Annotated in this window: 46 protein-coding genes, 4 tRNA genes and 1 pseudogene (1 of these 51 running past the window's edge); 20 read left to right on the top strand and 31 right to left on the bottom strand. The window is 72.6% G+C overall.

Going from position 1 to position 57,671, the window contains the following annotated elements:
* The 5 genes from rplA to NX801_RS27980 form a co-directional block, all read right to left on the bottom strand.
* Window positions 1-356, bottom strand: the start of a protein-coding gene (rplA, locus tag NX801_RS28000; protein ID WP_258790732.1) for a 50S ribosomal protein L1. 367 nt of this gene lie to the left of the window's left edge; 356 of the gene's 723 nt are visible here — the first part of the coding sequence; the start codon lies at window positions 354-356; its stop codon lies beyond the left edge, outside the window.
* An 82-nt stretch (window positions 357-438) separates the two neighbouring features.
* Window positions 439-873: a 50S ribosomal protein L11 gene (gene rplK, locus NX801_RS27995; protein WP_105867024.1), complete on the bottom strand. Its 435-nt coding sequence runs from the start codon at window positions 871-873 to the stop codon at window positions 439-441.
* Between the two features lie 204 nt (window positions 874-1,077).
* A complete protein-coding gene (gene nusG, locus NX801_RS27990; RefSeq protein ID WP_428986252.1) occupies window positions 1,078-2,034 on the bottom strand; it encodes a transcription termination/antitermination protein NusG in 957 nt (318 codons plus the stop codon).
* Window positions 2,035-2,114: 80 nt separating this feature from the next.
* Window positions 2,115-2,393, bottom strand: coding sequence for a preprotein translocase subunit SecE (gene secE / locus NX801_RS27985; protein WP_258790730.1), 279 nt, complete (start codon window positions 2,391-2,393; stop codon window positions 2,115-2,117).
* 102 nt (window positions 2,394-2,495) lie between these two features.
* Window positions 2,496-2,568: transfer RNA gene (locus tag NX801_RS27980), tRNA-Trp, on the bottom strand.
* A gap of 343 nt (window positions 2,569-2,911) precedes the next feature.
* Here NX801_RS27980 and NX801_RS27975 point away from each other — a divergent pair.
* Window positions 2,912-4,138 (top strand): pyridoxal phosphate-dependent aminotransferase, encoded by a 1,227-nt coding sequence (locus NX801_RS27975; protein WP_258790729.1) that lies wholly within the window; start codon window positions 2,912-2,914, stop codon window positions 4,136-4,138.
* Window positions 4,139-4,359: 221 nt separating this feature from the next.
* Window positions 4,360-5,379: an adenosine deaminase gene (locus tag NX801_RS27970; RefSeq protein WP_258790728.1), complete on the top strand. Its 1,020-nt coding sequence runs from the start codon at window positions 4,360-4,362 to the stop codon at window positions 5,377-5,379.
* Window positions 5,380-5,905: 526 nt separating this feature from the next.
* Here the strand turns inward: NX801_RS27970 and NX801_RS27965 are convergent.
* The 8 genes from NX801_RS27965 to NX801_RS27930 form a co-directional block, all read right to left on the bottom strand.
* Complete coding sequence (locus NX801_RS27965; protein ID WP_258790727.1) at window positions 5,906-6,937, bottom strand: hypothetical protein; 1,032 nt, start codon at window positions 6,935-6,937, stop codon at window positions 5,906-5,908.
* Entirely contained in the window at window positions 6,934-7,542 is a 609-nt protein-coding gene (locus tag NX801_RS27960) for a SigE family RNA polymerase sigma factor (RefSeq protein WP_258790726.1), read from the bottom strand. The genes NX801_RS27965 and NX801_RS27960 overlap by 4 nt, the downstream gene beginning before the upstream one ends.
* A gap of 206 nt (window positions 7,543-7,748) precedes the next feature.
* Entirely contained in the window at window positions 7,749-8,804 is a 1,056-nt protein-coding gene (locus NX801_RS27955) for a UDP-N-acetylmuramate dehydrogenase (protein ID WP_258790725.1), read from the bottom strand.
* 518 nt (window positions 8,805-9,322) lie between these two features.
* Window positions 9,323-9,751, bottom strand: coding sequence for a MaoC family dehydratase (locus NX801_RS27950; protein WP_258790724.1), 429 nt, complete (start codon window positions 9,749-9,751; stop codon window positions 9,323-9,325).
* Between the two features lie 4 nt (window positions 9,752-9,755).
* The gene (locus tag NX801_RS27945) at window positions 9,756-10,208 is read right to left on the bottom strand and encodes a MaoC family dehydratase N-terminal domain-containing protein (protein ID WP_258790723.1); all 453 of its coding nucleotides are present in this window, start codon (window positions 10,206-10,208) and stop codon (window positions 9,756-9,758) included.
* Between the two features lie 371 nt (window positions 10,209-10,579).
* Window positions 10,580-10,744: a 50S ribosomal protein L33 gene (gene rpmG / locus NX801_RS27940; protein WP_003948671.1), complete on the bottom strand. Its 165-nt coding sequence runs from the start codon at window positions 10,742-10,744 to the stop codon at window positions 10,580-10,582.
* Between the two features lie 88 nt (window positions 10,745-10,832).
* A tRNA-Met gene (locus NX801_RS27935) sits at window positions 10,833-10,905 on the bottom strand.
* A gap of 46 nt (window positions 10,906-10,951) precedes the next feature.
* Window positions 10,952-11,024: transfer RNA gene (locus NX801_RS27930), tRNA-Thr, on the bottom strand.
* A 426-nt stretch (window positions 11,025-11,450) separates the two neighbouring features.
* Here NX801_RS27930 and NX801_RS27925 point away from each other — a divergent pair.
* The 6 genes from NX801_RS27925 (at window position 11,451) to NX801_RS27900 (ending at window position 18,237) form a co-directional block, all read left to right on the top strand.
* The gene (locus NX801_RS27925) at window positions 11,451-12,797 is read left to right on the top strand and encodes an amidohydrolase family protein (RefSeq protein WP_258790722.1); all 1,347 of its coding nucleotides are present in this window, start codon (window positions 11,451-11,453) and stop codon (window positions 12,795-12,797) included.
* Window positions 12,798-12,831: 34 nt separating this feature from the next.
* On the top strand, window positions 12,832-13,488 hold the full coding sequence (locus NX801_RS27920) for an SDR family oxidoreductase (RefSeq protein ID WP_258790721.1): 657 nt from the start codon (window positions 12,832-12,834) through the stop codon (window positions 13,486-13,488).
* A gap of 163 nt (window positions 13,489-13,651) precedes the next feature.
* Window positions 13,652-14,659 carry a hypothetical protein gene (locus NX801_RS27915; RefSeq protein WP_258790720.1) on the top strand — a complete coding sequence of 336 codons (1,008 nt, stop codon included), beginning with the start codon at window positions 13,652-13,654 and terminating at the stop codon, window positions 14,657-14,659.
* Window positions 14,656-15,123, top strand: coding sequence for a hypothetical protein (locus NX801_RS27910; RefSeq protein ID WP_258790719.1), 468 nt, complete (start codon window positions 14,656-14,658; stop codon window positions 15,121-15,123). The genes NX801_RS27915 and NX801_RS27910 overlap by 4 nt, the downstream gene beginning before the upstream one ends.
* A 486-nt stretch (window positions 15,124-15,609) precedes the next feature.
* Window positions 15,610-16,440 carry a hypothetical protein gene (locus NX801_RS27905; protein ID WP_258790718.1) on the top strand — a complete coding sequence of 277 codons (831 nt, stop codon included), beginning with the start codon at window positions 15,610-15,612 and terminating at the stop codon, window positions 16,438-16,440.
* A gap of 1,020 nt (window positions 16,441-17,460) precedes the next feature.
* Entirely contained in the window at window positions 17,461-18,237 is a 777-nt protein-coding gene (locus NX801_RS27900; RefSeq protein ID WP_258790717.1) for an NUDIX domain-containing protein, read from the top strand.
* On the opposite strand, the pseudogene NX801_RS27895 reads toward NX801_RS27900, so the two are convergent.
* Together NX801_RS27895 and NX801_RS27890 are read right to left on the bottom strand one after the other, a co-directional pair.
* Window positions 18,221-19,012 (bottom strand): annotated as a pseudogene (locus NX801_RS27895) (NsdA family TPR-like regulatory protein); the annotation flags it as partial. The gene NX801_RS27900 and the pseudogene NX801_RS27895 overlap by 17 nt on opposite strands.
* Window positions 19,013-19,153: 141 nt before the next feature.
* A tRNA-Tyr gene (locus NX801_RS27890) sits at window positions 19,154-19,235 on the bottom strand.
* Window positions 19,236-19,433: 198 nt separating this feature from the next.
* Here NX801_RS27890 and NX801_RS27885 point away from each other — a divergent pair.
* The 3 genes from NX801_RS27885 (at window position 19,434) to NX801_RS27875 (ending at window position 21,423) form a co-directional block, all read left to right on the top strand.
* A complete protein-coding gene (locus tag NX801_RS27885; RefSeq protein WP_258790716.1) occupies window positions 19,434-19,922 on the top strand; it encodes a YajQ family cyclic di-GMP-binding protein in 489 nt (162 codons plus the stop codon).
* Between the two features lie 161 nt (window positions 19,923-20,083).
* Window positions 20,084-20,581: a methylated-DNA--[protein]-cysteine S-methyltransferase gene (locus tag NX801_RS27880; RefSeq protein ID WP_258790715.1), complete on the top strand. Its 498-nt coding sequence runs from the start codon at window positions 20,084-20,086 to the stop codon at window positions 20,579-20,581.
* Window positions 20,582-20,727: 146 nt separating this feature from the next.
* The gene (locus NX801_RS27875; protein ID WP_428986254.1) at window positions 20,728-21,423 is read left to right on the top strand and encodes an alpha-ketoglutarate-dependent dioxygenase AlkB family protein; all 696 of its coding nucleotides are present in this window, start codon (window positions 20,728-20,730) and stop codon (window positions 21,421-21,423) included.
* Window positions 21,424-21,485: 62 nt separating this feature from the next.
* Here the strand turns inward: NX801_RS27875 and NX801_RS27870 are convergent, their stop codons facing one another.
* From NX801_RS27870 to NX801_RS27805, 14 genes are all read right to left on the bottom strand, one after another.
* Window positions 21,486-21,752 carry a GlsB/YeaQ/YmgE family stress response membrane protein gene (locus tag NX801_RS27870; RefSeq protein ID WP_258790713.1) on the bottom strand — a complete coding sequence of 89 codons (267 nt, stop codon included), beginning with the start codon at window positions 21,750-21,752 and terminating at the stop codon, window positions 21,486-21,488.
* A 165-nt stretch (window positions 21,753-21,917) separates the two neighbouring features.
* The gene (locus tag NX801_RS27865) at window positions 21,918-22,322 is read right to left on the bottom strand and encodes a YccF domain-containing protein (RefSeq protein WP_258790712.1); all 405 of its coding nucleotides are present in this window, start codon (window positions 22,320-22,322) and stop codon (window positions 21,918-21,920) included.
* The gene (gene htpX, locus NX801_RS27860) at window positions 22,319-23,182 is read right to left on the bottom strand and encodes a zinc metalloprotease HtpX (RefSeq protein WP_258790711.1); all 864 of its coding nucleotides are present in this window, start codon (window positions 23,180-23,182) and stop codon (window positions 22,319-22,321) included. The genes NX801_RS27865 and htpX overlap by 4 nt, the downstream gene beginning before the upstream one ends.
* A gap of 535 nt (window positions 23,183-23,717) precedes the next feature.
* Window positions 23,718-24,188, bottom strand: coding sequence for a large conductance mechanosensitive channel protein MscL (locus tag NX801_RS27855; protein ID WP_258790710.1), 471 nt, complete (start codon window positions 24,186-24,188; stop codon window positions 23,718-23,720).
* A 47-nt stretch (window positions 24,189-24,235) separates the two neighbouring features.
* Entirely contained in the window at window positions 24,236-26,023 is a 1,788-nt protein-coding gene (locus NX801_RS27850) for an NADH-quinone oxidoreductase subunit N (protein ID WP_428986253.1), read from the bottom strand.
* 41 nt (window positions 26,024-26,064) lie between these two features.
* Window positions 26,065-27,624, bottom strand: a complete 1,560-nt coding sequence (locus NX801_RS27845) for a complex I subunit 4 family protein (RefSeq protein ID WP_258790745.1) — start codon at window positions 27,622-27,624, stop codon at window positions 26,065-26,067.
* 27 nt (window positions 27,625-27,651) lie between these two features.
* Window positions 27,652-29,643 carry an NADH-quinone oxidoreductase subunit 5 family protein gene (locus NX801_RS27840; RefSeq protein ID WP_258790709.1) on the bottom strand — a complete coding sequence of 664 codons (1,992 nt, stop codon included), beginning with the start codon at window positions 29,641-29,643 and terminating at the stop codon, window positions 27,652-27,654.
* Window positions 29,640-30,104: an NADH-quinone oxidoreductase subunit NuoK gene (gene nuoK, locus NX801_RS27835; RefSeq protein ID WP_258790708.1), complete on the bottom strand. Its 465-nt coding sequence runs from the start codon at window positions 30,102-30,104 to the stop codon at window positions 29,640-29,642. The genes NX801_RS27840 and nuoK overlap by 4 nt, the downstream gene beginning before the upstream one ends.
* On the bottom strand, window positions 30,104-30,769 hold the full coding sequence (locus NX801_RS27830) for an NADH-quinone oxidoreductase subunit J family protein (protein WP_258790707.1): 666 nt from the start codon (window positions 30,767-30,769) through the stop codon (window positions 30,104-30,106). The genes nuoK and NX801_RS27830 overlap by 1 nt, the downstream gene beginning before the upstream one ends.
* Window positions 30,766-31,524 (bottom strand): NuoI/complex I 23 kDa subunit family protein, encoded by a 759-nt coding sequence (locus tag NX801_RS27825; RefSeq protein ID WP_258790706.1) that lies wholly within the window; start codon window positions 31,522-31,524, stop codon window positions 30,766-30,768. The genes NX801_RS27830 and NX801_RS27825 overlap by 4 nt, the downstream gene beginning before the upstream one ends.
* A gap of 2 nt (window positions 31,525-31,526) precedes the next feature.
* Entirely contained in the window at window positions 31,527-32,495 is a 969-nt protein-coding gene (locus NX801_RS27820) for a complex I subunit 1/NuoH family protein (RefSeq protein ID WP_258790705.1), read from the bottom strand.
* On the bottom strand, window positions 32,492-34,231 hold the full coding sequence (locus NX801_RS27815) for an NADH-quinone oxidoreductase subunit C (protein ID WP_428986251.1): 1,740 nt from the start codon (window positions 34,229-34,231) through the stop codon (window positions 32,492-32,494). Before NX801_RS27815 ends, NX801_RS27820 begins: the two co-directional genes overlap by 4 nt.
* On the bottom strand, window positions 34,228-34,836 hold the full coding sequence (locus tag NX801_RS27810) for an NADH-quinone oxidoreductase subunit B (protein ID WP_258790704.1): 609 nt from the start codon (window positions 34,834-34,836) through the stop codon (window positions 34,228-34,230). Before NX801_RS27810 ends, NX801_RS27815 begins: the two co-directional genes overlap by 4 nt.
* On the bottom strand, window positions 34,827-35,231 hold the full coding sequence (locus tag NX801_RS27805) for an NADH-quinone oxidoreductase subunit A (protein ID WP_258790703.1): 405 nt from the start codon (window positions 35,229-35,231) through the stop codon (window positions 34,827-34,829). The genes NX801_RS27810 and NX801_RS27805 overlap by 10 nt, the downstream gene beginning before the upstream one ends.
* Before the next feature lie 623 nt (window positions 35,232-35,854).
* Between NX801_RS27805 and NX801_RS27800 the strand changes: the two genes are divergently transcribed.
* The 5 genes from NX801_RS27800 to NX801_RS27780 all read left to right on the top strand — a co-directional run bounded on the left by NX801_RS27800 (window position 35,855) and on the right by NX801_RS27780 (window position 43,031).
* Entirely contained in the window at window positions 35,855-37,015 is a 1,161-nt protein-coding gene (locus NX801_RS27800) for a sensor histidine kinase (protein WP_258790743.1), read from the top strand.
* 299 nt (window positions 37,016-37,314) lie between these two features.
* The gene (locus tag NX801_RS27795) at window positions 37,315-38,640 is read left to right on the top strand and encodes a sensor histidine kinase (RefSeq protein ID WP_258790702.1); all 1,326 of its coding nucleotides are present in this window, start codon (window positions 37,315-37,317) and stop codon (window positions 38,638-38,640) included.
* A gap of 153 nt (window positions 38,641-38,793) precedes the next feature.
* Window positions 38,794-39,450, top strand: coding sequence for a LuxR C-terminal-related transcriptional regulator (locus NX801_RS27790; RefSeq protein ID WP_309505920.1), 657 nt, complete (start codon window positions 38,794-38,796; stop codon window positions 39,448-39,450).
* Window positions 39,451-39,928: 478 nt separating this feature from the next.
* Window positions 39,929-41,878, top strand: coding sequence for a 2-oxoacid:acceptor oxidoreductase subunit alpha (locus tag NX801_RS27785; RefSeq protein WP_258790701.1), 1,950 nt, complete (start codon window positions 39,929-39,931; stop codon window positions 41,876-41,878).
* Between the two features lie 151 nt (window positions 41,879-42,029).
* The gene (locus NX801_RS27780) at window positions 42,030-43,031 is read left to right on the top strand and encodes a 2-oxoacid:ferredoxin oxidoreductase subunit beta (RefSeq protein ID WP_258790741.1); all 1,002 of its coding nucleotides are present in this window, start codon (window positions 42,030-42,032) and stop codon (window positions 43,029-43,031) included.
* An 89-nt stretch (window positions 43,032-43,120) separates the two neighbouring features.
* Here NX801_RS27780 and NX801_RS27775 read toward each other — a convergent pair whose 3' ends face one another.
* The gene (locus NX801_RS27775) at window positions 43,121-43,543 is read right to left on the bottom strand and encodes a winged helix-turn-helix transcriptional regulator (RefSeq protein WP_258790700.1); all 423 of its coding nucleotides are present in this window, start codon (window positions 43,541-43,543) and stop codon (window positions 43,121-43,123) included.
* Window positions 43,544-43,679: 136 nt separating this feature from the next.
* Here NX801_RS27775 and NX801_RS27770 point away from each other — a divergent pair, with 136 nt between their 5' ends.
* The 3 genes from NX801_RS27770 (at window position 43,680) to NX801_RS27760 (ending at window position 47,453) form a co-directional block, all read left to right on the top strand.
* A complete protein-coding gene (locus NX801_RS27770) occupies window positions 43,680-44,543 on the top strand; it encodes an SDR family oxidoreductase (protein ID WP_258790699.1) in 864 nt (287 codons plus the stop codon).
* A 155-nt stretch (window positions 44,544-44,698) separates the two neighbouring features.
* A complete protein-coding gene (gene rarD, locus NX801_RS27765) occupies window positions 44,699-45,658 on the top strand; it encodes an EamA family transporter RarD (protein WP_258790698.1) in 960 nt (319 codons plus the stop codon).
* A 1,213-nt stretch (window positions 45,659-46,871) separates the two neighbouring features.
* Window positions 46,872-47,453 carry an LmbU family transcriptional regulator gene (locus NX801_RS27760; RefSeq protein WP_258790697.1) on the top strand — a complete coding sequence of 194 codons (582 nt, stop codon included), beginning with the start codon at window positions 46,872-46,874 and terminating at the stop codon, window positions 47,451-47,453.
* 271 nt (window positions 47,454-47,724) lie between these two features.
* On the opposite strand, the gene NX801_RS27755 is transcribed toward NX801_RS27760, so the two are convergent.
* Window positions 47,725-48,783 (bottom strand): ornithine cyclodeaminase family protein, encoded by a 1,059-nt coding sequence (locus NX801_RS27755; RefSeq protein WP_258790696.1) that lies wholly within the window; start codon window positions 48,781-48,783, stop codon window positions 47,725-47,727.
* Between the two features lie 617 nt (window positions 48,784-49,400).
* Between NX801_RS27755 and NX801_RS30880 the strand changes: the two genes are divergently transcribed.
* On the top strand, window positions 49,401-57,671 hold an 8,271-nt coding region (locus NX801_RS30880), incomplete at its 3' end, for a non-ribosomal peptide synthetase (RefSeq protein ID WP_309505919.1).

Below are 57,671 nucleotides of genomic sequence, written 5' to 3'. Positions count from 1 at the left end.
AGGTCCGGGGTGGCGACGACGGCGTCGAAGTCCAGGCGGCCCTTGGCGACCTCGTCGATCAGCTCGTCGGAGCCGACGATGTCGGCGCCGGCGGCCTCCGCGGCCGCAGCACGGTCACCGGTCGCGAAGACCAGGACCCGGGCGGTCTTACCGGTGCCGTGCGGAAGGTTCACGGTGCCGCGGACCATCTGGTCGGCCTTGCGCGGGTCGACACCCAGACGCAGGGCGACCTCGACGGTGCCGTCGAACTTGGTGGCGGCGGTGTCCTTGGCGAGACGGACGGCCTCGAGGGGGGCGTAGTTCCGCTCCCGGTCGATCTTGGCGTCCGCGCCGCGGAGTGCCTTGCTGCGCTTCACTGCTGCTCCTGTTGGTTCACGTGTGGAGTTGTGGTCCGGGCCGGCGCGGGCCCTGCCACAGGGGACTGCTGCGGAAGGCCGATCAGCCCTCGACCGTGATGCCCATGGAACGGGCGGTGCCGGCGATGATCTTCTCGGCGGCGTCCAGGTCGTTGGCGTTCAGGTCGGGCAGCTTGGTCGTGGCGATCTCACGGACCTGGTCGCGCGTCAGCTTGGCGACCTTGGTCTTGTGCGGCTCGCCGGAGCCCTTGTCCACACCCGCGGCCTTGAGGATCAGCTTGGCGGCCGGCGGAGTCTTGGTGATGAAGGTGAAGGAACGGTCCTCGTAGACCGTGATCTCCACCGGCACGACCATGCCACGCTGCGACTCGGTCGCGGCGTTGTAGGCCTTGCAGAACTCCATGATGTTGACGCCGTGCTGACCGAGCGCGGGGCCGACCGGCGGAGCCGGGTTGGCCGCGCCGGCCTGGATCTGGAGCTTGATGAGCCCCGTGACCTTCTTCTTCTTGGGAGGCATTGCTCTCTCCGGGTCCTAGTGAGAGTGTTCCTGCCCCTTCCGGAGCCGTCCGGCATACGCGGACATCCATCCGGATGGAGGCATACCGCACAACGATAACGGGTATAGCTGTGCGGCCAAAAACCGAGCAGGTCAGAGCGGCCGCGAGGGCCGTTCCGACCTGCTCGGAAGCGTGCGAGGCGTACGGAACGCGTACCGCCGTCGTCAGTTCTTCTGGATCTGGTCGAAGCTCAGCTCGACCGGGGTCTCCCGGCCGAAGATCTCGACCAGGCCCTTGACCTTCTTCGAGTCGGCGTTGATCTCGTTGATCGTGGCCTGGAGGGTGGCGAAGGGGCCGTCGGTGACGGTGACCGAGTCGCCCACCTCGAAGTCCAGCACCTGGACCTCGACCTTGCGGGCCGGAGCCGGCTTGCCCTCGGCCTCGGCGGCCGCGCGGGCCGCCTTCTCCTCGGCCTCCGGAGCGAGCATCTTGACGATCTCGTCCAGGGTCAGCGGGTACGGGTCGTAGGCGTTGCCCACGAAGCCGGTGACGCCCGGGGTGTTGCGGACGACGCCCCAGGACTCATTCGTCAGATCCATCCGGACGAGCACGTAGCCGGGCAGCTTGTTCTGCCGGACGTTCTTGCGCTCGCCGTTCTTGATCTGGACGATCTCCTCCTCGGGCACCTCGGCCTGGTAGATGAACTCCTCGACGTTGAGCGAGACGGCGCGCTGCTCCAGGTTGGCCTTCACGCGCTTCTCGTAGCCCGCGTAGGTGTGGATCACGTACCACTCGCCGGGCAGCCCGCGCAGCTCCTCGCGGAGCGCGGCGATCGGGTCGACCGGGGCCTCGGCGGCCTCAGCGGTCTCCACGACCTCGTCGGCGGACTCGGCCTCGACCTCGTCGGCCTCGGTCTCGTCGGCCTCGGTCTCGTCGGCGCCGGCGTCCGACTCGGACGCCTCGTCCGGCTCGGCGGCGTCCTCGTCGGAGGCGCCGGCCTCACCGGGCTCGACCACGTCCTGCTCGTCGACCTCGGCGACGGCGGCGGCGTTGGCGCGGAGCGCGGCTTCCTCGGCCGGGTCACCGGCAGCGGCGTCCGCAGCTTCCGCCTGGTCCTCGTCGGCCGCCTTGACGATGTCGTGCTCGTCCTGGGCGGACTCGTTCAGGTTCGGGTCAGACACGGTGGCTGCTTCTTCCTGGATACAGACGGGGTGGAACATGCGAAAAGGGGCGCCGCCGGGACGGGCGCCCTCCGCTGGAATCAGCCGAAGAGGTACTTGACTGCTTCCTGGAAGCCGTAATCAATCACGGTCACCAGACCGATCATGATGACGACGAAGACAATGACGACGGTCGTGTACGTCGTGAGCTGGCTGCGCGTGGGCCAGACGACCTTGCGCAGCTCGGCGACGATCTGCCGGTAGAAGAGCGCGAGACGGCCCAGTGGGCCCTTCTTTCCGCGCTTGCCGCCCTTGCGGTTCTTCTTGGGGGCCTCGTCCTCGGCATCAGGCATGTCGATGGAGCCTACGGCGTCCGTCACGAGTCTCACCTGATTCCGGGTCGGCCGTGCCGCGCCCGGGTGGAGCCGCACGGCGGTGCAATGAAATACATACCTGCGCACACATCCTGGCGGTGTGTGTAGCAGGGCCGGAGGGACTTGAACCCCCAACCGCTGGTTTTGGAGACCAGTGCTCTACCAATTGAGCTACGACCCTTTGTGCTGCTCCCCCAACCTACCGCATCCCGGAGGGTGCTCGGTGAGGGCCAACGAGCGATGAGTGTACGTGGTCGGCGCCGCCGCGTCGAACAGATACCTGCGGACATGCCTGGCCGGACCCCCGGAACCACCGCTCCGGCCGCGCTCACCGGGCCGCGGCGACCGCCGTCCCGACCCCGCTCCCCGACCCCCGGGACGGCCCCGCCGGGCCGCTCTTCCCGGGCCACCGGAAGCCCCGCTTCCCGGCGGTCCGGGACATGCTCCGAGCCCCCGGGAAGCCCGTCGTTCCGGAACCCGAAACCTGTGCACCGGGGGCCCCGCGGGTCTGGGACGATGGCCGCATGAGCGCTGCAACCTCTCCCTCCGAGCGCCGGGTCTCCGCCCGAGTCGGCGCGATCTCCGAGTCCGCGACCCTCGCCGTGGACGCCAAGGCCAAGGCCCTCAAGGCCGCCGGGCGTCCGGTGATCGGCTTCGGCGCGGGCGAGCCCGACTTCCCGACGCCCGACTACATCGTGGAGGCCGCGATCGAGGCCTGCCGCGACCCCAAGTACCACCGCTACACTCCGGCCGGCGGGCTGCCCGAGCTGAAGAAGGCGATCGCCGCCAAGACGCTCCGCGACTCCGGCTACGAGGTCGACCCGAGCCAGATCCTGGTGACCAACGGCGGCAAGCAGGCCATCTACGAGGCGTTCGCCGCCATTCTCGACCCGGGCGACGAGGTCATCGTCCCGGCGCCGTACTGGACCACCTACCCCGAGTCGATCCGGCTCGCGGGCGGAGTGCCGGTGGAGGTGGTGGCCGACGAGACCACCGGCTACCGGGTGTCGGTGGAGCAGCTGGAGGCGGCGCGCACCGAGCGCACCAAGGTCGTGCTGTTCGTCTCCCCGTCCAACCCGACCGGCGCGGTCTACAGCCGGGAGGACGCCGAGGCGATCGGCCGCTGGGCCCTGGAGCACGGCCTCTGGGTGCTGACCGACGAGATCTACGAGCACCTGGTCTACGGCGACGCCACCTTCACCTCGCTGCCGGCCCTGGTGCCGGAGCTGCGGGACAAGTGCGTCGTGGTGAACGGTGTGGCGAAGACGTACGCGATGACCGGCTGGCGGGTCGGGTGGATCGTCGGTCCGCAGGACGTGGTGAAGGCGGCGACCAACCTGCAGTCGCACGCCACCTCCAACGTCTCCAACGTGGCCCAGGTCGCCGCGCTGGCCGCCGTCTCCGGGAGCCTGGACGCGGTCGCCGAGATGCGTACCGCCTTCGACCGCCGCCGCCAGACCATCGTGCGGATGCTCAATGAGATCGAGGGCGTGCTCTGCCCGGAGCCCGAGGGCGCGTTCTACGCGTACCCGTCGGTGAAGGAGCTGCTCGGCAAGGAGATCCGGGGCAAGCGCCCGGCGACCACGGTGGAGCTCGCCGCGCTGATCCTGGAGGAGGCCGAGGTGGCCGTCGTCCCCGGTGAGGCGTTCGGCACCCCGGGGTATCTGCGGCTGTCGTACGCGCTGGGCGACGAGGACCTGGTCGAGGGCGTCTCCCGGATGCAGAAGCTGCTGGCCGAGGCGCGGGACTGACCCAGGAAAGACCGAGGAGAAGACCACCGACTCACGTGAGTCGGTGACCCAGCGGCCGCGGAAGGGCCGGTGGGACCGGACACGGAGACGTGCCGGCCCCACCGGCCCTTCCGCGTTTCGGTGCCGGCTACTCGCGTGAGCAGGCCCGTTTCTCCGTTCGGGCGGCTCCCGATCGGGGAAACGGCCTGTTCCCGGCGGGCGGGTTGCGGCAGGATCCGGGGATGGAACGTGTACGCGACCTGAGCCTGCTGCCGAAAGCCCATCTGCATCTGCACTTCACCGGGTCGATGCGGCCCGGGACGCTGCTGGAGCTCGCCGACAAGTACGGGGTGCACCTCCCCGAGGCGCTGACCTCGGGCGAGCCGCCGAAGCTGCGGGCGACCGACGAGCGGGGCTGGTTCCGGTTCCAGCGGCTGTACGACGCCGCCCGGTCGTGTCTGCGGGCCCCGGAGGACATCCGGCGGCTGGTGCGGGAGGCGGCCGAGGAGGATGTCAGGGACGGGTCCGGGTGGCTGGAGATCCAGGTCGACCCCACCTCGTACGCGCCCCGGCTGGGCGGGCTGATTCCGGCCATGGAGATCATCCTGGACGCGGTGGAGAGCGCCTCCCGGGAGACCGGGCTCGGCATGCGGGTGCTGGTGGCCGCGAACCGGATGAAGCATCCGCTGGACGCCCGGACGCTGGCCCGGCTGGCCGTCCGGTACGCGGACCGGGGGGTGATCGGCTTCGGCCTCTCCAACGACGAACGGCGCGGGATGGCCCGGGACTTCGACCGCGCCTTCGCCATCGCCCGGGAGGGCGGGCTGCTGGCCGCGCCGCACGGCGGGGAGCTGACCGGGCCCGCCTCGGTGCGCGACTGCCTGGACGACCTGCGGGCGGCCAGGATCGGGCACGGCGTCCGGGCCGCCGAGGACCCCCGGCTGCTGCGGCGGCTGGCGGACCAGGGCGTGACCTGCGAGGTCTGCCCGGCCTCCAATGTGGCGCTGGGCGTCTACGAGACCCCCGCGCAGGTGCCGCTGCGCACCCTCTTCGATGCGGGGGTGCCGATGGCGCTGGGGGCGGACGACCCCCTGCTCTTCGGCTCCCGGCTGGCGGCGCAGTACGGGATCGCCCGCGAGCACCACGGGTTCACCGACGCCGAACTGGCCGAGCTGGCCCGCCAGTCGGTCAACGGTTCGGCCGCCCCGGAGGACGTACGCAAGAAGCTGCTGGCGGGCGTGGACGACTGGCTGGCGGGATAGGCGCGGCCCCGGCCGGAACGACCCCCGTACATGCCGACCGGGCCGCGCTTCCCCTTCCCCGTGTCAGGTCCCCTTGTCGGGTCCCCTGCCGGGCCCCCTGTCAGATCCCCTGTCAGGAGCGGAGCGGAAGTTCCTCGCCCGGTGCGAGCGGGCGGAACTCGACCGGGGTACGTCCCGGCGCCTCGAACCGCAGGGTGTCCCCCGACAGCCGCAAGGATCCGGCCACGGTGTACTCCCGCCCGCTCTCCTCATAGCCGTCCGCCGCGCCGTACTCGCGGACGGCCCGCCAGTCCCGCCCGTCGAACCGGGCCGTCCCCGGCCCGCAGTGCGTTCCCAGGCGGTACGGATACCGGACACCCTCCCGGAGGTGGGCCGGGCCCGGTCACGAGCCGCCCGGGAGCGCCGCCGCTGTCGCACCCGGCGAGCAGCGGCAGGGCGGCTCCGGGCAGGACACTTCCCCGCCACCGCCGCCCACGGTCGGTCCGGCGTACCGCGGGCTTCGCGGGGTGTCGTACGGATAAACGGGTCATGAGCAGCCCCCCTGCTTCGTTTCCTCTGGGTGGTAGTGGTGCGCGGCCCCGGGCTCCTCCGGCGTCCCGGGACTCCCGGTGCCGGAACGCACCGGCTCGAAACGCACGGTGTCGTCGGAGACCAGGGTCAGATAGCCGGCCGAGGGCAGGCCGTCCGGGCGCGCGGCCCGGTCGGGACCGCCCGGCCGCGCCGCCGGTCCTGGACGGTCCGGTTCACCGGCCGCCCGCCAGAGCCGGCCGCCGAAGAAGAGGTACGCCGGGGAGCAGGCGGCCGGCCGGTCGTACGCGTACCGGACACCGCGTACCGGCTCGGCGGGGGCGGCGACGGCGGCGGGCGCGTCCGAGTGGCGGCGCTCGGGCTCCCGGGCGAGGCACGCCGGGCGCGCGCCCCGGTAGGCCTGATAGGTGAATGACGGCTCCGCGTCGCTCGCCCCCTCGAACACGGCCGTGTCCGGCGCGGAACCGCCCCCGGCCCCGCGCGACCAGCGCAGAAAGCCGTGCAGCCGGTCCCCGGACCGGTCGGCCGGCGGCGAGGGCGCGTCCGACTCCCAGACCCGGCCGCCAAAAACCACGTACCGGAGGCCGCAGGCGGCGGGGGCCAGGTCGTACCGGTAGCGGACGCGCTCGACCGGCTTCCGGGGCCCGCCGTCCAGCGGCTCGCCCGCCTTCGACGGCGGCTGCGGCGGGTAGCGGCCGACGGAACTCCGCACGTCCCTCGGGCCGGGCGAGGAGGGCGCCGAGAAGGAGGCACCGCGCTCGGCCGGGCGGTGAGCCGTCGTCGGGGCGGCGGGCGCGGCCGCCCCCGCCCAGTGGCCGACGGCCGGCGCCCCCAGGAGCAGCGCAGCCACCGCCGCGCCCCCGAGCAACCGGCGCCGGCGCCGTACCCGCCGGCCGCGTGCCAGCACGGCCGCCACTCCCGGTGGCCCGGTGCCGCCACCGCCGGCCGCCGGCTCCGCCAGCTCGCGCAGCCGGATCCGCAGCTCGGCCGCGCCGGCGGGGTCGTTCCCGCCGGATCCGTTCTCGCTCATCGCACTTCCCTTCCGGGCGCTTCCGGGCCGCTCGCACCGCTTCCGGCGTAGCCCGCGAGCGCGCCCATGGCCCGCAGCCGTTCCAGTGCCCGGTTGGTGCGGCTCTTGACCGTTCCGGGCGAGCAGCCGAGCAGCTCGGCCGTCCGGTCCACCGACAGGTCCTCGTAGAAGCGGAGCACCACCACGGCCCGCTGGGCGCGGGACAGCGCGGCGAGCGCCCGGTCCAGTTCCAGGCGCACGTCCAGGCCACCGATGAGGTCGCCGGCCGCCGGGTCCGGGCGCCCTTCCGGCTGCCCGGGCCCGGTGACCTCCCCGTGCCAGCGGCGCCGGCGCCAGGTGGCGTAGAGGTTCACCACGACCTTGCGCGCGTACGCCTGCCGCGACTCCCAGCCGGCCGAGCGGTGCCAGCGCAGATACACCTTGACCAGGGCCGACTGGACCAGGTCCTCGGCGGAGTGCCAGTCGCCGGTGAGCAGCCGCGCGGTGCGGAGCAGTGAGGCGTACGCCGACTCCGCGAAGACCGTGAAGTCGGTCGAGTCGGTCAAGCCGATCGAGTCGGTCAAGTCGCTGAAGCCGGCGTCGCGCCCGGTCCGGACCGTCGCCACCGCTGGTCCCCCTTCGCCCCCGTGGTCCGCCGACCACCGGGGACCCGTCACCCACTCGACAACCCGGGGCGGGCAAGAGGTTCCCTCGTCGCGACGGGCTCCGGCCGCGATGGTCCGGGGAAAGCCCGAGGGCGCCCCGCGTGGTTCACGGGGCGCCCTCGGGCACACAAAAGACAGGTAGGGGACGACTTCAGTCCGTCAGGGGCTCAGAGGACGACGCCCACCGTCACCGGTTCGTTGACCAGGGTGACGCCGAAGGCCGCGCGCACACCGGCGACGACCTCACGGGCGAGGGCGAGCAGGTCCTCGGTGGTGGCGGCGCCCCGGTTGGTGAGGGCGAGGGTGTGCTTGGTGGAGATCCGGGCCGGGCCCTCGCCGTACCCCTTGGTGAAGCCCGCCTTGTCGATCAGCCAGGCGGCCGAGGTCTTGATCCGCCCGTCGCCGGCCGGGAAGGCGGGCGGATTGACGTCCGTGCCGAGCCGCTCGTGCACCCGGGCGAGGAAGGCGTCGTACGCCTCCTGCTCCAGGATCGGGTTGGTGAAGAAGGAACCGGCCGACCAGGTGTCGTGGTCCTCCGGGTCCAGCACCATGCCCTTGCCGGCCCGCAGCCGCAGCACCGTCTGGCGGGCGAGCGCCAGCTCCACCCGGTCGCCGGGCCCGACACCGAGCACCCGGGCTGTCTCGGCGTACCGGACCGGCGCGCTCAGCCCCCCGGCGTCCTCCAGCCCGAACCGGACGCGCAGGACGACATACCGCTCGGGGTCGGCCTTGAAGCGGCTGTGCCGGTAGGAGAAGGCGCAGTCGGCGTTGGCGAGCGTCACCGTCTCGCGGGCCCGGCGGTCGTACGCCACCACCTCGGTGATGGTGGCCGAGACCTCCTGGCCGTACGCCCCGACGTTCTGGATCGGGGTGGCGCCGGCCGAGCCGGGGATGCCGGCCAGGCACTCGACGCCCGCCAGCCCGGCCTCGACGGTCCGGGCCACCGCGTCGCTCCACACCTCGCCGGCCGCCAGCTCCAGCCGGGTGCCGTCGAGCGCGAAGCCCCGGGTGGCGATCCGCAGCGCGGTGCCCTCGAAGCCCTTGTCGCCGATGACCAGGTTGGAGCCGCCGCCGATGAGCAGCAGCGGCGTACCGCTGTCGTCGGCCTCGCGGACGGCGGCGACCACCTCGTCGTCGGTGGTGGCCGTGACGAGCCGGGTGGCGGGGCCGCCGAGCCGGAAGGTGGTCAGCGGGGCGAGCGGGGCGTCGTGGAGTACGTGCACGCGTGCAAGGTTAACCGTGCCGCCCCCGGACACCCCGGCGCCGACCGGGGGCGGGGGCCAGGCCGGGGCGGGGCACCCGGGGGCAGTGGCCGGCCCGCAGGCAGGCGCGACAGCTCGGACACATCGGCGTCGGCACATCGGCGTCGGCCGCCGCCTGCGGCCCGGGCCGCAGGCGGCGGACCGGGCACGGAGGCACTGGCCCCGGAGAGACAGCGGCCAGGAGAGGCGAGCAGCGGCCCCAAAGGGAGCAGCGGCCAGGAGAGGCGAGCGGCGGCCCGGAAGGGGGGCGGCATCGAGGGGAGGCGGGCACCGGCCCGGAAAGGGGCGGCGGCCGCAGGCGGCGGACCGGATGCAGGCACCGGCCTCGGAGGGACAGCGGCCAGGGGCGGCGGGCAGCGCCCCAAAGGGAGCAGCGGCCAGGAGAGGCGGGCGGTGGCCCGAAAGGGGGGCGGCGGGCGGCGGCCCGGCGGGTGACTCGCCCGGCCCGCGGCCTCCCGCCGCCCCGGCGTACGCGGCCGTCAGGCGAGCTGGACCACCGCGCGGGACATGCCCAGCACCTTCTGGCCCGCGCTCATCGCCGTCAGGTCCACCCGGACCCGCCGGTCGTCCAGCTTGGCGCCGACCTTGGCGCTGACCTCGATCAGGGCGCCCGTCTCGTCGTCGGGCACCACGACCGGCTTGGTGAAGCGGACCCCGTACTCCACGACCGCGCCCGGGTCGCCGGCCCAGTCGGTCACCACCCGGATCGCCTCGGCCATGGTGAACATGCCGTGCGCGATGACATCGGGGAGGCCGACCTCACGGGCGAACCTCTCGTTCCAGTGGATCGGGTTGAAGTCCCCGGAGGCACCCGCGTACCGGACCAGCGTGGCGCGGGTCACGGGGAAGCTCCCGGCCGGCAGCTCGGTGCCGACCTCCACCTCATCGTACGTGATCTTCGCGGTCATCGTCTCAGGCTCCCTCTGCCGCCCGTGCCACCAGCTTGGTCCACGCCGTCACGACGTGTTCGCCCGCCTCGTCGTGCACCTCGCCACGGATGTCGAGGATGTCGTTCCCGGCGAGCGACTTGATCGCCTCGATGGTCGAGGTCACCCGGAGGCGGTCCCCCGCCCGTACCGGACGGGAGTAGGCGAATCGCTGGTCGCCGTGGACCACCCGGCTGTAGTCCAGGCCGAGCTGCGGGTCCTCGACCACCTGGCCGGCCGCCGCGAAAGTGATGGCGAACACAAAAGTCGGCGGAGCGATCACTTCGGGGTGACCGAGCGCCGTCGCGGCCGCCGGGTCGGTGTACGCGGGATTGTCGTCCCCCACCGCCTCGGCGAATTCGCGGATCTTCTCGCGGCCGACCTCGTACGGCACGGTGGGCGGATAGGTCCGCCCGACGAAGGACTGGTCGAGCGCCATGGGGCGCGCTCCCTCCTGGATCGACGGGGTCGATGCGTTTGACGGGTACAAGAATCAAAGGAACAGAGGGGACCAAGGAACCACAGGCACCGGCCGGCGGAATCGTCGGGGCGTCATGACCGACGGGATCATTCCACCGGCGGGAGCATTCGGCGGGATCATTCCCACCAGGCGGAGGCGACGGGCCCCCGGTGCCCGCCGGGGCCCGGGACCGGCCCCTCGGGACCTGGCGGGACCGGTCCGTGGCTCCATGGGCCCGTGACCGCCGGGGCCGGCCGCCGGGACCGGTGGAGCCGCAGGGACCGGTGGACCTGCGGACACAACGACACGAGGCCGCCCCCGGTGGGGACGGCCTCGTGTACGAGCCTGGTTCAGCGCGTCTCGCGGTGCGCGGTGTGCGCGTTGCAGCGAGGGCAGTGCTTCTTCATCTCAAGACGGTCCGGGTTGTTACGCCGGTTCTTCTTGGTGATGTAGTTCCGCTCCTTGCACTCCACGCAGGCCAGCGTGATCTTCGGGCGGACGTCGGTGGCAGCCACGTGAGTGCTCCTTGACGGACGGACGGACGGGTGAACGCAGAAAAGAGTAGCCGATCGAAGGACCGACCCCACAATCGGCTACTGCGTGTAGCGGTGACCGGACTTGAACCGGTGACACAGCGATTATGAGCCGCTTGCTCTACCGACTGAGCTACACCGCTTTGATACCGGCTCCCCTCACCCGAGAGTGAGGGTCACCTGCACCAGAGCCCCAATACGGAATCGAACCGTAGACCTTCTCCTTACCATGGAGACGCTCTACCGACTGAGCTATTGGGGCGAGCGATGAAGACATTACACGGTCGCCCGCCGTTCGCCCAAATCCATTCCCGGCCCCCTACCCGCCCGCCCCGGAGGGCACACCCGGCACCCCCTGACGCACCCCCTCCCGTGCCGCGCGCCCGCCGTCCCCGGTGGCCCGAACCGGTACGACTATTGCGCTCCTCCTCGAAGCGGAGTGGCCGGGCGCCTACGCTCGGATGACGCTGTGTGATCGCTCCCGTACAGCAGGGGCCGTACTTCCGGCGCTCCGGATCCGTGCGCCCCCTGCCCGTACACCCGCCCGTACATCCGGGGCCGCCCCCGTCGGGCCCGGGCCGCGTCCCGCCCGGGTCCGCCAGGTCGCGCGCCGGAGGGCCGCCGCAGCCGCCACCGACGCCCCGCCGCCGTCCCCGACCGATGGGCCCCGTGCCCGCCCAGGAGCCCGATGTCCCCCGAGTCCCCCGAGCCGTCAGAGTTCTCCGAGCCCTCCGGGTCTCCCGGGTCTCCCGGCCCTTCCGGGCAGTCCAAGCAGATCGGGCAGTCCGGCAACCGGCGGCCGCAACCCGGGCCGCAGCCCCGGCCGCAGCCGTCCGAGGGGACCGCGGCCGACGCCTCCGCCCTGCTGCTCTGCGGGGCCCGGCTCGCCGACGGCCGGACCGTCGACGTACGGCTCGGCGCCGGGCGCATCGAGGCGGTGGGCACCGTCGGCAGCCTGCCCGCCCTCGGCGCCCGGGTCGACCTCAGCGGCTATCTGCTGCTGCCCGCCCCCGCCGAGCCGCACGCCCACGCCGACACCGCCTTCGGCGCGGACGCCACGGGTCCGGTGCCCGACACCCCCGAGGACGTCCAGCGCCGGGCCACCGAGGCGGCCCTGCTCCAGCTCGGGCACGGCGCCACCGCGCTGCGCGCCCATGTCCGGATCGGGGACGTCCAGGGGCTGCGGTCGCTGGAGGCGGTGCTCCAGGCCCGCCGGTCGCTGCGCGGACTGGTGGAGCTGACGGCGGTGGCGGTGCCCCGGCTGCTCACCGGGGTGGCCGGCGCGGACGGCCTGGCCATGCTGCGGGACGCGGTCAAGATGGGCGCCACGGTGGTGGGCGGGCGCCCCGACCTGGACCCGGACCCGACCGGGTACGTCCAGACCGTGCTGGAGGTGGCGGCCGAGCACGGCGTCCCGGTGGACCTGCACACCGACGGCGACGACCCGGCCCGGCTGGCGCGGCTCGCCGCCATGGCCGGCGGGCTGCGGCCCGGGGTGGCCGTCGGGCCGTGCGGGGCGCTGGGCCGGCTGCCCGGCGACCTGGCCGCCCGCGCCGCCGACCAGTTCGCTTCGGCCGGGGTGACGGTGATCTGCCTGCCCCAGGGGTGCTGCGCGGGCACCGAGTGCCGGGACGTGGCGCCGGTGCGGTTGCTGCGGTCGGCCGGGGTGCGGGTGGCGGCGGGCAGCGGCGCGCTGCGGGACGTGGCCAATCCGGTGGGGCGCGGCGATCCGCTGGAGGCGGCGTATCTGCTGGCCGCGCAGGGCGGACTGCGCCCCGAGGAGGCGTACGGGGCGGTGAGCGGGGCGGCCCGGGAGGCGATGGGGCTCCCGCCGGTGCGGGTGGAGGCCGGGTTCCCGGCGGAGCTGCTGGCGGTGCGCGGGGAGCGGCTGTCGGGCGTGCTGTCGCTGGCGTACAGCCGGATCGTGGTGCACCGGGGCCGGGTGGTGGCCAGGACCAGCGCGGTGCGGGAGTACTGCGACTCGGCGGCGGCGCTCGAACTGCCGCGCCAGGGGCGGCCGGACGCGGCTCCCTGAGCGCGCCCGCCGCGGAGGTCGTACGGTCGGGAGCATGCGTATTGTCATCGCCGGAGGACATGGACAGATCGCCCTGCGCCTGGAGCGGCTGCTCTCGGCGGGCGGGCACGAGGTGGCCGGCCTGATCCGCAAGCCGGAGCAGGCCGACGAACTGCGGAAGGCGGGTGCCGAGCCGGTCGTCCTGGACCTGGAGTCGGCCGCCGTCGAGGAGGTGGCGGCCGTCCTGGAGGGCGCCGACGCGGCCGTCTTCGCGGCGGGCGCCGGGCCGGGCAGCGGAGTCGACCGGAAGGACACCGTCGACCGGGGCGCCGCGGTGCTCCTGGCCGACGCGGCGGAGCGGGCGGGCGTACGGCGCTATGTCGTCGTCTCGTCCATGGGCGCCGACCCGGAGCACGAGGGCGACGAGATCTTCGACGCCTATCTGCGGGCCAAGGGCGAGGCGGACGCCCATGTCCGGGCCAAGCGCGGCCTGAACTGGACGATCCTGCGCCCCGGGATGCTCACCAATGACGCCGGTACCGGACTGGTCCGGCTGGAGGCGTCCACCGGCCGGGGCCCGATCCCGCGCGACGACGTGGCAGCGGTCCTCGCGGAGCTGCTGGACACCCCCGCCACGGCCGGGCTGACCCTGGAGCTGATCGCTGGCTCCGTCCCGGTCACCGTCGCCGTCAAGGACGTCGCGGGGAACTGAGACCGGCCGGGGCCCGGCCCGGGCAGTCCGTACCGCGTGTGAGATTCGCCATTCGCCTGCGGCCCGCCGCCACTCGTGCTTGAGTGGCGGCGGGCCGTGTCCGTCTCCGGGCCCGGCCGCCGTCATGGACCGCGACCGCGGACACTGCCGGAGGGGGCACGCCATGGGCCGGAAGGTGCCCGGGGAGCTGTCGCTGATCGTGGCGATCGAGATGCACGGGTTCTCTGCCGTCCGGTCCGGGCGGCAGCGCACGCTGCGTATCGCGTTCCACCGCCTCTTGGACGTGACGGTGGCGGACACCGGGCTGGACAGGGCGGCGCCGATCAGCCGGATCGACCGGGGCGACGGTGTGCTGCTGATCCTTCCGCCCGCCGTGTACCGGCGCCCCGCCGTGTGTGAGCGCTTTCTCACCGGCCTGGAGTACGCCCTCAAGGACCGGGAGGTGGCGGAGCTGCGCCTGCGGGTGGCCCTGCACCTCGGTCCGGTGCACCGCACCGCCACCGGCCATGCCGGCGCCGGATTGATCACGGCGCAGCGCCTGGTGGACCTTGCACCGCTGCGCGAACTGCTGGCGCGGGAGCCGGAGTACCGCCTGACCGTCGTCACCTCATCGACCTGGCAGGACCTTCTCCGGCACAAGGACGCGGCAGGGACGGGCGACGCCCGCTATGTACCGGTGGTCTACGAGGGCAAGAGCGGGTCCGAGTACGTCTGGATCCGGCAGCAGGGCCCCCGGCCCCCCACCGGTCTCCGCCTGCGGACCTGGCTGCGGCGCACCGTCCGGCGCCGCCCGGCCCGGAAGCCCGCCGCACCGGCCGGCGGGAGACCGGCTCACGCCACACCGGGCGGCACGGCCCCGGGCACCCTGACCCCGGACATCATGACGCCGGACTACGGTGGCGCCCCGGTACCGGTCGATCCGGAACTGATCGACCCGGACCCCGCCAAGGGCCTCGGGCTCGGCTTCCTCATCCCCTTGAGAAGGGTGAAACAGCCCGCCCGCCCGGCACCCGACCTGTTCGACCTCGGCGACCGTGCCGAGACCCCGGCCGCCACCCATCGGCTGACGGCCGGTCTCGACGACCTCTTCCGGCGACTGGGCCCTCCCCCACAGGGGCTCTTCCCCGAGCAGGCACCGGAGTTCAGTGGCGACGGAGGACTGAGCCGATGACCGACAGCCACCGGCCCGCCCCCGCCGGCAGCAGCCTGGACATCGCCATGCAGTGGGCCCAACTCCCGCCCGAGCACCTGAAGATCGCCCTGAAGGCACTGGAACCCGAGCTCGCCCGTCAGCACGAACTGCGGCTGCTCCAGGAGCGGCTGGCCGCCGAGGAACGCCGGGAGCGCCGCAGCCACTCCCTCTATCTGGGCGGCCTGATCTGCGGGTTCACCCTGGCCGCCGCCATGCTGACCGGCGCGGTCGTGGTGGGGATCAACGGCCTCCCCTGGCTGGCGGCCATGCTCGCCGGCCCGAGCGTGCTGTCCCTGGCCGCGCTGTTCGTCCTGCGCCGGACGGACGCCGTCTCCGCGCGCGAGACGGCCCGCGCCCATCGCGCCGCCCTCGCCGCCGCCCAGCCCCCGCAGCCCCTGCCCCAGCCCGGGCAGGGCACCGGCTCCCCGACCGTGCCCATGTGACAGCAGTCCGGGATTCACGAAACGACAACGGCCCCCGGTCGCGTCTCCGCGATCGGGGGCCGTTTCTCTCCAGTGGCGGCGCCAGGATTCGAACCTGGGTAGGCTAAGCCGACGGATTTACAGTCCCCCGGCGGTCGCGTGAAGAAGAGCCCCCCGACCTGCGGTGAAGCAGTTCCGAGAGGAGCTGCGTCGCGGCCCCGTCCGCACCTCGTCCAGGGCATACCGCGCCCCCTCGGCAGCACCTGCCATTGCATCGACTTCAAGTAGCACCAGGCCGCATCGTCGCGTTCGCCTGCGGCACGGCCTGCCAAGAGTCATACTGTCGCCATCGCATGCCAATTCCATCGGAGGTGACCCGAGTTGGGAAGTTCCGGCCGCAAGAAGACCGTCGCCTTCTACGAGATCGTCCGACCGAAGGAGGCCGGAGACCCCAGGTTCGACCACCTTGACTGGCCGCAGGTACTCCGAAATCTCGCGCGAAAGAATATGCGGCAGCGCCAGTACAATAGCGGCGATGATATTTATGTCGGTGATCCGATTTCCGTCCAAGGACGCCAACACCTTGTGCTAGCACGACTCCGCGATGGAGATATTCAGCAGATCGACTGGGAACGCAACAACATCTCCGATTTGCAACTTGACGGCAACCGAAGTGTGGTCGACACCACAATTATTTGCTTTCTCTCATTCGGAAATGTAATTGGCGTGATCCAGGGAAGCGCCTCTGCGCCGCGCCCGACAGCCTTGCAACGCTGGCTGAATAGCATGAATCTGGTTCAAGAAGACTTGGCCGTAATGCCCCTAGTCGGAAAAAAGGCCTGGGACAAGCTCAGCAGCGCGGAGGCCGTTAATCTTTTCGAGATGAGGTTGCGCCCCGGCCAAATGGTATTCCCATCTGACGCTGACGGCTTGGGCGGGTTCTCACGGCAAGCGCACAAGCAAAACCCAGATGCCCTGATTACCTTGACCATGAAGATCCCTAAGCGCCGGGGATTCGGTCGCGACTCGGCCCGATCGCGCGGCGAACGAAGGCTTCGCGAAGATGTTCAGAGCTTCATCTCCGGCTTCGGAAGCTTGGTCGGCCCTGACGGAGCCGTTGATAGAGCCATCGCTCATGTAACGCTTTCAGCGTCAGACGGATCGCTTGTAGAGGATAAAATCAATTTCGTCTCCGATCACATCACTGCACAAAAGCCCGTTTTCCTGCGCCGCAGCGAGGGACAGGCACCCTGGTATGAGGCTGCCGTGCACGCTGTACTAGATGTAGCCGCAGCTCATGACGCGGAGCTCCGCGACGCTGTCAGACCCTTGCCCTAGGCTGCCGACAGTCGAAGGGGGCGCTGATGGGCGGCAGGGTTCGCGCGAGTCGAACAGTGCACAACCTATGGAGTGAGCATCCATTTTCGGACTGGCTGCTTGCCATGATCTGTGTAGCGGCACTGGGATTCTGGCAAAAGGGCCACGTCCTGAGCGGCCATGATACCGACCAGAGGATGAGCATTTATGCGACGGTTGCTTCAGTCGCAGCAATCATTGGCGGATTCGGAACGGCCGCCATTAGCCAGTATGCGACAAGTTCAGGCCGCAGAATGACATACCTTCGGCAGCGCTTTGGCGAAAGCCTCCGGAAAAACTGGGTTAGCATCCTCACGTCAATGACGGCGGTGGCGGCTGGGTGCCTCGGCGCAATGATCAGCGATAAGAGGGAACAAGTTGGCTGGGTAGGCTGGGTCGTCGGATTCCTACTATTCCTAGGCCTTATGCGGGCCGCGCGGCTAATTTGGCTTTTTCGACTACTCATCGACGTCTCTGACCACGATGGCGCTAATTCAGCGAGAAGCGAACCCGTGAGAATCGTGGACCCAGATCACGACTGATGTGACGGCCTTACCACTGAGAGCGGCGGAACGGCTTTGGCCGGGAGATGCTTTGGAGCGCGTGATGATTTTTGCGTAAGCGGATGGCGCGCCCATCACCCTATGAGCCTGCCCGGTAAAGCACAACGTTCGGTTGATCTTAGAGACCCGCGCCTGAATGACTGCCTAAACGGTGGAACCGACCGGGCCAGCCACAGCGGGCTATCCCTCAGCATGGCGCTGGCTCCAGCGGCGGGCCCGGCCTTGCCGCGGCCGGACCAGAAGAGGGGCAACAGCATCAGGCCCGGCGGCGAGCCGGGGAGCGCACGGCGAACGGAGCAAGCCGCCTTCGCTGCCCACTTTCGACCGCATCTGGCGCCAGGAGATCGCGGCAAGAGAGGTTCACATGGCCGAGTTACCCGCTCTACTCCCCCGATACGCTGGCTACCAGCAGCCGACGATCCGGGAGTGTGCGCCAAGGATGGGACCCAAGACGCAGAGGGTCTACGAGACGATTCGCTCCTGGATCGAATCGGGCCGCTACGGGCCGGGCGACAAGTTGCCGTCCGAGCGAACGCTGACCGCCGAGCTGGGGATCGGCCGTACCGCGCTGCGTCAGGTCCTCGCGCGCCTGGCGAACGAGCACTTCATCAAGGCTCACGACCGCAGCTCCTACCGGGTACTCGGCGGCGAAAGCGTCCCGACGCCGGCGGAGTTGGAGCCGTGGAAGATCCACGGCTCCCGCCACGTCTATGAGAACCGATGGGTGAACCTGGAGCTGGTCGATGTTGAGCCCCCCGGCGTCGAGCGCTTCGAGCATCACGTCGTCCGGCTCTTTCGTGTGGCCGTGACCGCCGTGGTTGACGATCAGGACCGCGTGCTCATGCTGTGGCGGTACCGTTTCGTGCCGCAGCAGTGGGGCTGGGAGCTGCCCGGCGGAATCGTGGACGCGGGCGAGGACGCCGCCGCCACGGCGGCCCGGGAGACCGAGGAGGAAACGGGCTGGCGGCCTGGCCCTGTCGAACACGTCGTGAGCTACCAGCCGATGATCGGCATGGTCGATTCGCCCCACGAGATCTTCGTGGCCCGTGGCGCCGACAAGGTGGGCGAGCCGACCGACGCCGAGGAGGCGGGCGAGATTGCCTGGATCCCCCTCGACGACATCCCGCGCCTCATGGCCGAAGGCAAGCTCATGGGCTCGGGCACGCTCGTAGCGCTTCTCCACATCCTGGCGTCCCGAGCTAGAGGCGACCGGTAAGGAGTTCCACCCGCCGGCGGTACCGCACGGAGCCCGTGCGGTTCGCCAGCAACCTGGCCTTCTGGAGATGGGATCGCGCGTCGTCCAGCTCTCCCCTGACCAGGTGCGCCTGGGTGAGATCGCAATGAAGACCGGAGTTCGCGCGGACGAAGGATTCGTCGGCGCTGTCGAGCGACGCGTACAGCTCCTCCATCGCTGAAGCGTCGCCAAGCTTGGCGAGGACGTTCCCGCGCCACCTCATCAAGTGGCCGGTGTTGAGGAAGATGCTCAGCATGTCGGCATCGCGTGTCTCGCCGTCATCGGGGAGAAGCCGGGCCGCCCGCTCAAGTGCTGATCGTGCCGCCGACTCCATGCCGGGCCCAGCAGCAGCGCACAGCTCGGCCTCGGCGGCCGCGAGCCAGGTTCGCAGCCGAAGCGACTGCCGTTCAGGATGGGTGCGCTGCGCGTCTCGCACCAGCTCGACCGCCAGCTGAGGGCGGCCGGCGTCCGCGAGGACGTACGCCTGCTCACCCATGGCGTGTGCCAGGTAGAGCGGGGACTCGGCATCCTGGGCGGCCTTCTTGGCAAGCTCGTACCTTCGCCATGCTCGATCCACGGCGCCGGCGTCCAGCGCTTGCCACGCGGCGAGGGTGGATGCCCCCGCGAGGGCGATCGCGATGGGCCGCCGCACTGCTGGAAGTACAGCGAAGGTCAGCGCTTCCTCCATCGCCGCCAGATGGCCGTTCATCTGGTCGACCAGGCCGGTGGCGCCCATCTGCCGATCCATGGTGCGAAGATCCCGTCCACGCGCCGTCCAGACAGGCTGGTAGAGAGGGGGACCGAGCGAGGCAGGGCGAGACAGTACGGTCCCTCGCCACCGGGTAGCAGAACGGCCCCTGCTCCGCGTTCTCGCAGATCAGGGGCCGTTTCTCTCCAGTGGCGGCGCCAGGATTCGAACCTGGGTAGGCTAAGCCGACGGATTTACAGTCCGCTCCCATTGGCCACTCGGGCACACCGCCATGGGATGTCGCCGTGGATCCAGCGGCCGTTCGGCGCTTCTCCCTGGCAACGACGTAAACGATACCCGATGCCCAGGGGTGCTCTGCCACCCCATTGATCAGCCGTCCGGGCGGGTGCGGGTGGATAGGCTTGCCGCGGCGGTCGGGGCGGTCCGGCCGTACGCATGTGTACGCACCGAACCAAGGAGCCAACAGGACATGGCCGACTCCAGTTTCGACATCGTCTCGAAGGTCGAGCGGCAGGAGGTCGACAACGCCCTCAACCAGGCGGCGAAGGAGATCTCGCAGCGCTACGACTTCAAGAACGTCGGGGCCTCCATCGCCTGGTCCGGCGAGAAGATCCTGATGCAGGCCAACTCCGAGGAGCGGGTCACGGCCATCCTCGATGTGTTCCAGTCCAAGCTGATCAAGCGGGGCATCTCGCTGAAGTCGCTGGACGCGGGCGAGCCGCAGCTCTCCGGCAAGGAGCACAAGATCTTCGCCTCCATCGAGGAGGGCATCTCCCAGGAGAACGCCAAGAAGGTGGCGAAGGTCATCCGCGACGAGGGCCCCAAGGGCGTCAAGGCGCAGGTGCAGGGCGACGAGCTGCGGGTCAGCTCGAAGAGCCGGGACGACCTCCAGGCCGTGATCGCGCTGCTGAAGGAGAAGGACTTCGACTTCGCGCTGCAGTTCGTGAACTACCGCTGACCCGGCGCCCGCCAGGGCACGGAGTACGTCCCGGGGGCGGACGCGGCAGCCGCCGGGTCCGCCCCCGCGGTGTGCCCGGCGCCGGGCTTCATGTCCGAAAGCCGCCAGCACCGCGCTCCCGCCGAGGGCATTCTGGAGGGAGAACGGATGGAGGAACCACCATGACGCTGTACGCCTACGCCGATGGGCCGCTCGGCCGGATGCTGCTGGTCGGCGAGGAGACCGCCGCCGGCGCCGCCGCGCTCGCCTCGCTGTCGCTGCCCGGGCAGAAGGGCGGCGCGACCGTGCGGGACGGCTGGCGCCACGCGCCCGGGGCGTTCGACACGGTGACCGGGCAGCTGACCGAGTACTTCGCGGGACGGCTGACCCGGTTCGAGCTGGAGTACGCCGACACCGGCACCGACTTCCAGCGGCGGGTCTGGGCAGAGCTGGAGGCCATCCCGTACGGCGCCACCGTGACGTACGGGGAGATCGCCGCCCGGGTCGGGACCAGCCGGGCCGGGGTACGGGCGGTGGGCACCGCGATCGGGCGGAACCCGCTGCTGGTGGTGCGGCCCTGCCACCGGGTGATCGGCGCCGACGGGGCGCTGCGCGGCTACGCGGGCGGGCTGCCCTCCAAGGAGCGGCTGCTCGGTCTGGAAGGCGCGCTCGTCCGGTGATGCCGCCGGGTGGGACGAGGGAAGGACGACCGGCGGACGGTCCCGGGCCGGCGGAGGCACCTCGGCGGGTGGACGGTCCCGGGCCGGCGGAGGTACCTGGGCGGGCCGGGGCCGGCCGGGGCCGGGGTGGCGGGCAGCCGGAGGGGCTGTTCCCGGCCGGGGCGGTGGCGGGAACGGCAGCGGCGGGCGGCCGGACCGAGGTGGCACCGGGTGCGGTGCATCTGCCCGGATGGCTGTCGCCGGAGCGGCAGCGGGAGCTGGTGGCCGCCTGCCGAGCGTGGGCGCGCGGGCCGGTCCCGATGCGGCACACCCGGCTGCCCGGCGGCGGCACGATGTCGGCCCGCACGCTCTGTCTGGGCTGGCACTGGCGGCCGTACCGCTACACCCGTACCGCCGACGACGTGAACGGCGCCCGGGTCGCGGAGCTGCCGGAGTGGCTGGCCGGACTGGGCCGGGCGGCGGTGGCGGAGGCGTACGGCGAGGACGGCGGCGGGTACGTCCCGGAGGCCCCGTACGCACCGGACACGGCGCTGGTCAACTACTACGGCCCGGACGCCCGAATGGGGATGCACCAGGACCGGGAGGAGCGCTCGGCCGCCCCGGTGGTGTCGCTGAGCCTCGGGGACAGCTGTGTCTTCCGGTTCGGCAACCCCGAGAGCCGGGGGCGGCCCTGGACCGACCTGGAGCTGGGCTCCGGCGACCTGTTCGTCTTCGGCGGCCCGTCCCGGCTGGCGTACCACGGGGTGGTGCGGATCCGGCCCGGGACGGCCGACCCGGCGCTGGGCCTGGCCGACGGGGGCCGGCTCAACATCACGCTCCGGGTGACGGGGCTGACCGGCTGACCCGGCCGGCCGGTCCGTCACCCCGTGCGCGGGGCCGCGCAAGCCGGTCCGGGAGTGGCGGGTCAGTCCCGGGAGTGGCCGAAGAGGATCCGGTAGAGGATCAGCAACACCAGCGAGCCGCCGATCGCCGCGAGCCAGGTGGCGCCGTCGTAGAACTCGTTGCTGATCGGCCGGTCCAGGAAGCGCGCCGAGAGCCAGCCGCCGGTGAAGGCACCCGCGATGCCGATGAGCGTGGTGCCGATCAGTCCGCCCGGGTCACGGCCGGGAAGCAGGATCTTGGCGATCACTCCGGCCAGCAACCCCAGCACGATCCAGCCGACGATGCCCATGTGGTGAACCTGCCTTCCGTACGTCGCTGTCGTCCGGAAGGACGCGTCCGGCCGCCCGGGTGGTTGCCCGGACGGCCGGGCTGCGGCGTATCCCACACCCCTGGCCGCCCCCGGGGCGTCGCCGGAGCAGCTCGGGGCGCCCGGGGGTACCGCCGGAAGAGGGACCTACCAGCGGGCGTACTGGTCGGTGAAGGGACGGTCGGTGGGCACGATCTCCTTGCCCAGCGGCAGCAGCGAGACCGGGATCAGCTTGATGTTCGCCACGCCCAGCGGAATACCGATGATCGTCACGCACAGGGCGATCCCGGTGACGATGTGGCCCAGCGCCAGCCACCAGCCGGCCAGCAGCAGCCAGAGCACATTGCCGACGCAGGAGGCGGCCCCGGCGTCCCGCCGGTCCACCACCGTCTGGCCGAAGGGCCAGAGGGCGTAGACGCCGATCCGGAAGGCGGCGAGCCCGAACGGGATGCCGATGATCGTGATGCAGAGCAGCGCGCCGGCGACCAGATAGCTCAGGCACATCCACAGGCCGCAGAGCACCAGCCAGATGATGTTGAGAATTGTCCTCATGGGCGACGACCTGCCATTTGTTCGAGTCGGGCGATGCGCTCCGGCATCGGCGGATGGGTGGAGAAGAGTTTGGCGACGCTCTCCCCGGGCCGGAACGGGTTGGCGATCATCAGGTGGCTCGCCGTCTCCAGCCTCGGTTCGGGCGGCAGCGGCAGTTGCTTGGTGCCCGCCTCCAGCTTGCGCAGGGCGCTGGCCAGGGCGAGCGGATCGCCGGTGAGCTGGGCGCCCGAGGCGTCGGCCTCGTACTCCCGCGAGCGGCTGACGGCGAGCTGGATCACCGAGGCGGCCAGCGGGCCGAGCAGCATGATCAGCAGCATTCCGAGCAGCCCCGGGCCCTCGTCGTCGTCCGAGCGGCCGACCGGGATGAGCCAGGCGAAGTTGACCAGGAACATGATCACCGAGGCGAGCGCACCGGCGACCGAGGAGATCAGGATGTCCCGGTTGTAGACATGGCTCAGCTCATGGCCGATGACCCCGCGCAGCTCGCGCTCGTCCAGCAGCTGGAGGATGCCCTCCGTGCAGCAGACGGCCGCGTTGCGCGGGTTGCGTCCGGTGGCGAAGGCGTTGGGCGCCTGGGTCGGTGAGATGTACAGCCGGGGCATGGGCTGCCGCGCCTGGGTGGAGAGCTCCCGCACCATCCGGTACAGCTGAGGCGCCTCGAACTCGCTGACCGGACGGGCCCGCATCGCGCGCAGGGCCAGCTTGTCGCTGTTCCAGTACGCGTACGCGTTGGTGCCGAGCGCCACCAGGACGGCGACGATCAGACCGGCGCGGCCGAAGAAGCCACCGATCAGGATGATGAGTGCGGACAGTCCGCCGAGGAGTACTGCGGTCCTCAGCCCGTTGTGCCGGCGGTGCACGGTACGCCCTCCAAGTGCTGCGGCAGGGGAACCTGATGTCTGGCGCTGCCTTACTTCCTGGTGCTTCCTGGTACTGCTGTCCGGTGCGGGTCCACTCATCAGTGGACCTTCCCGTACGGATCAACGCCAGGCGGAAGTGGCAGGTTCCCAGCGGCTGCCCGAGCAGCGGCAGGTGCACACCACGCACGGAACGTACGGAGCACGCGCAGCGCACGGAGCGCACGAAGCACGTAGGGCACGCAGGGCGTGTAGGGCACGCAGGGCACACGGAGGAGGCAGCCACGGGCGGGCGGCCGGGGCGCTCAGCCGGACCGGCCGGATGAAGTCAAGAACCGACCGGGTGAACCCCGGAGCCGAGCGGGGCACACCCCTGAGCTGAGGGGGACGCATCCTTGAGCTGAACGGGTGAGACTTGCCCCGGCGGGGTGAAGCTGGAGCCGACCGGAGCGCGCCGCGCGGACGACGGTAGGCGGGCGCTCGGCACGGAGCGTGGGCGCCGACCGCCGGAACCGAGTGGGCCGCCGGCGCCGGGTGCTCAGCGCTGGGTGGGCACCACGACCCCGGCCTGCTGGGCCTTCTCGACCGCTTCCTCGACCGGCTTGACCTCGCTGGTGCAGTGCCGGCAGCGGCTGGCGACGGCCGGAATCTCGGAGTAGCAGCGGGGGCAGTCGCGGACCGCCGCCTTGATGTCGAACGGCTGCTCGCGCTTGAACCGGTTCTGGATCTTCATCAGCGGGACGACGACGCAGAAGTACAGCACCGTCGCGGTGATCAGGAACGCGAAGGCCGCGCTGAGGAACAGGCCGTACGGGAACTTCACGCCCTCGACCTCGAAGACGGCCTTGCTGTAGTCACCGATCGAGCCGGTGGCGAGGCCGACCAGCGGGACGATGAAGGCGTTGCTGAAGCCGGTCACGACCGCCGTGAAGGCGGCACCGACGGCCAGGCCGACCGCCATCGAGATGACGTTTCCGCGGAGAATGAATTCCTTGAAGCCGCTCAGCACGGCACTGCTCCTCGTGTGTGGGTGACCGGTACGGCCCCGGGGGCGGTCTAGAACAGCGTGGTGGCGGCGAACCGCAGGACGAGCTGCGGCCAGCCCGAGAGCACCACGCCGGCGACCGCCGTCAGGGCGATGGCCAGGGTAAGGGGTACCGGGGCCGGACGGGCCCGTCCCGGCCTCGCCGCCGTCGTCCCGGCGGGCTCCGCCGCGGCCTCCCCGGCGGCCGGAGAGGCCGCCTCCGGCCCGCCCGGCGCCCCGGGTTCCGCCGCACTCGGGGTGCCGGTCCCCTGCGGGCGAGGGGTGACGAAAAGCACCGCTGCCCACCGGAGGTAGTAGTACAGAGCGATCACCACATTGACGGCCATGATGACCGCGAGCCAGCCGAGCCCCGCGTCCACCGCCGCCGAGAACACCGTGACCTTGGCGAACAGCCCGATCACCCCCGGCGGCAGCCCGGCCAGGCAGAGCAGGAAGAAGGCGAGCGCCAGCGCCGCGCCCGGCCGGGTGGCGTAGAGCCCCCGGTAGTCGGAGATCCGGTTGAGCGGACGCGTGCGGGCCACCAGCGCGGCGACCGCGAAGGCGCCCAGGTTCACCACCGCGTACATCAGGGCGTACGCCACGGTGGCCCCGATCTGGTCGTCGCCGGAGTACGCGGCGGCGGCGATCGGCACCAGCAGATAACCGGCCTGCGCCACCGAGGACCAGGCCAGCAGCCGGACCGCGCTCCGCGCCCGGCCGGCCGGCTGGCGCAGCGCGGCGGCGTTGCCGGCGGTCATGGTGAGCGCGGCGAGCACGGCGAGGGCGGGGCCCCAGACGTCCGCGTACGACGGGAAGGCGACCACTGTCACCAGGATCAGCCCGGTGAGGCCGACCGCCTTGCCGACCACCGAGAGATAGGCCGCGACCGGCAGCGGGGCGCCCACGTAGGTGTCCGGCACCCAGAAGTGGAAGGGCGCGGCGGCCGTCTTGAAGGCGAAGCCCACCAGGGTCAGCGCCACGCCCGCCTTGGCGACGGTGCCGAGCCCTTCGGGGACGGCGTCCAGCCGCTGGGCCAGCTCGGTGAGATGCAGGGTGCCGGTGGCGGCGTAGACGAAGCTCACTCCGAGCAGCATCACAGCGGTGGCGGTGACCGAGGAGAGGAAGAACTTCAGCGCCGCCTCACCGGACCGCCGGTCGCCGCGCTTCAGCCCGACCAGGGCGAACACCGGCAGTGAGGCGACCTCCAGGGCGACCACCAGGGTGGCCAGATCGCGGGCGGCGGGCAGCAGGGCGGCCCCGGCGGAGGCGGACAGCAGCAGGAACCAGAACTCGCCGGCCGGGAGGCCGCCGGACCGACTCGGCTCACCGGCCGGAAGGCCACGCCCACCGGCCGGAAGCCTGCGATCCCCGCCCGCCGGGAGGCCGCCCGACGGCCCCGGCCCGCCCTTCCGCCGCGCCGGCACCCCCTCGGCCGCCCCCCGGGTGTACGGGAGCGAGAGCAGGGCGGTGAGCAGCGCACCGCCGAGCACCAGGACCTGGATGACCAGGGTGAACCGGTCGGCGGTGTAGCTGCACACCCCGGGGTCGGTGGTCAGGCAGAAGGTGCGGCGGTCGGCGGCGCGCAGCGGGATCAGCGCGCCGAGGGCGAGGATCAGCCCGGCGATCGCGGTCCGGCCCAGCAGGGCCTTGCGCTCCGGGCGTACGAAGAGGTCCGCGACCAGCACGATCAGCGCGAAACCGGCGGCGACGGCGGGCGGCGCCACGGCGGCCCAGTCCACCGACTGCACGGTCTCCGCCACGGCCGGTCCTGCGGTCCGCCCGGCGGCCTGTCCGACGGGGGCCGGGGCGCCGGCGGCCAGGCCGAGGAGGCCCGCCGGTGCGGCGGCGACGGCGGTGAGGGTCACGACGTGCCTCCTGCGAGGAGCTGCTGGACGGCCGGGTCGGTGAGGCCGAGGAGGAGCGCGGGCCAGAGGCCGGCGACGACGGTGAGGGCGGCGAGCGGCGTCCAGGCGGCGTACTCGTACCGCGCCACGTCCGGCAGCCGGGGCCGCTCGGCCGTCTCCTTGGCGCCCATGCACACCCGGCGCACCACGATGAGCAGATAAGCGGCGGTGAGCAGGGTGCCGAAGGCGCCGATGGCGAGATAGGTGCGGAAGGCGGGGCGGCTCAGTCCGGCGGCCGGGTCGAAGGCGCCGAAGAGCGTCAGCATCTCGCCCCAGAACCCGGCGAGGCCCGGCAGCCCCAGCGAGGCGACGGCGGCGAAGGCGAGCAGCCCGCCGAGGCGCGGGGCGCGGCCGTAGAGCGCGGCCCCGGTGGCGCCGGCGAGGGTGTCCAGGTCGGCGGTGCCGTACCGCTCCTTGACCGCGCCGGCCAGGAAGAACAGCAGTCCGGTGATGAGGCCGTGGGCGATGTTGGCGAAGAGCGCGCCATTGACGCCGGTCGGGGTCATGGTCGCGATGCCGAGCAGGACGAAGCCCATGTGGCCGACGGAGGAGTAGGCGATCAGCCGCTTGAGGTCGCCCCGGGCGCCGGGCCGGGCGAGGGCCAGGCAGGCGAGCGAGCCGTAGATGATCCCGGCGACCGCGAAGGCGCCGAGATACGGGGCGAGGAGGTGCATCCCGTCCGGGGCGATCGGCAGCACGATCCGGACGAATCCGTACGTACCCATCTTCAGCAGCACTCCGGCGAGGAGCACCGAACCGGCCGTCGGGGCGGCGGTGTGGGCGTCCGGCAGCCAGCTGTGCAGCGGCCACATCGGGGCCTTCACCGCGAGCCCGGTCCCGATCGCCAGAACGGCGATGAGCTGCACCGATGTGCTGATGTCACGGCCGTTGTCAGTGGCGAGTGCCACCATGTCGAACGTGCCTGACTTCACTCCGACGAGGAGCAGGCCGAGCAGCATGACGACCGAGCCGAGCAGCGTGTAGAGGACGAACCGCCAGGCGGCGGCGCGCCGGGCCGCGCCGCCCCAGCGGGCGATGAGGAAGTACATCGGGATGAGCACCATCTCGAACGCCAGGAAGAACAGCAGCAGGTCGAGTACGGCGAAGGTCGCCAGGGTGCCGGATTCCAGGACCAGCAGCAGCGCCACGAAGGCCCTGGGATGGGTGCCCGGCGCGCGCGGCGGCGAGCCGTGGCTGTGCAGCGCGCAGAGGAAGGTCAGCAGGGCGGTGAGGACCAGAAGGGGGAGGGAGATGCCGTCGACACCGAGGTGGACGCGCACGCCGAGTGCGGTGATCCAGCTGATGTCCGTGGTGGCCTGCATCTTCGACGGCTGGTCGTGGTCGAAGCCGAGCGCCAGCACGATCGTGGCCAGGAGGACGGCTCCGGTGACGGTCACTCCGTGCCGGAGCACCGCCTGCTCGGGCGACTTCCCCTTCAGCCCGGGCGGGGCGGGGAGGAGCGCCGCCACGGCGCCCAGCAGCGGGGCCACCAGGATGAACGCGAGAAGGAACTGCATCACGGATTCGCTGATATCGAGCACGGCTCACGCTCCGGCGGCGACGAGGACGGCGGCGATCGCCAGGACGACGGAGCCGGCGAGCAGGGCGCTGAGGTAGGTCTGCACATTGCCGGTCTGGGCGGCGCGCACTGCCCGGCCCAGCAGCTTGGTGGAGCCCGCCGCACCGCGTACATACGTCTCGACCACCTCGCGGTCCAGGAAGCGGACCAGGGAGGCGGCACCGCGCACCGGGCGGACGAAGAGCACCGAGTAGAGGGCGTCCAGGTGGAAACCGGCGGCGGCGTGGCGGTGCAGCGGGCCGAGCAGCAGCTGGCCGGGGTCGGCGGGGTCGGGCGCGGCGGCGATGTCCCCGTAGGCCGGGGTGTGGGTGGCGATCGCCTCCGCCTCGGAGACGGCGGGCTCGGCCGCCGGGTGGGCGGCCACCGCCCCGATCGGCGGATGCGCGGCCCGGGCCCGGGTGTGCGCCCAGGCGCCGTACAGCACGGCCGCTCCGGCGACCGCGAGACCGGTGCCGAGGACGGCGGTGGTGACGGTGGGCAGCAGCGGGTTGCCGTCGAACCAGTCGTCGAGCCGTCCGGCGGTGAGGCCGAGGGCGAGCGAGGGGACGGCGAGCACCCAGAGGACGCCGCTCATCGCGACCGGCTGCCGGCCGTGGTCGGGGGCCTCGGTGCCCCGGCCCCGGAAGGCGAGCAGCCAGAGCCGCAGCGCGTAGGCGGCGGTGAGCAGGGCGGTGAGCAGCCCGGCCACCAGCACGATCCAGCCGGCCCCGGCCGGGGCGACGGTGCGGTCGCCGAGCGCGGTGTGCTCGGCGGCGACCAGCACCGCCTCCTTGGAGAAGAAGCCCGCGAACGGCGGAATGGCGGCGAGCGCGAGGAGGGCGATCGTCATGGTCCAGTACGCGTCCGGCACCCGCCGGGCCAGGCCGCTCATCCGGGACATGGCGGCGAGCGAGTTGGTGCCGGCGGCGTGGATGACGGCCCCGGCGGCGAGGAAGAGCAGTGCCTTGAAGGCCCCGTGCGCGAGGAGGTGGAAGACGGCGGCACCCCGGTCACCGACGGCCAGGGCACCCGACATGTAGCCGAGCTGGCCGATGGTCGACCAGGCGAGCACCCGCTTGATGTCGTCCTGGGCGAGCGCGGCCAGCGCCGAGCCGACCATGGTGAGCGCGGCCAGCACCGCGAGCACGGTCAGCGCGGCGGCCGAGGCGGCGAAGAGCGGCAGCAACCGGGCCACGAAGTAGATCCCGGCGGCGACCATGGTGGCCGCGTGGATCAGCGCCGAGACCGGGGTCGGGCCGGCCATGGCATCCGGCAGCCAGGTGTGCAGCGGGAACTGCGCGGACTTGCCCGCCACCCCGGCCAGCAGGAGCAGCGCCGCCAGGGTGGGGTGCTGCACCGACCCGGCGGCGACCGCCCCGAGCACCCCGCCGATCCGGAACGTACCGGCGTCGGCGGCCAGCACGAAGAGACCGATCAGGAAGGGGACATCGCCCAGCTTGGTGACGAGGAACGCCTTGAGCGAGGCGGCCCGGGCCTCGGGCGTCTCCCAGTAGTGGCCGACCAGGAAGTAGGAGCAGATGCCCATGATCTCCCAGCCGACCAGCAGCACCATCAGATCACCGGAGTACACGACCAGCAGCATCGCGGAGGTGAAGAGGGAGACCAGCGCGGCGTACGAGGGGTAGCGCGGGTCGTCACGGAGGTAGCCGGTCGAGTAGATCTGCACACAGCAGGCGACCAGCGCCACGAGCACGGCGGTGGCGGCGGCGAAGCCGTCCAGCCGCAGGGCCAGGTCGATCGGGACCGAGCCGGTGGGCGTGAGCCGGGTGGCCGCCTCGATCGTTCCGCCGCCGCCCTGGCGTACGGCGGTGAGGACGGCGAGCCCGAGGGTGGCCAGCACCGGCAGCACGGCCAGCGGCCGGACGAAGCCGGGGGCGGTGCGGCCGAGCAGCAGTCCGGCGGCGGCACCCAGGAACGGCAGGAGGGGGACGAGGACGGCGAGGGTCGTGGTGGTCACGCGGTGGCCTCGGCCTTCTCGCCGGCCGCCGGGCCGGGGTGGGTGTCGGGGTCTGAGCTGTCTTCGTCGTACTCGGCGTCGTACACATCGTCGTGTTCGTCGTGTCCGCCGTGTTCGCCGTCGTGCCCGGTGTCGTCGCCGGCCGGGTCCGCCACCGACTCGGCGGTGTCCCGGAGGGCGTCGATGTCCGAGGTGCCGCGGTTGCGGTGGACCATGAGGACGATCGCCAGGCCGATGCCGATCTCGGCGGCCGCGATGGCGATGGTGAAGAGGGTGAGCGCCTGACCGGCGTGCAGGGTGTCGCGGAGCCAGACGTCGAAGGCGACCAGGTTGAGGTTGACGGCGTTGAGCATCAGCTCGACGGACATCAGGACCAGGATCGCGTTCCGGCGGGCGAGCACCCCGTACAGGCCGGTGCAGAAGAGCAGCGCGGCGAGGACGGCGGGGTAGACCAGGTGCATCACTTCACCTCCGTGGCGCCACCGGCACCACCGGCGCCCCGGCGGGAGGCGCCGCCACGGCCGTCGGGACCGACCGGGCGGGCGCCCTCCGGGGCGTCCGGCGCGTTCGGCATGTCCGTGGCGTCCGGCTCGTCCGGGGCGTTCCGGCGGGAGAGCACGATGGCGCCCACCAGGGCGGCGAGCAGCAGCACGGAGAGCGCCTCGAACGGCAGCACCCAGTGCCGGAAGAGCGATTCGCCGGAGACGGCGGTCGTCCCCCGGGCCGGTCCTTCCAGGTCGATCCAGGCGGTCCGGAAGGCGTCCACGACCACCCAGAGCAGAGCACCGGTGGCGACGACGGCGACCGCCAGCGCCACCGGCCGGTTGCCCGAGTCGGCGTCCGGGGAGCGGCCGATCGGCGCCCTGGTGAGCATCAGCCCGAAGAGCAGGAGGACGACGACGGAGCCGACGTAGATCAGCACCTGCACCCAGGCGATGAACTCGGCGGTGAGCAGCAGGTACTCGACGGCGAGACCGCCGAGTGCCACCACCAGCCAGAGTGCGGCGTGTACCAGCTGGCGGGTGGTCACCGTGAGCACGGCCGCGCCGAAGGTGACCAGGCCGACGAGGAGAAAGGCGATCTCCACACCGGTGGGCGAGAGAAAGCCGGGGGCGGCGAGCGTCATGCCGTGCCTCCCTCACCGGACGACCGCTCGTCCGGCGAGCCGGGCCCGGCCGGGGGTTCACCGGCCGGGGGTCCACCGGCCGCGGGTTTCCCGTCCCCGCGGGTCCCGTCCGGGCGGTCCCCGGCCGCCGGCTGCCCGGTGGCGGACCGGCCGGCCGCGGGTTCCTCGGGCGCGGGCCGGTCGGCCGCCGCGTGGCGTTCTGCCGCCGCGCGCTCCTCGGCGGCCAGTTGCTCGGCCGCGGCGAGCTTCTCGGCGGCCTTGCGGGCGGCGGCCAGCTCCTTCGGCTCCTCGGCACCCGGATCGAGGGCGGGTGGCTCGGGCACGGTCCACATCCACTCACGAAGCTTGTCCCGCTCATGGGTCAGCTCATGGATGTCGGTCTCCGCGTACTCGAACTCGGGCGACCAGAAGAGCGCGTCGAAGGGGCAGACCTCGATGCAGATACCGCAGTACATGCAGAGCGAGAAATCGATGGCGAACCGGTCGAGGACATTCCGGCTGCGTTCCCGGCCGCCCGGGGTGGCGGCGGGGACCGTCTCCTTGTGGGAGTCGATGTAGATGCACCAGTCGGGGCACTCACGGGCGCAGAGCATGCAGACCGTGCAGTTCTCCTCGAACAGTCCGATCACCCCGCGGGTGCGAGGGGCCAGTTCGGGCTGGGCGTCGGGGTACTGCTCGGTGACGGACTTCCGCGTCATCGTGCGCAGGGTGACGGCCAGGCCCTTCGCGAGGCCGGAGCCGGGGATGGGGGCCATGGTTACTGGATCACCACCTTGACGATGCCGGTGAGGGCGATCTGGGCGAGGGCGAGCGGGACGAGCGTGGTCCAGGCGAGCTTCTGCAACTGGTCCTCGCGCAGCCGCGGGTAGCTGACCCGCAGCCAGATGACGACAAAGGCGAGCACGGCGGTCTTGAGCAGGGTCCACACCCAGCCCAGCCCCTCGGTTCCCCAGGGCCCGTGCCAGCCGCCCAGGAAGAGGACGGTGGTCAGTCCGCAGAGCACCACGATGCCCGCGTACTCCGCCAGCAGGAACAGCGCGAAACGCAGCCCGGTGTACTCGGTGTACGCGCCGAAGATGATCTCCGAGTCGGCCACCGGCATGTCGAAGGGCGGCCGCTGGAGCTCGGCGAGACCGGACACGAAGAACACCAGGGCGCCGGTGATCTGCCAGGGCAGCCACCACCACTCGAAGGCGTCCAGGATGCCGGTCAGCGAGACCGTGCCGGCCGCCATCGCCACCGAGGCGGCGGCGAGCAGCATCGGCAGCTCGTACGCGAGCAGCTGGGCGGCGGTGCGCAGACCGCCGAGCAGCGAGAACTTGTTGGCCGACGCCCAGCCCGCCATCAGCGAGCCGAGCACGCTCACACCCATGACCGCGAGCGCGAAGAAGATCCCCGCGTCCACCGCCTGTCCGACGGCCCCCTCGCCCGGACCGACCGGGATGACGAGAAGGACGAGGAGGTACGGGAGCAGGGCGACGGCCGGGGCGAGCTGGAACACCCGCCGGTCGGCGTCGGCCGGGACCACGTCCTCCTTCTGGGCGAACTTCACCCCGTCCGCCACCAGCTGCGCCCAGCCGTGGAAGCCTCCGGCGTACATGGGCCCGAGGCGGCCCTGCATATGGGCCATGACCTTGTGTTCGGTCTGACCGACCAGCAGCGGCAGCACCAGGAACAGCGCGAAGACGACGACCAGCCGGAGGGCGACGTCGAGCACGTCGGTCATTCCCCTCCTCCGGGGTGTCGCTGTGCGGTGTCGTCACCGGTGCCCGCCCGTTCGGCGGTCCCGGCCTGTTCGGTGTCGTCACCGGTGCGGGGTCGTTCGGTGGTCCCGGCCTGTTCGGTGTCGTCACCGGTGCGGGGTCGTTCGGTGGTCCCGGCCTGTCCGGTGTCATCACCGGTGCGGGGTCGTTCGGCGGTCCCGGCCTGTCCGGTGATCCCGGGCTCGGGCCGTTCGGTGCGGTCGGCGCCCTTGTCGGCGGGGGCGCCGGCCGGATCGGTCCGGTCGATCCGGTCGCCCCCGGTCCTCCCGGGACCGGCCCGGTCGCTGTCCGGCCGCCGGCCGGGGCCGGACGGTCCGGTGCCGGAGCCCGGGCCGGGTTCCGGGGCGGCGCCGGGCCGAACGGGGGCGGGGGCTTCGGGACCGGCACCGGCACCGGTCCCAGTCCCGGACCCGGGCCCGGTCCGGGTGGCCGGGCCGGCGTCGGACATCGGCGCACCGGCATCCGGCCGCGCACCCTCGGGCGCGCCACCGGCATCCGGTCGCTCGGCGTCTTCGTGGGTGCCTCCGGCCGCCGGTTCCCGGGCGTCCTGCCGGGAAGCGCCGCCCCTCGACTCCTCGTCGAAGGCAGGACGCGGGTTGTTCCAGGGCGCGTCCGCGCTGCGGGTACGGGGCGCCGGAGCGGTCCCGGGCGCGGTCCCGGAGCCGGCCGGCTCCGCCGGCCCGGTGCGCTGGCTCGCCGAGCCGGCGGAGGCGCTGCGCATCCGGCGCGGCCCCCGGGGCGCGGCCGGCGGCGGCGCGGCCGGGTCGGCGGCCGGCGATTCTGGCGTCCCGGCCGACGGCCCCGGCGCTCCGGTGGCCGGTGCCCCGGCGTCCGGCGGCGTGGCGGGCGTGGCGGGCGCGGTGTCGGTCGGCTCGGCGGCGGTATGACCGGCCGTACCGGCGGACGCCTGGCTGGCCGAGCCCTCCGACGCCGTACGGGAGCGGCGCGGCCGGACCGGGGCCTCCGCCGCCTGGCCGACCGAGCCCTCCCCCGCGGTGCGGGTACGGCGGACCGGGCGCTCGCCCCCGGCCGCGGCCGCGCGCGGGGTGCGGGCGGCCCGCGCCGGGGCAGGCGGCAGCTGGCCCTTGAGCGGGCCCCACTCGTTCGGGTCGGGCACCCCGGGCGGCAGCATCTGGCGCCGCTTGGGGCCGCCGTGATCGGACTCACCGGGCTCCTTGGCCCCCGGCCACGCCTTGGCGACCCGCGCGGCGAGCACGAAGTCCTTGCGCAGCGGGTGCCCCTCGAACCCCTCCGGCAGCAGCAGCGGGGCGAGGTCCGGATGACCGGTGAAGGTCACCCCGAACATCTCGTGGGTCTCGCGCTCGTGCCAGCCCGCGCCGGCATAGACACCGATCGCCGTCGGCAGGGCGGCGGCCTCGTGCGGCACGGTGGTCCGCAGCAGCAGCCGGCGCACCCGGCCGCCGCCCAGTGCCGCCACATGGGCGCAGACCCGGAAGCCCGTGCCCGGCTCGTCCACCGCGCTCAGCCAGTCGAAATAGGTGCAGCCCAGCCCGTCGCGGGCGGTCTCCAGCGCCGCGAGCCAGGAACCGGCCGGTACGTCGACGGTCAGCAGGTCGTACGTCAGCTCGGCGATGGCCTCCGCTCCGAAGAGCGTCTCGGCGGCGCCGGGCAGCGCGTCGTACGCCTCCGCCGGGGGCTGCCGCGGGCCCTTCCGCCCCGGGTCGTCGCCGGTCGTCACGCCGCACCCCCGTTCGGGGCAGGCGGGGCGACCAGGCCGCTGCGCAGCCGCGCCGCCGGGGTCTCCCGCCCGTACCGCTCACCCAGCGACTCGCGGGCGATCTTCTCCTGGAGCTTGAGGATGCCCTGCAGCAGCGCCTCGGGGCGGGGCGGGCAGCCCGGTACGTACACATCGACCGGGATGATCTGGTCGACGCCCTTGGTGACGGAGTACGAGTCCCAGTAGGGCCCGCCGCAGTTGGAGCAGGCACCGAAGGAGATGACGTACTTCGGCTCGGGCATCTGCTCGTACAGCCGGCGCACGGCGGGCGCCATTTTGTCGGTGACGGTCCCGGAGACCACCATCAGGTCCGCCTGGCGCGGCCCGGGGGCGAACGGGATCACCCCGAGCCGGATGAAGTCGTGCCGGGCCATGGAGGCGGCGATGAACTCGATGGCGCAGCAGGCCAGACCGAAGTTGAAGACCCAGAGGCTGTACCGGCGGCCCCAGTTGAGGACCACCTTCATCGGCTCGGGGGCGAGCCGGGAGAGCGCGCCGAGCCGCTTCGGCTCGGGGAGGGGAACCGGGGATGCGGGAGCGGCCGGGGTTTTCGGGGTCACGTCCATGTCAGGACGCCCTTCTTGTACGCGTAGAGCAGGCCCACGGCGAGGAAGCCCAGGAAGACGAACATCTCGACGAGTGTCGTGGCGCCGTAGCCGGCGGCCGCGAAGACGGTCGCCCAGGGGAAGAGAAAGATCGAGTCGACCGCGAAGATGACGTACAGAAAAGCGTAGACGTAATAGCGGACCTGGGTGTGGGCCCAGCCCTCGCCCACCGGATCGACGCCGCACTCGTAGGTGAGCAGCTTCTCGGGGGTGGGGATGACGGGGCGCAGCAGCCGTCCGGCGCCGAAGGCGGTGGCGACGAACAGCACGCCGAGGACGGCGAGCAGGCCGACGACCGAGTAGCTCGCGAAGTGGTCCGAGGCGAGCTCGGTGGGGGTGACGGTCGGATCCGGCACGTCCGTGTTCCTCGCTCCCTGCTGTCTGAGTTGTCTGCTTATCTGCGTTGTCTGCGTTATTTATGTTGTCTGCGTTATTTACGTGTTTGCGTTGTTCGCGCGATCTGAACTTCTGTCCGCTGCCCGGCGGGCGTCGGACAATCCACTGCGTCGGCCGTCCGGCGCTTCCGCTGTCCGACGCGTCGGCCGTCCGGTGCGTCCGCGTCCGCTGTGACGCAGCTGAATTTCGTACCCACGGGAGTCTAGGCCCTGGCCAGGCCCGGCACCCCCGGCCCCCGGGCCCTCCGGGCACCGGAACCCAGCGCTCCCGGGCGCCGGAGGAGCGGGGGTTAACCCCCGGTCGAATCCACCGACCACCCCCATGGTGTGGGACGGTCGCGCCCGGCAGGCTGATCGGTATGACGGCGAGTATCGACAGGCCGGGCACTCCCGGCAGCGGCCACCCCGGTCCCCCGGGTGACGGCCGCCGCCCCGGCCGCCCGGGCGGGGGCGGCATCCGTGCCCGGGAATCCGGCGTGGGGCCGGGCACCTCCGGCACCGGCTCCACCGACGACCCCTTCGGCATCGGCACCGGCGGCTTCGGTATCGGCAGCACAGCCAGTGCACCGAACACCGGTCCCGGCATCACCGTGTCCCCCGGCTCCCCCGGCCCGGTCGGCTTCAACCGGCAGCTGGCCCGGGAAGTGCTGCACCTCCTGCTGAACCTGCCGCTCGTAGTGCTCGGCTTTGTGTACGTCGTCTGCCTGATGTCCCTGGGCATCGGACTGGCCGTGACGGTCATCGGACTGCCGCTGCTGGCGGCGGGGCTGGCCGGAGCGCGGTTGTTCGGCCGGTTGGAGCGGTCACGGGCCCGGGCGCTCCTCGCCCTGCGTGTCGAGGAGCCGAGCCCGCTGCCCGGGAGGCGCGGTCGCGGAGTGCTCCCCTGGTTGTGGACGGCGCTCGCGGACCCGGTGGCCTGGCGGACGATGCTCTACGCCTTCATCCGGCTGCCCTGGGGGGTGCCGGCCTTCGTCCTGACCCTGGTGGGCCTGATCCTCCCGTGGCCGGCGCTGCCCCATCTGGCCCGGGGGCTGAGCAATGTGGACCGGGCCATGGTGCGGGGGCTGCTCTCGCCCTCCGACGGGCTTGAGCGGCGAATAGCCGAGCTGGAATCGGACCGGGGCGTGGTCGTGGACACCGCCGCCGCCGACCTCCGCCGCATCGAGCGCGATCTCCACGACGGCGCCCAGGCCCGCCTGGTCAACCTCGCCATGGGCCTGGGGCTGGCCAAGGAGAAGCTGCTGAGCGATCCCGAGGCCGCCGCCCGGATGGTGGACGAGGCCCACGGCGAAGTGAAGACCGCCCTCCAGGAGCTACGCGACCTCGCCCGGGGCATCCACCCCGCCGTCCTCACCGACCGGGGACTCGACGCCGCTCTCTCCTCCCTCGCCACCCGCTGCACCGTCCCGGTCACCATCACCGTCGACCTGGACGAACGCCCCGCCCCCGCCATCGAGGGCATCGCCTACTTCACCCTTTCCGAACTCCTCCAGAACATCTCCAAACACAGCGGGGCCACCACCGCCGCCATCGACATCTGGCGCACCGAGGACCGGCTCCTCCTCCAGGTCACCGACAACGGCCGGGGCGGTATCGCGGTATCGCCCGGCGGCGGACTGGCGGGACTGGCCGAGCGGCTGGACGCGGTCGACGGGCTGTTCGTCCTGGAGTCACCGGCCGGCGGCCCGACCACTGTCACCGCCGAGCTTCCCTGGCGCCACCGGCCGGCCGGCCCCACCGGCTGAAGCAGCACCCCCGCGCCCGCCGGGGCAGCCCTCGGCTCGCCGGGCACGACGACGTCGGCACACCAGTCCCACACGCCGCCCGGAGACCTCGGGCCGGAAGGTGTTCCCACGGTGAACACCTCCCGCTCGGAGACCTCGGGCCGGAAGGTGTTCCCACGGTGAACACCTCGGACCAGCCCCACCCGCCGGGGGGGCCGGCCTTCCGCACGCACTCCGAGACCGGCCGGCACCCCGGCCCGGCATGACCATCACGGCACACCGGCCCAGCCATGGGGCCGATGACCTCACCCTCGGGAGAAATGGACACCCTCATGACCACGGCCTGTCGAACCGAGACCCGGCCCCCTCGACTGCCCGAGGTGCTGCGCGCTCCGCTGGCCGCGCGGACCTGGCGCGAACTGGGCCATCTGCTTCTGGGGTTCCCGCTGAGCACCTTCTACTTCAGCTGTTCCATAGCCGTGTTCGCGGCGGGCCTGGGGCTGGTCGTCACCTTCATCGGCGTTCCGGTACTGGCGGCCGGCCTACTGATGTGCCGGGGCTTCGGGGCCGTGGAGCGGGCCAGGGCACATGCACTGCTGGGGCTGGACGTGGGCGCCCCCGGGCCCGTGCGGAGCCGGTCGGGCGGTGGGCTGCTCGGATGGATGGGCGCCCTGCTGAAGAGCGGTGCCTCCTGGCGCCACTTCCTCTACTCGGTGGTGCACTTCCCCTGGGCCACCTTCGCCTTCACCGTCTCGGTGACGTTGTGGGCGTACGGCTGGGCGGCCCTGACCTATCCGCTCTGGCACTGGGTCTTCCCCGTCTACGCCGGTGTGGGCGGGCTCCAGGTGTACGGCGACGCACACCATGCGATCTATCTCGACTCGCCCATGGAGCTGGCCCTGGTCAGCCTCGTGGGGCTGGCGCTCACCCTGCTGGCGCCGTGGGTCATCCGGGGGCTGGCGGCCGTCGACCGGCTGCTGATCACCGGACTGCTCGGGCCCTCCCGTCTGGCGGACCGGGTCACGGAGCTGGAGTCGGACCGGGGCGTGGTCGTGGACACCGCCGCCGCCGACCTCCGCCGCATCGAGCGCGACCTCCACGACGGCGCCCAGGCCCGTCTGGTCAACCTCGCCATGGATCTCGGGCTGGCCAAGGAGAAGCTGCTGAGCGATCCCGAGGCCGCCGCCCGGATGGTGGACGAGGCCCACGGCGAAGTGAAGACCGCTCTCCAGGAGCTGCGCGACCTCGCCCGGGGTATCCACCCCGCCGTCCTCACCGACCGGGGACTCGACGCCGCCCTGTCCTCCCTCGCCACCCGCTGCGCCGTCCCGGTCACCATCACCGTCGACCTGGACGAACGCCCCGCCCCCGCCATCGAGGGCATCGCCTACTTCACCGTCTCCGAACTCCTCCAGAACATCTCCAAGCACGCCCGTGCCACCAAGGCCGCCGTCGACATCTGGCGGGTGGACGACCGCCTTCTGCTCCAGGTCACCGACAACGGCCGGGGCGGTGTCGCGATATCGCCCGGCGGCGGACTGGCGGGACTGGCCGAGCGGCTGGACGCGGTCGACGGGGTGCTCGCCGTCGACTCCCCGGCAGGCGGCCCGACCACCGTCACCGCCGAGCTTCCCTGGCGCGAGTGATCCCCCGCCCGGTCCCACCCGGGCCCGCCCCCTCCCGGGTTATCCACAGGCCGGTACGGCCGGATCGGATTGCTGGGATGCTGGTAGCGCACACTGGCGGAACGCCACAGAACCAGTCAAAAGGGGGCAGGGATCGTGACAGACGGAGTTCGGGTGGTCATCGCGGAGGATTCCGTACTGCTGCGGGAGGGGCTGACCCGCCTGCTGACCGATCTGGGACATGAGGTGGTCGCCGGAGTGGGGGACGGCAAGGCGCTGGTGCGGACGGTGGCCGGGCTTGCGGAGGTGGGCGGGCTGCCGGACGTGGTGGTGGCCGACGTCCGGATGCCCCCGACCCACACGGACGAGGGCGTGCGCGCGGCCGTGCGGCTGCGGAAGGAGCACCCCGGCCTGGGCGTGCTGGTGCTGTCGCAGTACGTGGAGGAGCGGTACGCCACGGATCTGCTCGCGGACGGGAGCACGCGCGGGATCGGCTATCTGCTGAAGGACCGGGTGGCCGATGTGCGGGAGTTCGTGGAGGCGGTGGTCCGGGTGGCGAGCGGCGGCACGGCCCTGGACCCCGAGGTGGTGGCGCAGCTGCTCGGGCGCAGCCGCAAGCAGGACGTGCTGGCCGGTCTGACCCCGCGCGAGCGGGAGGTGCTCACCCTGATGGCGGAAGGGCGGACCAATGCGGCGATCGCCAGACGGCTGGTGGTGAGCGACGGCGCGGTGGAGAAGCATGTGTCGAGCATCTTCCAGAAGCTCGGGCTGCCGCCGGGCGACGGAAACCACCGCCGGGTGCTGGCCGTGCTGAAGTATCTGAACTCCTGACCGGCGGCCCCCGGTCGGCTGCGAGCCGGGCCTGCGGCCGCCCGCCGCCGCACCGGTTGCCGTCCGCCGCCGGTCCGATCGCCGTCCGCCCCCGCCCAGTGGCCGTCCGCCGCTGCCCCGGCTGCCATCCGGCTCCGGTCCGGGACCTCGGCCGACTCCGAGCCGGCCGCGAGCGGTTCCCGATCGGCTCCGGGCCGGGCGTGCGGGCCCGGGCGGCTCGCGCCCGGTTCCTGGGCGGCTCCCGGCGGGCGCCGAGGCGGGAGTGGGAGCGTCGCTGAGGAGGTGACGGCGGGACGAACCGCATGATGTTCCGGGGCGCGGGCCCTGCCCGGAGACCGCGTCCGTCTCATGAACGATCCCGAAAAGGCCGGCCCCGCCGACGTAGGGTTGGCGTGGGGACGACCGGCCGGTCCGGCCGTTCCCAGAGCGTCCCCCGCCGGCGGCGGGGAGGCCCCTTGCGCAAGGGAGGACCAGTTCAGTGACCAGCCAGGTCAGCAGTCCGGCCGAGCAAGCAGACGACGCGGACGACGTCGTCGTCGGGGAACAGCGCGGCGCTCCGTCTCAGCACGGAGCGGAGAAGGAGATCCGCCGTCTGGAGCGGGTGATCATCCGGTTCGCGGGTGACTCCGGAGACGGTATGCAGCTGACAGGGGACCGCTTCACCTCGGAGACGGCCTCCTTCGGGAACGACCTGTCCACCCTGCCGAACTTTCCGGCGGAGATCCGGGCACCGGCCGGCACCCTGCCGGGGGTCTCGTCGTTCCAGCTCCACTTCGCGGACCACGACATCCTGACCCCGGGGGACGCGCCGAACGTGCTGGTGGCGATGAATCCGGCGGCGCTGAAGGCCAATATCGGGGATGTGCCGCGCGGTGGCGAGATCATCGTGAACACCGACGAGTTCGCCAAGCGGGCCATGGCCAAGGTGGGCTACGCCACCTCCCCGCTGGAGGACGGCACCCTGGAGGGCTATCACGTCCACCCGGTGCCGCTGACGACGCTGACGATCGAGGCGCTCAAGGGGTTCGGACTCTCCCGGAAGGAGGCCGAGCGCTCCAAGAACATGTTCGCGCTGGGCCTGCTGAGCTGGATGTACCACCGGCCCACCGAGGGGACCGAGGCGTTTCTGCGGACCAAGTTCGCCAAGCGGCCGGCGATCGCGGAGGCGAACGTGGCGGCGTTCCGGGCGGGGTGGAATTTCGGCGAGACCACCGAGGACTTCGCCGTCTCCTACGAGATCGCCCCGGCGACCAACGCCTTCCCGCCCGGCACCTACCGCAACATCTCCGGCAACCTCGCCCTCGCCTACGGCCTGATCGCCGCCGCCCACCAGGCGGAACTGCCGCTGTTCCTCGGCTCGTACCCGATCACCCCGGCCTCCGACATCCTCCATGAGCTGTCCCGGCACAAGAACTTCGGCGTCCGGACCTTCCAGGCCGAGGACGAGATCGCCGGCATCGGCGCCGCGCTGGGGGCGGCCTTCGGCGGTTCGCTGGCGGTGACCACCACCTCCGGCCCGGGGGTGGCCCTGAAGTCGGAGACCATCGGCCTGGCCGTCTCGCTGGAGCTGCCGCTGCTGGTGGTGGACATCCAGCGGGGCGGCCCCTCCACCGGACTGCCGACCAAGACCGAGCAGGCCGACCTGCTCCAGGCCATGTACGGGCGGAACGGCGAGGCCCCGGTGCCGGTGATCGCGCCCCGGACCCCGGCGGACTGCTTCGACGCGGCCCTGGACGCCGCCCGGATCGCGCTGACCTACCGCACCCCGGTCTTCCTGCTCTCCGACGGCTACCTGGCCAACGGTTCCGAGCCCTGGCGGATCCCCGACCCGGGCGGGCTGCCTGACCTCGGCGTCGCCTTCGCCACCGCCCCCAATCACCGGCTGGCCGACGGCACCGAGGTGTTCTGGCCCTATCTCCGCGACCCCGCGACCCTGGCCCGGCCATGGGCGGTGCCGGGCACCCCCGGGCTGGAACACCGGATCGGCGGCATCGAGAAGCAGGACGGCACCGGCAACATCTCGTACGACCCGGGCAACCACGAGCTGATGGTCCGCACCCGGCAGGCCAAGATCGACGGCATCGAGGTCCCCGATGTGACGGTGGACGACCCGGACGGCGCCCGCACCCTCGTCCTGGGCTGGGGCTCGACCTATGGGCCGATCACCGCCGCCGTCCGCCGGCTGCGCGCGGCGGGCGAACCGGTGGCCCAGGCCCATCTCCGCCACCTCAACCCCTTCCCGGCGAACCTGGGGGAGGTCCTCGGGCGGTACGCGAAGGTGGTCGTCCCCGAGATGAACCTCGGTCAGCTCGCCACCCTCGTCCGGGCCCGCTACCTCGTCGACGCGCATTCCTACAACCAGGTCAATGGCATGCCGTTCAAGGCCGAACAGCTGGCCGCCGCCCTCAAGGAGGCCATCCATGACTGAGACGACGACGCCCCCCGCCCATGGCGAGGGTGACGGAACGGCTCATGGGGCGAAACCCGGTCCGGCCCCGGCGGCGAAATCCGGGCCGGCGGCTCCGGCCGAGCCGCCCGGGGCCCTGAAGCTGGTCCCCAGGGCCGAGGCGCCGCAGACCATGAAGGACTTCAAGACCGACCAGGAAGTGCGCTGGTGCCCCGGGTGCGGGGACTACGCCGTCCTCGCCGCCGTCCAGGGCTTCATGCCGGAGCTGGGCGTGGCCCGCGAGAACATCGTCTTCGTCTCGGGGATCGGCTGCTCCTCCCGGTTCCCGTACTACATGAACACCTACGGGATGCACTCCATCCACGGCCGCGCCCCGGCCATCGCCACCGGTCTCGCCGCCTCCCGGCCCGATCTCTCCGTCTGGGTGGTCACCGGGGACGGCGACGCGCTCTCCATCGGCGGCAACCATCTGATCCACGCCCTGCGGCGGAACGTCAACCTGAAGATTTTGCTGTTCAACAACCGGATCTACGGGCTGACCAAGGGCCAGTACTCCCCCACCTCGGAGCTGGGGAAGATCACCAAGTCCACGCCGATGGGCTCGCTGGACGCCCCCTTCAACCCGGTCTCGCTGGCGATCGGCGCCGAGGCGTCCTTCGTCGCCCGGACGGTCGACTCGGACCGCAAGCACCTCACCGAGGTGCTGCGCCAGGCAGCCCACCACCCGGGCACGGTGCTGGTGGAGATCTACCAGAACTGCAACATCTTCAACGACGGCGCCTTCGAGCTGCTCAAGGACAAGCAGCAGGCCCAGGAGGCGGTGATCCGCCTGGAACACGGCCGGCCCGTCCGCTTCGGCACGGACGACACCAAGGGGGTCGTCCGCGACCCGGCCACCGGGGAGTTGGAGGTCGTCACCGTCACCCCCGGCAACGAGGACCGTGTCCTGGTCCACGACGCCCGTGCCACCAGCCCGGCCACCGCCTTCGCGCTCTCCCGCCTGGCCGACCCGGACACCCTCCACCACACACCGATCGGGGTCTACCGCTCCGTGGACCGCCCGGTCTACGACACCCTCATGAGCGAGCAGCTCGACACCGCCGCCGAGCAGCAGGGCCGGGGCGACCTGGGGGCGCTGCTCGCCGGTACCGACACCTGGACGGTCGCCGGATAGCCCCGGCGCCCCGCGGCCCCGGGGGCGGGGCCCGGCCCTCACCGGTCCGGCCCGCCCCGGGCGCCCGGCCGCCGCCGGCCTTCGGCTGCTCAGCCGGCCGACGCGGCGGCCTTCGCCTCGTCGTACTCGGTCCGCGCCCGGAGCACCTCGTCGAGTCGCCGCTCGGTCCAGCGGGCCAGCGTCCACACCTGCTCGGCCGCCTCAAGCCCGAGCGAGGTCAGCGAGTAGTCGACGCGCGGCGGAATCACCGGCTTGGCGTCGCGGTGGACGAAGCCGTCCCGCTCCAGGGTCTGGAGCGTCTGGGCCAGCATCTTCTCGCTGACACCGCCGATGGCCCGGCGCAGTTCGCTGAACCGGTACGACCGCTCCAGCAGGGCGGCGAGCACCAGCACGCCCCAGCGGCTGGTGACATGCTCCAGCACCAGCCGGGACGGGCACATGGCCTCGTTGACATCGGGCCTGGCCGCCCCGGAGGTGGCCAGGGGCGTCAGTTCCACGTTGCTTACGCTCATGTCAGTACCTTACTTCAAAGTGGGTACTTACGAATAGTGAGCGGCTTTCGTACGGTGAGGTTGTCGGCCGGGGCAGGCTCCCGGCCGCCGCGCCAGCATGGCAAGCCCACCACCGAACCGTACGGAGAAATCCTTCATGAGCATCGTCGTCACCGGAGCCACCGGCCACCTCGGTCGTCTTGTCATCGACGCCCTGCTGTCCGGCGGCATCCCGGCGGCCGGGATCGCCGCCGTCGTGCGCGACAAGGAGAAGGCCGCCGGGCTCGCGGCGCGCGGTGTGGAGCTGCGGATCGCCGACTACAGCCGCCCCGAGACCCTCGCCGGCGCCTTCCGCTCCGGCGACCGGGTGCTGCTGATCTCGGGCAGCGAGGTCGGCAGCCGGGTGGCCCAGCACACCGCCGTGATCGAGGCGGCCGGGGCGGCGGGCGTCGCCCAGCTCGCGTACACCGGCATCCTCGGCGGCCCCGAGGCGGACTTCGACCTCGCGGCCGAGCACAAGGTCACCGAGCAGCTGATCCTCGACTCGGGCCTGCCGTACACCTTCCTGCGCAACGGCTGGTACACCGAGAACTACACCGAGCACCTCGCGCCCGTGCTGGCCCACGGCGCCGTGGTGGCCAACGCGGGCGAGGGCCGGGTCGCCTCCGCCCCGCGCGCCGACTACGCGGCCGCGGCCGCCGCCGTACTGACCGGCGAGGGCCACCTTGGCCAGGTGTACGAGCTGAGCGGCGACACCGCCTGGTCCTTCGCGGAGTACGCGGCCGAGCTCAGCCGGCAGTCCGGCCGGGAGATCGCGTACCGGAACGTCCCCGCCGACGAGCACCTGGCGATCCTGACCGGTGCGGGCGTCCCCGAGGGGTTCGCGGCGGTGCTGGTCGATGTCGACAAGGCCGTCGAGCGTGGCGCCCTGGCCCGTACCAGCGGCGACCTCGCCCGGCTGATCGGCCGCCCGACCGCCCCGCTCGCCGACTCCGTCGCGGCGGCCCTCGCCACCCGCTGACCCGGCCGACCGGCCGGCCCGTGCCCGTACCGCGCCCATCGGTCATGACCGTATCGCGGTACGGGCATGACAGTCCGGCCGGCCCGCGGCTACCGTCTCCGGCAGGACGCGCTCCCTTGCAGCGGTCCACCGGGACGGGAAGGACGGGCGGGCGAGTGACGGCGAAGAGCGGCGACGACCAGCGGACGGGCCGGGCGGGTCTGCTGTACGGGCTGGGCGCGTACGGCCTCTGGGGGCTCGTCCCCCTCTTCTGGCCCCTGCTCCAGCCGGCCGGGGCCGTCGAGATCCTGGCCCACCGAATGGTCTGGTCGCTGGCCGTGGTCGCGGTCGCCCTGCTGGCGCTGCGCCGCTGGGGGTGGATAGCCGGGCTGCTCCGGCAGCCGCGCAGACTGGGGCTGATCACGGTCGCCGCCGCCGTGATCACCGTCAACTGGGGGCTCTACATCTGGGCCGTGAACACCGGCCATGTGGTGGAGGCGTCCCTCGGCTACTTCATCAATCCGCTCGTCACCATCGCCATGGGTGTGCTGCTGCTCAAGGAACGGCTGCGACCCGCCCAGTGGGCGGCGGTCGGCATCGGACTCGCCGCCGTGGTGGTGCTCGCGGTCGGATACGGTCGGCCGCCATGGCTCTCGCTGGCCCTGGCGTTCTCGTTCGCGACCTACGGGCTGGTCAAGAAGAAGGTCAACCTCGGCGGCCTGGAGTCGCTGGCGGCCGAGACCGCCATTCAGTTCCTGCCCGCGCTGGCCTTTCTGCTGTGGCTCGGCGCCCGGGGCTCCGGCTCCTTCGGCACCAGGGGCGCCGGACACGCCGCCCTGCTGGCCGCGACCGGTCTGGTCACCGCCGTGCCGCTCATCCTCTTCGGCGCGGCGGCGATCCGGGTGCCGCTCTCCACCCTGGGCCTGCTCCAGTATCTGACCCCGGTCTTCCAGTTCCTGCTGGGCGTCCTGCACTTCCACGAGGAGATGCCGCCCGAGCGCTGGGCCGGGTTCGCCCTGGTGTGGCTGGCCCTGTCGGTGCTCACCTGGGACGTCCTCCGCGCCACCCGGCGCGCCCGCCTCGGAGCGCCGGGCCCGTCGGCCGTTCGCCGGCCGGGGACCTTTTCCCGCCGCTGATCACTCCTCTCGAATGGCGCCGTACCGATTAACCGGCCTCACACCGGCGGCAAACCGGAAACAAACCCGGCTGGTCTTCCATTTCCAGCCATTATCGACATAAGGCCTTCTTTTCGCCGCCCTCTTGACTTGCCTACTCAGCGGGCCCGGCCCGGGTCGGCGGCCGGCCGAGGGGCGCTTGTTTCCGGACGCGTCGAGCCGGCCCGGGAAGCGTCAGGCACTGCCCACCGCCGCCCACCGTCGCTAGAGTCGGCGCGAACTCTTCGATCGCATTCGGAGGGTGGGCGGGGAGGGGATCAGAGGTGCGCAATGGCGTGAAGCGGCTCCTCGCGGACAGCGCTCACCCGGGAGCCGATCGGTGCCGATTACGGCGTACTCCGACTCCTGGACTCCCGCGCGGTGGACCGGACGGGAACGGACCCCTCCCGGCATGATCGCCACGAGCCGCCGGGAGTACGGGATAAGCCAGGTCCGGCGCGCCTGACGGTCGTCACGACGGGACGGCAAGGGCAGCCGGACACCAATGGCACGGCAATGGCGCGGCGACGGTGACGGCGGGGCGGCGACGCACCCCGCGGGACCTGCTGCAATGACGGCGCAGAACGCGCGCAGGACGTGCGCAGGACGCTCTCAGGGGCCGTGCCGAGTGCCGCAGGGGTCCGGCGCGGGTACCGAGCAAGCCCGGCGCAGGCCCGGCGCAAGAAAGGTTCCCCGGCCCGGTTCCGGGAACGGTATTCCCTCAGGACACGAAAGCCCTTGCCGTATCCGCAGGACACCGTCGGCCCTGCACCGCCGACCACCAAAGGCTCACGCGTTCGACCGGATCGCCCCGAAAGGACATGGACGCCTATGTCAGCATTCCGGTTGACCGCTCTTTTCCGTGACACGTAGACTTTGACAAAATCAGACCGGCGCAAAGCTGCCCACATTTAGACGCATGGGTCGCGCCGCTTTCTCTTCGGTCACGCCCGGGTGCGCTCGGCCACGCCCGGCCGGGCAAGAGCCGTCAGCAGTCGATATCAGGCTTCTCATTCTGGAGTGGACCGGGTCGTATTCATTCGGTGTTCGCGGGGAATACTCTTCCTTAAGGGGGATCTCAGCAATGATCAGAACCGGGGCGGATCCGACCGGCATCCGAGCCACGGAAAAGAGAACACCCACCGTCCGGGCGACCGCGCCACGCACCGGCCGGCCCGACGAAGAACGACTGGTCATGACCCGGGTCGGACTGCGCTTCTCCACCGGCCTCAGTTTTGAGGAGTGGGAGCGGGTCGGCCGGCACCTCTCCGGAATTGTCGACTCGTCGTCCTGGTGCCTCGGGGACTGGCTGATGTACGGCAAGGAGCACTACGCCGACCGCTATCAGCGGGCCATTCGCGCCGCCGGACTCCAGTACCAGACGCTGCGCAACTACGCCTGGGTCGCGCGGCAGTTCCCGCTCCAGAGGCGGCGGGGCCGGCTCAGCTTCCAGCATCACGCCGAGGTCGCCTCCCTCCCGCTCGACCAGCAGGACCGGCTGCTCGACCTGGTGGAGCGCAACGGGTGGACCACCAAGCAGCTGCGGACGCGCATCCAGGGTGAACGGGCCGGCTGCGAGGAGGAGAAGGAGGACCTCGCGCTGATTCCCCGCATTCAGGTGCCCAGCGGCCGGCTCTCGTCGTGGCGCAGGGCCGCCGACCGATCGGGAACGGACTTCGGCAGCTGGGTGCTGTCGGTGCTCGACCGGGCGGCCGAGCAGGAACTCGGGGAGCGGGAGCGGACGTTCGGCAGGCGGCCGGGCGGGGCGCCGGCCTGAGCGGGCGCCGGCCTGAGCGGGCGCCACCGGCGGCCGTACTCCCGCTCCCCCGCGACGCCGGGCCCGGGACGGCGGCAGTTCCAGGCCCGGTCCGGCGCCGCTCCCGGTCGGACACCGTTCCCGGTCGGACACTGTTGCCGGGGCCCGGCGGACAGCCGCCCGCGGCCGGGTCACGCTCCCGGAGCTCCGGCGGGCGGCCCCTCCCCACCGCGCTCCGTTTCCGGCCGGCTACGGCTCCCGGCCGGGTCCCGTGCCCGGCCGCGCTCCGGTCTCAGCCGTGCGCCGGGGTGGGTCCGGCCAGCGAGTAGGGGTCGAGCAGGTCCTCCGGGCGGCCCTCCAGCGGCACCTTCGTCCCGAGTTCCAGCTCCGTCGCCAGCTCCATGATCACGTCCAGCGCGAGATGGTCCTCGGACGCGACCCCCGTCGAGTCGAAGACCGTCAGCCGCTCGCGGAACCCGGCCACCTCCTCCGGACGCGCGCACACCTGGGCGAGGGAGGGGCCGATCTCCGCCTCGGTCAGCTGCTGGCACTCCCCCTCCCGCAGCGCCTGGCCCCGGTGGTCCACGCAGACCAGGGCCCGGCGCAGCAGGCCGGCCGGCAGCTCGGTCTTGCCCATCTCGTCCGCGCCGATCGAGTTGATGTGCAGATGCGGCCGGTGCGCGCCGTCCGGCACCACCGGGCCCGCGCCCACCGGCACGGAGGTGGCGGTGCACAGGACGTCCGCCTCCGCGAGGATCTCCTCCGGCCGCGCGGAGCGCACATCCAGGCCGAGGAAGTCCACCCGCCGGGCGAAGCCACGCTCGTGCTCTGGGTCGATGTCGTGCACCAGCACCGTGCCGATGTCCAGGACCTGGCTGAGCCCGTGCAGCTGGGTCACCGCCTGGCACCCGGTACCGATCAGCCCGACGGTCCGGGAGCCGGGGTGCGCCAGCCGGCTCGTCGCGACCGCCGAGGCGGCACCGGTACGGACAGCGGTGAGCAGGACGCCGTCGGTGAGGGCGATGAGCCGCCCGGTGTCGTCGTCGATCCGGGCGATGGTGCCCAGGATCGTCGGCAACCGGTGGGCGGTGATGTTCCAGGGGCTGTACGCGACGGTCTTCACCGTGACGCCGAGGCCGGGCTCCCGGTGCGGCATCGTCTCGATGACGCCCGGCACGCCGCCGGTCCGGGTGAAGCCGGTACGCATCGGGGATTCGCTCCGTACCCCCTGCCCCAATTCCGTGAATCCCTTGTCGAGAGCGGAAATCATCCGCCGCATCAGCGCGTCCCGGCCGACGATGTGCAGCATGCGCGCGACATCGTCCTGACCGATCAGCCAGGTGTTCTCCACAGACCTCTCCTCATCTCGGGAACTCAGGGGCTCGGGGATTCAAGGGCCCAGGGACTCAGGCGCTCAAAGCCTCAGGGGCTTAGGGCTCAGGGCTCAAGGGCCCGGTGAACTCGGGGGAGCTCAGGGGCCAGGGAGCTCGCGGCGGCATTTCGGTGTGTCGGCCGTGCCTTCTCAGGGGTGGGCCGCGCGCCGGCGGGTGCGAGGCGCGCGGGCCCGGAATACCGGAACACACGCGTACCAGCGGCGGGGACGCTCATTCGGCCCGGCCTGCCGACGGAACGGAGCGCTTCCGGGAATCGGCGCGCGGCCGGAGCCGCGCCGGGGGCCGTCACGCTAGCAGCCGGTCCTGCGGTTCGCTAACACGGTTCGCTTGGCCAACACCGCTCAATCACAGGCGACTTGAGCATTCGAAGTGGTACGGAGCCACTTGTCGGTCACCAGCGGGTGCGCCGCCGAACGGAGTCGGCCGTGTCCTGTCGACAGGACGGCTCGGCGCGGGGCCCGGACAAGCCTGCCCCAAGTCTTTCAAGCGAGTTGACCCTCCGATCACCGGCGCAGAGTCTGAAGACGTCCACGTGGTCCCCCTTGGTGAATCAGTGTGGAGGAGAGGTTCCCGCATGCGGTCTCCGAGTGTGTCGTCCGCCCAGGAACGCTTCTGGGTCGCTCAGCGGCTGACACCCGATGTGCCCAACAATGTGACGGCCCTGTGGGAGATCACCGGCCCCCTGGACACCGGCCTGTTGGAGAACGCGCTGCGGCTGGTACTCGAAAACACCCCCACCCTCCTGGTGAACTTCCGTTCGGAGACGACCGCCGAGGCCTCGGAGGCGGGCGGCGCGGACGGGGAGGGCGGGGAGGGCGGGCGCCCGTGCCAGGTACCGCGCCCCCTCGGACCCTGGTGCCCCTTCACGGTCGATCTGAGCGACCGGCCCGACCCGGAACGGGCGGCCCGCACCCTGGTGTCCGAACTTGTGTCCGACCCCTTTGATCTGGAGCGCGATCTGCTCTTCCGCGCCGGATCGATCCGGCTGGCCGAGCGGCGCCATGTCCTCGTACTGGCGTTCCCGCACATCGTCACGGACGCCCATGGCGCCTTCACCCTGCTGTCCCCCCGGATCGCCGAGGTGTACCGCGCGCTGAGGGCCGGTCGGCCGGTGTCCGCGCCCGCCTGGGTCGGCCCCGAGGAGCTGGCGGCGGCCGACGCACGCTACCGGGAGTCGGACCGCCACGCGCGGGACACGGCGTTCTGGCGGGAGTACCTCGCAGACACCACGCAGGCGGCCCGGCCGCCACGGGGCCTCACCCCGGACCCGGCGCCCGCGTTCCGGGCGGCCGCCCGGGACTGGGGCGGCGTCGCGGAGCCCCTCGGGGTGCGCAATCACACCGTGGCCGTACCGGGCCGGGAGGCGGAAGCCTGGGCGCGTACGGCCGAGTCGGCGGGCACCACCCTGCCGACCCTGCTCACGGCGGCCACCGCCCTGTTCCTGCGGAACCTGTGCGACCTGCCGGAGCCGCTGCTCTCGCTGACGGTCGGCAACCGGGTCGGCCCGGCGCGCGCCACCCCGGCCGTGCTGTCCAACATCGTGCCGCTGCGGCTGCCGGTGCCGCCGGCGGCGAGCCCGGCCGAGCTGGCGCGGGCGCTCACGGACGCCAAGCGGACGGTCTTCCGCCATGCCGCGCTCCAGATCTCCGAGATCCGGCGGGCCGTCGGCGCGGGTGGCGCCGAGCGCAGTCCCTTCGGGGCCATCGTCAACATCATGCCGCCCGTCGGACGGCTCGACTTCGCCGGCAGCCCGGCGTCCTTCGCCGGCGGCTCCTTCGGGGTCGTCGACGAGGTGATGATCTCGGTGTACCGGGAGGGGGAGGGCCGCCCCGGCGACGAGTTGTATGTGCGGGTGGACCTGCCGGCGGCCCACTACGACGACACCGACGCCCGGGCCCTGAGCGAGCGGCTGGCCGCCTTTCTGCGGACCACGATGGCCCGCACACACGCCCCGGCGCGATCCCTCGACATGCTGGGCGCGTCCGAACGGACGCTGCTCACGGAGGAGTTCGACGCCACCGCGGTCGACCGGCCGCTCGTGACCATTCCCGAGCTGTTCGAGCGGCAGGCCGCCGCCACGCCCGACGCCGTGGCCGTGCTGGTCGACACCCCCGGGGCCGCGGACACGCCCGGTGCCGGCGACGACGGAGCCTCGCTGTCCTACCGGGAGCTGCACCGGAGGGCATCCGGGCTGGCGCGGATTCTCCGTGCCCATGGGGTCGGTCCGGAGCGGATCGTCGCGGTCGCCGTCCCCCGGTCCGCCGAGCTGGTGGTGTCGCTGCTGGGGGTGCTCCTGGCCGGCGGGGCGTATCTGCCCGTGGACCCCTCGCTGCCCGCCCGGCGCATCGCGGAGATGCTGCGGGACGCCGATCCGGCCGTACTGCTCACCACCGCCGGGCTGGAACCCTCGCTGCCCCGGACGGCCGCCGCGCGTCTGGCGGTGGACGCCCTGCCGGAGCGGGACGCCGAGCCGGAGCCCGGGTCGAAGCCGAAGCCGATCGGCCGGGCCCAGGCGGCTCCCCGCCCCCTTTCCGCTCCCGGCCCGGTCTCCGCCTCCGGCCCGGCCTCCGGTCCCGGTCCGGTCCCCGCTCCCGACCCCGCCCACCCGGCGTATGTGATCTTCACTTCGGGCTCCACGGGCCGTCCCAAGGGGGTGGTCGTCTCCCACGGCGCGATCGCCAACCGGCTGCTGTGGATGCAGGACACGTACGGTCTCGGCGCCGGTGACCGGGTGCTCCAGAAGACACCCGCCGGCTTCGACGTCTCGGTCTGGGAGTTCTTCTGGCCGCTGATCACCGGCGCGGCGCTGGTGGTGGTCCGCCCCGAGGGCCACAAGGACCCGGCCCATCTGGCCGCGCTGATCCGGGAACGGGCCGTCACCACCGCGCACTTCGTGCCCTCGATGCTGGCCGAGTTCCTGCGCGACGAGAACGCCTTCGGGGCCGCCGGGGCCGGACTGCGCCGTGTGTTCTGCAGCGGCGAGGCGCTCTCCGCCGAGCTGGTGGAGCGGTTTCACGCGGTGTTCGGCAGTGAACCGGGCACCGGGCCCGGCACTGGGCCGGGCGGCGAACCGGACACCGGGCCCGGCACCGGGCCGGGCGGCGAACCGGACACCGAGCCGGGCACCGGGTCCGGCACCGAGCTGCACAATCTGTACGGCCCCACCGAGGCGGCCGTGGACGTCACCGCCTGGCCCTGCCGGACCGGCGTCTCCCCGGTCCCCATCGGCCGCCCCATTCACAACACCGGGCTCCATGTCCTGGACTCCTGGCTGCGCCCGGTGCCCCGGGGCGTGCCCGGCGAGCTGTATCTGACCGGCGCGGGGCTCGCCCGCGGCTACCTCGGCCGGCCCGGTCTGACCGCCGAGCGGTTCACCCCCGATCCGTACGGTCCGCCCGGGACGCGCATGTACCGCACCGGCGACCTGGCCCGCTGGAACGCCGACGGCCAGGTCGAGTTCCTGGGCCGGGCCGACCACCAGGTCAAGGTCCGGGGCTTCCGGGTCGAGCCGGGTGAGATCGAGTCGGCGCTGCTGCTCCACCCCGGTGTGGCCCGGGTCGCCGTCGTCGCCCGGGAGGACCGGGGCGGTACGGAGGACCGGGGCGGTCCGGGGGCCGGCGGTCCCGCGCGACTCATCGCCTATGTCGTCCCCGTGGGCTCCGGTGGGGTCGGCAGCAGCGTGGCGGGCGAGGCCGGCGACATCGACTTCCGGGCCGGTGCCGACCCGGCCGAGCTGCGGGCGTTCGCCGCCGCCCGGCTGCCCGAGTACATGGTGCCGGCCGGCTTCGTGGCGCTGGACCGGCTGCCGCTCGGCCCCAACGGCAAGCTGGACCGCGCGGCCCTGCCCGCGCCCACGTTCGGCGGCCCCGCGCACCGGGCGCCGGACAGTCCCGCCGAGCGGCAGCTCGCCGCCGCCTTCGCGGATGTGCTGGGTGTCGAACGGGTGGGCGCCGACGACGACTTCTTTCTGCTCGGCGGCGACAGCATCCGGGCCATCCAGGTCGTCTCCCGCGCCACCGGGCTGGGGCTGCGGCCCCGGGACGTCTTCGCCCACCGGACCGTCGCCGCGCTCGCCCGGGCGGCCGACGAGCGGACCGCGAGCGGCACGGACACCGCCGTCCGGGAACCCGAGGGCGCCCATCTGGGACGGACGCCGCTGCTGCCGGTGGCGGCCTTCCATGCCGAACAGGGGCCCGTCTTCGCCCGGTTCGCCCAGTGGCTCGCCCTCGAACTGCCCGTCGGCATCGAGGCCGACGCGCTGACCTCGGTCCTCGACGCGGTGCTGGCCCGGCACGATGTGCTGCGGGCCCGTCTGGTGTACGACTCCGAGGGCGCCGCCCTGGACATCCCGCCGCCCGGCGCGACCGACGCCCGGCACCTTCTGGACCGGGTGCGGCTGGACACCGTACGGCCCGGGGACGGATGCCCCGGCGGGGAGGCGGCCGACGGCGGGACGACGGCGGCCCGGCTGCGGGAGGTGGCAGCGGCGGCGGTGGCCCGGCTGGACCCGGCGGCCGGGGCGATGGTGCGGTTCGGCTGGCTGGACGCGGGCCCCGGGGCCCCCGGCCGGCTCGTGGTCGCCGTCCACCATCTGGCCGTCGACGGGGTGTCCTGGCGCGTCCTGCTGCCCGACCTCGCCACCGCCTGGCAGCAGGTACGGTCCGGCCGGACGCCGCGACTGCCCCCGGTGGGCACCTCGTTGCGGGGCTGGACCCGGGCCCTGGCGACGGAGGCCGGCCGCTCCGACCGGGCCGGGGAACTGGCGTACTGGCGCGAGACGGTGGCGGCGCCCGAGCCGCTCCTCGGCGCCCGGCCGCTCGACCCCGCGACGGATGTCGCCGCCACCGTGGAGACCATCCGGGTCGAGCTCCCGGCCGCGCTGACCGGCGCCCTGCTCACCGCGCTCCCGGCCGCCTTCCACGGCAGTGTCGAGGACGGGCTGCTCGCCGCGCTGGCCATGGCGGTCGTCCGGCGGCGCCGTACCCGGGAGGGGTCCCAAGGGGCGCCGGACGCCGCCACGGTGATCCGGCTGGAGGGGCACGGCCGGGAGGAGGACGTCGTGCCGGGCGCCGAACTCTCCCGTACGGTCGGCTGGTTCACCAGCCTCTGTCCGGTCCGGCTCGATCTCACCGGCCGCGATCTGGACGAGGCGTTCGCCGGGGGCGCCGCCGCCGGCGAGGTCCTCACGGCGGTCAAGGAGCAACTGCGCGCGGTTCCCGGCAAGGGCATCGGCTACGGGCTGCTGCGCCACCTCAACCCCGCGACCGCGCCCGAGCTGAGCGCGCTCCCGATGGGCCAGATCCAGTTCAACTACCTGGGCCGGTTCTCCGCCGCCGACCTGCCCGAAGGGCTGCGCGGGCAGGGCTGGAACCGGGCCCCGGAGACCCCGGCACCGGTCGCCGCGCCCGCCCCGGACACACCGGCGCCGGCCGCCCTCGACATCGGTGTGGTCGTCACGGGCACGGGCACGGGCGTGGGCACGCACACCGGCACCGGAACGGACACCGGTCCGGGCCCGGGGATCGGCACGCACACCGGCGCCGACCCCGGCGCCGCCCCGGGTTCAGGCACCGGCCCCGGCGCCGCCCCGGGTTCAGGCACCGGCACCGGTGCCGAGCCGGGCGCCGAGCGCCTCACCGCGCTGTTCTCCTTCCCCACCGGAGTGCTCACCGCCGCCGAGGTCCGGGAACTGGCCGGCCTGTGGCAGCGGGCGCTGGAGGGCCTCGCCCGGCATGTCACCGAGCACGGCGGAGGCGGTCTCACCCCCTCCGACCTGCCCCTGGTGCGGGTCACTCAGCGCGACCTGGACCGCTGGCAGCGGCGCCACACCGGTCTGGTGGACGTCTGGCCGGCCACCCCGCTCCAGTCCGGCCTGCTCTTCCACTCCGCCCTGGCCGGCGAGGCCCCAACGGCCGTCGCGGGGGCTCCTGGTGGGGAGACCGACGCCTATCAGATGCAGTATGTCGTCCACCTCGACGGAGCCGTCGACCCCGGCCGGCTGCGGGCGGCCGGTCAGGCGCTGCTCGACCGCCATCCCAATCTGCGCACCGCGTTCGTCACCGACTCGGCCGGGGACCGGGTGCAGCTCGTCGTGGACGGTGTCGCCCTGCCCTTCCGCCACCACGATCTGACCCGCCTCGCACCGGAGGCCCGCGCGGCGGCCCTGGGCGGGCTGCTGGCCGAGGACCGCGCCCGCCGCTTCGACCCCGAGACCCCGCCGCTGCTGCGGTTGACCCTGGCGGTGACGGCCGAGCGGCGGGCCGAACTCGTCCTCGCCGTCCACCATGTGCTGCTCGACGGCTGGTCGCTGCCGCTGCTGCTGCGCGAACTCCTGCGGCTGTACGGCTCCGGGGGCGCCGCCCATGCCCTGCCGCCGGCCCCGCGCTACCGGGACTTCCTGGCCTGGCTCGCCCGGCAGGACCGCGCCGGGGCCGCCCGGCGGTGGGCCGCCACGCTCGCCGGGGTGACGGAACCGGTGCTGCTCGCGCCCGGCCGCGCGCCCCGGTCCGGCACCCCGGGCGTCGGCCACACCGATGTACCGCTGGAGCCCGGAGACGCGGCCGCGCTGGCCCGCTGGGCCGCCGAGCGGGCCGTCACCCTCAGCACCCTGGTCCAGGGGGCCTGGGCGGTACTGCTCTCCCGGCTCACCGCCCGCGACGACGTGGTGTTCGGCGCCACCGTCTCCGGGCGTCCGGCCGCGCTGACCGGGGTGGACGAGATGATCGGCATGTTCGTCAACACCGTCCCGGTACGCGTCGATTGCGCGCCAGGAACCACCTTCGAACAACTGCTGACCGACCTCCAGGAACAGCAGGCGGCGCTGCTGGACCACCAGCACCCGAGCCTGGCGGACATCCAGCGGACGACCGGGCTCGACGCCCTCTTCGACACCCTGGTCGTCTTCGAGTCGTTCCCCGTGGACCGGGCGGGCCTGAGCGCGGCCACCGCCGCCTCCGGGGTGACCGTCACCGGGATCCGCCCCTTCGCCGCCACCCACTACCCGCTCACCCTGCTCGCCGCCGCCGACCCCCGGCTGCGGCTGTCGCTCCAGTACCAGCGCGATCTGTACGACGACGAAGCGGCCGAACGGCTCGCCGGCCGGCTGGCCCGGGTGCTGCGGCACCTCGTCGGCCGGCCCCGGGCCGCCGTCGGCCGGATCGACGTACTGGAGCCCGCCGAACGGGAGTTGCTGGACGCCTTCCAGGACACGGCGGTGCCCACCCCGCCGCTCACCCTGACCGAGCTGTTCGAACGGCAGGCGGCCGCCGGCCCGGAAGCCGTCGCCGTGGTCTGCCACGACATCACCCTCAGCTACCGCGACCTCAACGCCCGTGCCAACCGGCTCGCCCGGCATCTGATCCGGCGCGGCATCGGCCCGGAGTCCGTGGTCGCGGTCGCCCTCCCGCGCACCCCCGAGCTGGTCGTCGCCCTGCTCGGTGTGCTCAAGTCAGGCGCGGCCTATCTCCCCGTCGACCCCGGGCACGGCGCGGGCCGGCTGGCGGCGGTGCTCGCCGCCGGCCGGCCCGCGCTGATCGTGACGGACACGCCCAGCGGGGCCGTACTGCCGGACGGCGAGGTGCCCCGCCTCTACCTGGACGAGGTACGCGCCCCCGCCGGAGGGGAGAGGGCCGGCGCGACCGCCGCCGGACGGGACGTGGCTGACGCGGACACCGGCCGGGACACGACGGGCCCGGACGCCGCCGGTGCCGGTGCCGGGGCCAGTGCCGATCCCACCGACGCCGAACGGATCCGGCCGCTGCGCCCCGGCAATCTGGCGTACGTCATGAGCACTTCCGGCACCACCGGGGTGCCCAAGGGGGTGGCCGTCACCCACGCCGCCGCGGTCAACGCCGTGCTGCGCATGCCGGACTGGCTCGCCGTGCCGCCCGGTTCGCGCACCCTGGCGGGCACCTCGGTCGCCTTCGACATCTCGGTGTTCGAGATCTTCTCCGCGCTCTGCTCCGGCGGCACCCTGGAGCTGGTCCGGGACGTCCTGGTGCTGGCCGAGCGCGGCAGCTGGGCGGGCGGTGTCATCAGCACCGTGCCCTCGGCGCTCGCGGAGCTGGTGGACCAGCTGACCGGCCGGATCAAGGCCGACACGGTGGTGTTCGGCGGCGAGGCGCTCCCGGCCGAACTCACCCGCAAGGTGCGCGAGGCCATCCCGGGCGTCCGGGTGGTCAACACCTACGGCCCCTGCGAGACCTTCTACACCACCGCCTTCGCGCTCTCCGGCGCCCGGACGTGGGACGGCTCCGGAAGCCTGCCGCTCGGCACCCCGCTGCCCAACCTCCGGGTCCATCTGCTCGGTCCTGCCCTGAGCCCCGTACCGCCGGGCGTCGTCGGCGAGTTGTACGTCTCCGGCGACGGCATGGCCCGCGGCTATCACGGCCGCCCGGGACAGACGGCCGAGCGGTTCGTCCCCGACCCGTTCGGCCCGCCCGGCAGCCGGATGTACCGCACCGGCGACCTCGCCCGCATGGACGGCGACGGAAACCTGATCTTCGTGGGCCGCAGTGACCACCAGGTCAAGATCCGGGGCCATCGGGTGGAGCCGGCCGAGGTGGAGGCCGTCCTCACCGCCCACCCGGCGGTGACCCAGGCCGCCGTGGTGGCCCACCGGGGCCGCGGTACGGGTGGCGGCGGCCGGCAGCTGGTGGCGTACGCCGTCCTGGCCGACGAGGGCGCCGGGGTGGTGACCGGCGAGGAGCTCCGGGCCTTCCTGGGCGAACGGCTGCCGGACTTCATGGTTCCGGCCGCCGCCATGGTGCTCGACCGGCTGCCGCTGACCGCCAACGGGAAGCTCGACCGTACGGCGCTGCCCGAGCCGGAGTTCGGCTCGGGGGCG

The sequence above is a fragment of the Streptomyces pyxinae genome (assembly GCF_024756275.1).
Taxonomy (GTDB): domain Bacteria; phylum Actinomycetota; class Actinomycetes; order Streptomycetales; family Streptomycetaceae; genus Streptomyces; species Streptomyces pyxinae.
This window is presented reverse-complemented; position numbering and strand designations above follow the sequence as displayed.

Bases quoted from the DNA above. Each gene is read 5' to 3' on its own strand.
- rplK (WP_105867024.1), bottom strand. From the start codon at position 873: ATGCCTCCCAAGAAGAAGAAGGTCACGGGGCTCATCAAGCTCCAGATC.
- NX801_RS27975 (WP_258790729.1), top strand. From the start codon at position 2,912: ATGAGCGCTGCAACCTCTCCCTCCGAGCGCCGGGTCTCCGCCCGAGTC.
- NX801_RS27970 (WP_258790728.1), top strand. From the start codon at position 4,360: ATGGAACGTGTACGCGACCTGAGCCTGCTGCCGAAAGCCCATCTGCAT.
- NX801_RS27965 (WP_258790727.1), bottom strand. From the start codon at position 6,937: ATGAGCGAGAACGGATCCGGCGGGAACGACCCCGCCGGCGCGGCCGAG.
- NX801_RS27950 (WP_258790724.1), bottom strand. From the start codon at position 9,751: ATGACCGCGAAGATCACGTACGATGAGGTGGAGGTCGGCACCGAGCTG.
- NX801_RS27945 (WP_258790723.1), bottom strand. From the start codon at position 10,208: ATGGCGCTCGACCAGTCCTTCGTCGGGCGGACCTATCCGCCCACCGTG.
- NX801_RS27925 (WP_258790722.1), top strand. From the start codon at position 11,451: ATGTCCCCCGAGTCCCCCGAGCCGTCAGAGTTCTCCGAGCCCTCCGGG.
- NX801_RS27920 (WP_258790721.1), top strand. From the start codon at position 12,832: ATGCGTATTGTCATCGCCGGAGGACATGGACAGATCGCCCTGCGCCTG.
- NX801_RS27915 (WP_258790720.1), top strand. From the start codon at position 13,652: ATGGGCCGGAAGGTGCCCGGGGAGCTGTCGCTGATCGTGGCGATCGAG.
- NX801_RS27910 (WP_258790719.1), top strand. From the start codon at position 14,656: ATGACCGACAGCCACCGGCCCGCCCCCGCCGGCAGCAGCCTGGACATC.
- NX801_RS27905 (WP_258790718.1), top strand. From the start codon at position 15,610: ATGCGGCAGCGCCAGTACAATAGCGGCGATGATATTTATGTCGGTGAT.
- NX801_RS27900 (WP_258790717.1), top strand. From the start codon at position 17,461: ATGGGACCCAAGACGCAGAGGGTCTACGAGACGATTCGCTCCTGGATC.
- NX801_RS27885 (WP_258790716.1), top strand. From the start codon at position 19,434: ATGGCCGACTCCAGTTTCGACATCGTCTCGAAGGTCGAGCGGCAGGAG.
- NX801_RS27880 (WP_258790715.1), top strand. From the start codon at position 20,084: ATGACGCTGTACGCCTACGCCGATGGGCCGCTCGGCCGGATGCTGCTG.
- NX801_RS27870 (WP_258790713.1), bottom strand. From the start codon at position 21,752: ATGGGCATCGTCGGCTGGATCGTGCTGGGGTTGCTGGCCGGAGTGATC.
- NX801_RS27865 (WP_258790712.1), bottom strand. From the start codon at position 22,322: ATGAGGACAATTCTCAACATCATCTGGCTGGTGCTCTGCGGCCTGTGG.
- NX801_RS27845 (WP_258790745.1), bottom strand. From the start codon at position 27,624: ATGCAGTTCCTTCTCGCGTTCATCCTGGTGGCCCCGCTGCTGGGCGCC.
- nuoK (WP_258790708.1), bottom strand. From the start codon at position 30,104: ATGCACCTGGTCTACCCCGCCGTCCTCGCCGCGCTGCTCTTCTGCACC.
- NX801_RS27830 (WP_258790707.1), bottom strand. From the start codon at position 30,769: ATGACGCTCGCCGCCCCCGGCTTTCTCTCGCCCACCGGTGTGGAGATC.
- NX801_RS27825 (WP_258790706.1), bottom strand. From the start codon at position 31,524: ATGGCCCCCATCCCCGGCTCCGGCCTCGCGAAGGGCCTGGCCGTCACC.
- NX801_RS27820 (WP_258790705.1), bottom strand. From the start codon at position 32,495: ATGACCGACGTGCTCGACGTCGCCCTCCGGCTGGTCGTCGTCTTCGCG.
- NX801_RS27810 (WP_258790704.1), bottom strand. From the start codon at position 34,836: ATGGACGTGACCCCGAAAACCCCGGCCGCTCCCGCATCCCCGGTTCCC.
- NX801_RS27795 (WP_258790702.1), top strand. From the start codon at position 37,315: ATGGACACCCTCATGACCACGGCCTGTCGAACCGAGACCCGGCCCCCT.
- NX801_RS27780 (WP_258790741.1), top strand. From the start codon at position 42,030: ATGAAGGACTTCAAGACCGACCAGGAAGTGCGCTGGTGCCCCGGGTGC.
- NX801_RS27775 (WP_258790700.1), bottom strand. From the start codon at position 43,543: ATGAGCGTAAGCAACGTGGAACTGACGCCCCTGGCCACCTCCGGGGCG.
- NX801_RS27770 (WP_258790699.1), top strand. From the start codon at position 43,680: ATGAGCATCGTCGTCACCGGAGCCACCGGCCACCTCGGTCGTCTTGTC.
- NX801_RS27760 (WP_258790697.1), top strand. From the start codon at position 46,872: ATGACCCGGGTCGGACTGCGCTTCTCCACCGGCCTCAGTTTTGAGGAG.